The sequence below is a fragment of the Brevundimonas sp. genome (assembly GCF_036400995.1).
Taxonomy (GTDB): domain Bacteria; phylum Pseudomonadota; class Alphaproteobacteria; order Caulobacterales; family Caulobacteraceae; genus Brevundimonas.
This window is the reverse complement of the sequence record NZ_DASWWG010000006.1, coordinates 1-43,311: the sequence shown is the minus strand read 5'-3', so window position 1 is coordinate 43,311 and position 43,311 is coordinate 1. Positions and strand designations below refer to the sequence as shown.

35 protein-coding genes are annotated in these 43,311 nt (G+C 70.0%); 18 read left to right on the top strand and 17 right to left on the bottom strand.

Annotation, left to right across the window (positions count from 1 at the left end; genetic code table 11):
* The 3 genes from VGE03_RS00565 to VGE03_RS00555 all read right to left on the bottom strand — a co-directional run.
* On the bottom strand, positions 1-520 hold a 520-nt coding region (locus VGE03_RS00565; RefSeq protein ID WP_331044516.1), incomplete at its 3' end, for a TolC family protein.
* On the bottom strand, positions 520-3,768 hold the full coding sequence (locus VGE03_RS00560) for a multidrug efflux RND transporter permease subunit (RefSeq protein ID WP_331044515.1): 3,249 nt from the start codon (positions 3,766-3,768) through the stop codon (positions 520-522). The genes VGE03_RS00560 and VGE03_RS00565, both read right to left, overlap by 1 nt.
* 7 nt (positions 3,769-3,775) lie before the next feature.
* On the bottom strand, positions 3,776-4,972 hold the full coding sequence (locus VGE03_RS00555) for an efflux RND transporter periplasmic adaptor subunit (RefSeq protein ID WP_331044514.1): 1,197 nt from the start codon (positions 4,970-4,972) through the stop codon (positions 3,776-3,778).
* Positions 4,973-5,080: 108 nt separating this feature from the next.
* Between VGE03_RS00555 and VGE03_RS00550 the strand changes: the two genes are divergently transcribed.
* Together VGE03_RS00550 and VGE03_RS00545 are read left to right on the top strand one after the other, a co-directional pair.
* Complete coding sequence (locus VGE03_RS00550) at positions 5,081-5,710, top strand: TetR/AcrR family transcriptional regulator (protein WP_331044513.1); 630 nt, start codon at positions 5,081-5,083, stop codon at positions 5,708-5,710.
* A 122-nt stretch (positions 5,711-5,832) separates the two neighbouring features.
* Entirely contained in the window at positions 5,833-10,218 is a 4,386-nt protein-coding gene (locus tag VGE03_RS00545; RefSeq protein WP_331044512.1) for an Ig-like domain-containing protein, read from the top strand.
* Positions 10,219-10,225: 7 nt separating this feature from the next.
* Here VGE03_RS00545 and VGE03_RS00540 read toward each other — a convergent pair whose 3' ends face one another.
* Complete coding sequence (locus VGE03_RS00540) at positions 10,226-10,660, bottom strand: PaaI family thioesterase (protein WP_331044511.1); 435 nt, start codon at positions 10,658-10,660, stop codon at positions 10,226-10,228.
* A 47-nt stretch (positions 10,661-10,707) separates the two neighbouring features.
* Between VGE03_RS00540 and VGE03_RS00535 the strand changes: the two genes are divergently transcribed.
* From VGE03_RS00535 to VGE03_RS00495, 9 genes are all read left to right on the top strand, one after another.
* On the top strand, positions 10,708-11,022 hold the full coding sequence (locus VGE03_RS00535; RefSeq protein WP_331044510.1) for a DUF3253 domain-containing protein: 315 nt from the start codon (positions 10,708-10,710) through the stop codon (positions 11,020-11,022).
* A gap of 12 nt (positions 11,023-11,034) precedes the next feature.
* Positions 11,035-11,637: a uracil-DNA glycosylase family protein gene (locus tag VGE03_RS00530; RefSeq protein WP_331044509.1), complete on the top strand. Its 603-nt coding sequence runs from the start codon at positions 11,035-11,037 to the stop codon at positions 11,635-11,637.
* Positions 11,634-12,473 (top strand): hypothetical protein, encoded by an 840-nt coding sequence (locus VGE03_RS00525; RefSeq protein ID WP_331044508.1) that lies wholly within the window; start codon positions 11,634-11,636, stop codon positions 12,471-12,473. Before VGE03_RS00530 ends, VGE03_RS00525 begins: the two co-directional genes overlap by 4 nt.
* Complete coding sequence (locus VGE03_RS00520; RefSeq protein WP_331044507.1) at positions 12,452-13,474, top strand: alpha/beta fold hydrolase; 1,023 nt, start codon at positions 12,452-12,454, stop codon at positions 13,472-13,474. The genes VGE03_RS00525 and VGE03_RS00520 overlap by 22 nt, the downstream gene beginning before the upstream one ends.
* A 255-nt stretch (positions 13,475-13,729) precedes the next feature.
* Positions 13,730-14,821: a Glu/Leu/Phe/Val dehydrogenase gene (locus VGE03_RS00515; RefSeq protein ID WP_331044517.1), complete on the top strand. Its 1,092-nt coding sequence runs from the start codon at positions 13,730-13,732 to the stop codon at positions 14,819-14,821.
* A 261-nt stretch (positions 14,822-15,082) separates the two neighbouring features.
* A complete protein-coding gene (gene cckA, locus VGE03_RS00510) occupies positions 15,083-17,137 on the top strand; it encodes a cell cycle histidine kinase CckA (RefSeq protein ID WP_331044506.1) in 2,055 nt (684 codons plus the stop codon).
* 68 nt (positions 17,138-17,205) lie between these two features.
* Positions 17,206-19,047 carry a M61 family peptidase gene (locus VGE03_RS00505; RefSeq protein WP_331044505.1) on the top strand — a complete coding sequence of 614 codons (1,842 nt, stop codon included), beginning with the start codon at positions 17,206-17,208 and terminating at the stop codon, positions 19,045-19,047.
* Positions 19,048-19,115: 68 nt separating this feature from the next.
* On the top strand, positions 19,116-20,942 hold the full coding sequence (locus tag VGE03_RS00500; protein ID WP_331044504.1) for a DUF885 domain-containing protein: 1,827 nt from the start codon (positions 19,116-19,118) through the stop codon (positions 20,940-20,942).
* A 14-nt stretch (positions 20,943-20,956) separates the two neighbouring features.
* Entirely contained in the window at positions 20,957-22,762 is a 1,806-nt protein-coding gene (locus tag VGE03_RS00495; protein WP_331044503.1) for a DUF885 domain-containing protein, read from the top strand.
* Here VGE03_RS00495 and VGE03_RS00490 read toward each other — a convergent pair.
* Positions 22,759-23,673: a LysR substrate-binding domain-containing protein gene (locus tag VGE03_RS00490; RefSeq protein ID WP_331044502.1), complete on the bottom strand. Its 915-nt coding sequence runs from the start codon at positions 23,671-23,673 to the stop codon at positions 22,759-22,761. The genes VGE03_RS00495 and VGE03_RS00490 overlap by 4 nt on opposite strands.
* A gap of 98 nt (positions 23,674-23,771) precedes the next feature.
* Here VGE03_RS00490 and VGE03_RS00485 point away from each other — a divergent pair, with 98 nt between their 5' ends.
* The gene (locus VGE03_RS00485; protein ID WP_331044501.1) at positions 23,772-23,903 is read left to right on the top strand and encodes a hypothetical protein; all 132 of its coding nucleotides are present in this window, start codon (positions 23,772-23,774) and stop codon (positions 23,901-23,903) included.
* 201 nt (positions 23,904-24,104) lie between these two features.
* A complete protein-coding gene (locus VGE03_RS00480) occupies positions 24,105-25,934 on the top strand; it encodes a DUF885 domain-containing protein (protein WP_331044500.1) in 1,830 nt (609 codons plus the stop codon).
* On the opposite strand, the gene VGE03_RS00475 is transcribed toward VGE03_RS00480, so the two are convergent.
* On the bottom strand, positions 25,931-27,085 hold the full coding sequence (locus VGE03_RS00475) for a DUF1176 domain-containing protein (RefSeq protein WP_331044499.1): 1,155 nt from the start codon (positions 27,083-27,085) through the stop codon (positions 25,931-25,933). The genes VGE03_RS00480 and VGE03_RS00475 overlap by 4 nt on opposite strands.
* Positions 27,086-27,104: 19 nt before the next feature.
* The gene (locus tag VGE03_RS00470; protein ID WP_331044498.1) at positions 27,105-27,314 is read right to left on the bottom strand and encodes a DUF2945 domain-containing protein; all 210 of its coding nucleotides are present in this window, start codon (positions 27,312-27,314) and stop codon (positions 27,105-27,107) included.
* A gap of 336 nt (positions 27,315-27,650) precedes the next feature.
* Between VGE03_RS00470 and VGE03_RS00465 the strand changes: the two genes are divergently transcribed.
* The 4 genes from VGE03_RS00465 to VGE03_RS00450 all read left to right on the top strand — a co-directional run bounded on the left by VGE03_RS00465 (position 27,651) and on the right by VGE03_RS00450 (position 30,570).
* Entirely contained in the window at positions 27,651-28,865 is a 1,215-nt protein-coding gene (locus VGE03_RS00465) for an NADP-dependent isocitrate dehydrogenase (protein ID WP_331044497.1), read from the top strand.
* 147 nt (positions 28,866-29,012) lie between these two features.
* Positions 29,013-29,600 (top strand): DUF2939 domain-containing protein, encoded by a 588-nt coding sequence (locus VGE03_RS00460; RefSeq protein ID WP_331044496.1) that lies wholly within the window; start codon positions 29,013-29,015, stop codon positions 29,598-29,600.
* 77 nt (positions 29,601-29,677) lie between these two features.
* Positions 29,678-30,232, top strand: coding sequence for a DUF2939 domain-containing protein (locus VGE03_RS00455; RefSeq protein ID WP_331044495.1), 555 nt, complete (start codon positions 29,678-29,680; stop codon positions 30,230-30,232).
* Positions 30,229-30,570 (top strand): hypothetical protein, encoded by a 342-nt coding sequence (locus VGE03_RS00450; RefSeq protein ID WP_331044494.1) that lies wholly within the window; start codon positions 30,229-30,231, stop codon positions 30,568-30,570. Before VGE03_RS00455 ends, VGE03_RS00450 begins: the two co-directional genes overlap by 4 nt.
* On the opposite strand, the gene alaS is transcribed toward VGE03_RS00450, so the two are convergent.
* From alaS to chpT, 6 genes are all read right to left on the bottom strand, one after another.
* Entirely contained in the window at positions 30,567-33,212 is a 2,646-nt protein-coding gene (alaS, locus tag VGE03_RS00445; RefSeq protein ID WP_331044493.1) for an alanine--tRNA ligase, read from the bottom strand. The two genes, VGE03_RS00450 and alaS, sit on opposite strands and share 4 nt — an antisense overlap.
* Before the next feature lie 317 nt (positions 33,213-33,529).
* Positions 33,530-34,609, bottom strand: coding sequence for a recombinase RecA (gene recA / locus VGE03_RS00440; protein ID WP_331044492.1), 1,080 nt, complete (start codon positions 34,607-34,609; stop codon positions 33,530-33,532).
* Positions 34,610-34,795: 186 nt separating this feature from the next.
* Positions 34,796-36,679: a M20/M25/M40 family metallo-hydrolase gene (locus VGE03_RS00435; protein ID WP_331044491.1), complete on the bottom strand. Its 1,884-nt coding sequence runs from the start codon at positions 36,677-36,679 to the stop codon at positions 34,796-34,798.
* A gap of 74 nt (positions 36,680-36,753) precedes the next feature.
* Positions 36,754-37,569 (bottom strand): protein-glutamate O-methyltransferase CheR, encoded by an 816-nt coding sequence (locus VGE03_RS00430; RefSeq protein WP_331044490.1) that lies wholly within the window; start codon positions 37,567-37,569, stop codon positions 36,754-36,756.
* A 4-nt stretch (positions 37,570-37,573) separates the two neighbouring features.
* On the bottom strand, positions 37,574-37,951 hold the full coding sequence (locus VGE03_RS00425; protein WP_331044489.1) for a response regulator: 378 nt from the start codon (positions 37,949-37,951) through the stop codon (positions 37,574-37,576).
* Between the two features lie 97 nt (positions 37,952-38,048).
* Positions 38,049-38,717 carry a histidine phosphotransferase ChpT gene (chpT, locus tag VGE03_RS00420; protein WP_331044488.1) on the bottom strand — a complete coding sequence of 223 codons (669 nt, stop codon included), beginning with the start codon at positions 38,715-38,717 and terminating at the stop codon, positions 38,049-38,051.
* Positions 38,718-38,806: 89 nt separating this feature from the next.
* On the opposite strand from chpT, the gene cysQ reads away from it, so the two are divergent.
* A complete protein-coding gene (gene cysQ, locus VGE03_RS00415) occupies positions 38,807-39,592 on the top strand; it encodes a 3'(2'),5'-bisphosphate nucleotidase CysQ (RefSeq protein WP_331044487.1) in 786 nt (261 codons plus the stop codon).
* A gap of 6 nt (positions 39,593-39,598) precedes the next feature.
* Here the strand turns inward: cysQ and VGE03_RS00410 are convergent, their stop codons facing one another.
* The 4 genes from VGE03_RS00410 to VGE03_RS00395 form a co-directional block, all read right to left on the bottom strand.
* Positions 39,599-40,846 carry a hypothetical protein gene (locus VGE03_RS00410; RefSeq protein WP_331044486.1) on the bottom strand — a complete coding sequence of 416 codons (1,248 nt, stop codon included), beginning with the start codon at positions 40,844-40,846 and terminating at the stop codon, positions 39,599-39,601.
* Positions 40,847-40,951: 105 nt separating this feature from the next.
* Positions 40,952-41,470: a YbjN domain-containing protein gene (locus tag VGE03_RS00405; RefSeq protein WP_331044485.1), complete on the bottom strand. Its 519-nt coding sequence runs from the start codon at positions 41,468-41,470 to the stop codon at positions 40,952-40,954.
* Positions 41,471-41,536: 66 nt separating this feature from the next.
* Positions 41,537-41,881 (bottom strand): hypothetical protein, encoded by a 345-nt coding sequence (locus tag VGE03_RS00400; protein ID WP_331044484.1) that lies wholly within the window; start codon positions 41,879-41,881, stop codon positions 41,537-41,539.
* A 100-nt stretch (positions 41,882-41,981) separates the two neighbouring features.
* Positions 41,982-43,311, bottom strand: a 1,330-nt coding sequence (locus VGE03_RS00395; protein ID WP_331044483.1) for a peptide chain release factor 3, incomplete at its 5' end; no start/stop codon positions are given.

Sequence of the window (43,311 nt, the reverse complement as noted above, 5' to 3'; positions counted from 1 at the left end):
CGTCGAGCGCAGCCGCGGCGGCGTCGGCGTCGGCCCTGGCCGCCCGGATCACCGAGCCGACCCGGCCGAACAGGTCGACCTCGTAGGAGACGTCCAGCCCGACGTCGTAGGTGTCGGTCTCCGGGGCCTCGGTTCCGGCGGGAAGGCCCGGCACGGTCGCCGCAGAGGGGCGGCCGGTGCTGAAGGCCGCCGTGGTCGTGGTCCCGGGCAGGCGGGCGGTGCGCGCCTCGCCGAGCGCCGCGCGGACGCGACGCAGGTTGGCGGCCGCCGCCTCGAGCTCGTTGTTGTTGGCCAGCGCCTCGGCCACCAGCGCGTCCAGCGCCGGGTCCTGGTACAGCCGCCACCAGTCGTCGCGCGCCGCTTCGGCGGATACGGCGGGGGTGGCGGCGCCGATGAAGGCGCCCGACGCCTGGGGGGGAAGGGCGGCGTCGGGCGCCTTCGGCCCGACCGCGCACGAGGCCAGGAGGAGGCTGGCGCCGGCGGTTGCGGTCAGGAACCGGAGAGAGGGTCGTTGGATCATCAGGCGTCTCCCGTCCGGGGCGAGGCGGACTGGGCTTCGATATGGGGGGGCAGGCCTTCGGTGGTCGGAACGGTGCGCTCCTTCTCCGGCGCCTTGGGCATCTTCGAGGCCAGCCAGCGGCAGATCACGTAGAACACCGGGGTGAAGACCAGGCCGAACAGGGTCACGCCCAGCATCCCCGAGAACACCGAGGTGCCCAGCGACTGGCGCATCTCCGCCCCGGGGCCGGTGGCCAGCATCAGCGGCACGACGCCGAAGATGAAGGCGAAGGAGGTCATCAGGATCGGACGCAGGCGGGTCCGCGCGGCGCGCACGGCGGCGTCCCAGCGGTTCAGCCCCTCGTCCTCGGCCTGCTTGGCGAACTCAACGATCAGGATGGCGTTCTTGGCGGCCAGGGCGATCAGCACCACCAGGCCGATCTGGACGAGGATGTTGTTGTCCAGCCCGCGCAGGTTGACCCCGAGCATCGCCGCCAGCACGCACATCGGCACGATCAGCACCACCGCCAGCGGCAGGGTGAAGGCTTCGTACTGCGCCGCCAGCACCAGGAAGACGAAGACGACGGCGAGGGCGAAGACCACGGTGGCGCCGCCGGCCGACTGCTTCTCCTGCAGCGCCAGACCGGTCCACTCGTAGGAGAAGCCCGGCGGCAGGGTGGCCTCGGCCAGCTGCTCCATGGTGGCGATCGCCTGGCCGGAGGAGACCCCGGGCGCCGCCTGACCCTGCAGCTCCGAGGCCGGGAACAGGTTGTATCGCACCACCCGCGCCGGGCCGGAGTCCTCGCGCAGGGTGGCCACCGAGCCGATCGGCACCATGGCGCCCGAGGCCGAGCGGGTCTTCAGGTTCGCGATGTCGGCGACGTCGTCGCGCGACGTCGGCTCCGCCTGGGCGGTGACCCGGAAGGTGCGGCCGAGGAAGTTGAAGTCGTTGACGTAGGACGAGCCCAGGTAGACGCCGAGCGTGCTGAACACGTCGGCGGGCTGCACGCCCATCATCAGCGCCTTGTCGCGGTCGACGTCGGCGGCGATGCGGGGCGAGCCGGTGTTGTAGGTCGAGAACACCTGCTGCACCTGGTCCGGCGCCTGGGCGGCGGCCCCCATCATGGCGAAGGTGGCGCCCTCCAGCGCGCGGTAGCCGGCGCCGGAGCGGTCCTGCACCATCAGCTGGAAGCCGTTGCCGTTGCCCAGCCCCTGCACCGCCGGCGGGGCGATGACGAAGATGTTGGCGTCCTCGATGCCGTAGGTCGCGCCGGTGATGGCGCCGGCCAGCGCCGCGGCCGACTGCTCGGCCGTCTTGCGGTCGTCGAAGGCGTCGAGGCGCACGAAGATGGTCGCCGCGTTGGAGCCGAACGAGAAGCTGGAGCCGTCGAGGCCGGCGAAGGCGACCATGCCTTCCACGCCCTCGGTGCCCTTGATGATCTCCGAGGCGCGGGTCATCACCGCTTCGGTCCGCTCCAGCGAGGCGCCCGGAGGCAGCTGGATGACGCCGATCAGGAAGCCTTGGTCCTGCTCGGGAATGAAGCCGGACGGCGTGTCCATCACGCGCCAGGTCGTCAGGCCCAGCAGGGCGACATAGACGATCAGCACGATGCCGACGGTGCGCACCAGCCGCGCGGTCAGCCGGCCGTATTTGTCCGACAGCCAGTCGAAGCCCTCGTTGAAGCGTCGTCCGGCCCAGCCGCCGTAGTAGACAACGGTGCCCCAGGCGCCGGGCTTGCGGACAGTCTCGCCGTGACCCTTGTGCGGCTTGAGCAGCAGCGCCGCCATGGCCGGCGACAGGGTCAGGGACACCAGTAGCGACACCACCGAAGCCGTGGTGATGACGATCGCGAACTCGCGATAGAAGATGCCCGGAATGCCCGGCACGAACATCGTCGGCACGAACACCGAGACCAGCACCAGACCGATCGAGATCAGCGCGCCCGACACCTCCTCCATGGAGCGGTAGGCGGCTTCCTTGGGCGTCAGTCCCTCGCGGATGTAGCGTTCGACGTTCTCGACCACGACGATGGCGTCGTCGACGACGATGCCGACCGCGAGGACGAGGGCGAACAGGCTCAGCGAGTTGATCGAATAGCCCAGCAGCATCTGGACGGCGAAGGTCGCCACCAGCGCCACGGGGATGGCCACGATCGGGATGATCGCCGCGCGCCAGGTCTGCAGGAAGACCAGCACGACGAGCACGACCAGGATGACCGCCTCGAACAGGGTGTGCTGCACGGACTCCACCGAGGCCGCGACGAACTCCGTCGGGTTGTAGGCGATCGAGATGTCCATGCCCTGGGGCAGTTCGGCCTTGAAGGCCTCGACCTCGGCCATGACGCGATCAGCGGTGCCCAGGGCGTTCGCCCCCGGCTGCTGCACGATGGCGATGCCGACGCCCTGCTGGCCGTCGAAGAAGCCCTTGATGCCGTAGTCCTGGGCGCCGAGTTCGACGCGTGCGACGTCACGAACGCGGGTCACGCGGCCCTGGGCGTCGGTCTTGATGACGATGTTGGAGAACTCGTCCGGATCGCTCAGGCGGCCCTGCACCTGCACCGGCAGCTGGAAGGCCGCGGCGTTGGTAGGGAAGGGCGGCTGGCCGATCGAGCCGGCGGCGGCCTGGACGTTCTGGGCTTGCAGGGCGGCGACGATGTCCGGACCGGTCAGGTCGCGCGCGGCGGCCTTGGCCGGGTCGATCCAGACCCGCATGGAGTAGTTGCCGCCGCCGAAGATGGACACGTTGCCCACGCCCTCGATGCGCAGCAGGCGGTCCCGCAGCGTCGAGTTGGCGTAGTTGCCGACGTAGTCGTTATCCAGCGAGCCGTCGGGCGAGGTCAGCCCGAGGATCATCAGGAAGCCCGACTCCTGCTTGTTCACGGTCACGCCGATCTGGCGCACCTGTGCAGGCAGTTTCGGCTCGGCCAGGGCCACGCGGTTCTGGACCAGAACCTGCGCCGCATCCAGGTCGGTGCCCGGGTTGAAGGTCACGGTGATCGCCACCGTCCCGTCCGAGGTGGACGAGGACGACAGGTACAGCATGCCCTCGACCCCGTTCACCTCCTGCTCGATCGGGGCGGAGACGGTCTCCGCCACGGTCTCGGCCGAGGCGCCCGGATAGGCGGTGTTGATGGTGATCGTGGGCGGCGCGATCTCCGGATACTGCGAGAGGGGCAGCAGCGGATACGCGAACACGCCGATCAGGGTGATGAACACCGAGATCACGGCCGCGAAGATCGGCCTGTCGATGAAGAAGCGTGAGATGTTCATTGTCGGATCAATCGCCCGAGACGCTGGCGGCGAAGGTGGCGGTCGAGGCCGGAGCCTGGGTCGTCACGGGCGCCTGGACCTGCTGGGCGACGGGTTCGATGCGGCCGTTGCGGGCCTGAACCTTCACGCCCGGCTGCTGCACGCGCTGCAGGCCGTTGATGATGACGCGGTCGTTGGCTTGCAGACCGCCGCGGATGACGCGCAGGCCGTCGACCAGCGGTCCCAGCTGGACTGCGCGCGGGGTCACCGAACCGTCGGCGGCCACGACATAGACGACGCGGCGGGCCTGATCGGTGGCGACGGCGGCGTCCGGCACCAGCATGGCCTGGTACGAACCGGCGCCGGCCAGACGGGCCTGACCGAACATGCCCGGCTTCAGGAAGCCGTCGGCGTTCGGCACCAGGGCGCGCAGGCGGATGACGCCCGAGGCCGTGTCGACCGCGTTGTCGGTGAAGTCCAGCGAGCCGGTGCGGGTGTAGCCGCTCTCGTCCTGCAGACGGATCTGGATCGGCGCCGCGCCGTTGCGCGCCTGGCGCTGGTACTTGAGCAGCACCGCTTCAGAGCCGTCGAAGACGAAGTGGATCGGGGCGCTGGAGACCACGGTGGTCAGGACGTCGGCCTGCGACGAGCCGCCGGCGACCAGATTGCCCGGATCGACGCGACGGTCCGAGACTCGACCCGAGATCGGGGCGACGACGCGGGTGAACTCCAGGTCCAGCTGGCGGGCGCGGACGGCGGCGTTGGCGGCGGCGACGGCCGCTTCGGCCTGCTGCACGGCGCCGCGGCGGGTGTCGACTTCAGCCTGCGACACAGCCTGCGAGGCCAGCAGGGTCTCCGAACGGGTCAGTTCGGTGCGGGCCAGGGCCAGTTGGGCCTGCGCCTGCGCCAGCGAGGCGCGGGCCGAGGCGAGGGCCGCCTGGGCGGGGCGGGGGTCCAGGGTGAACAGCAGCTGGCCGCGCTGGACATAGTCGCCGTCGCGGAAGTGGACGCCCTGGATATAACCGCCGACGCGCGCACGCACCTCGACGGATTGGGTCGCTTCGAAGCGGCCCGTAAATTCATCCCAATCCTGCACGGCGCGGACCAGCGGCGTCGCCACGGTCACCTGCGGCGCCTGGGGCGCCTGCGCTTCGCTGGATTGAGAACAGCCATAGAGCGCGGCGGCCATGATGGCCGACGCGGTCACGATCTTCACCGTGCGCATGAACGCTAGTCTCCGAATGGGAGCAAATCCCTGTCCTTGTCGACCGCGGGAATCGGGGGGAGCCCGCTTAGTCAACGCCCGGTGACTTAATGGTGATGCAGGCGCGTCTTGTCAACGGGTGATGACAAAGCCATATTCCCGCTGGGGCTATTCCGGAGAGCTAACCCATTGTTTTGTCATGTCGCGCCGCGGCCAAGAAATGCTGAGGCGACTCGCGCGGCGATCCTGAACGCCGCGCAGGAGCGATTTTCCCGGGACAGTTATGACGATGTCGGCATGCGCGACATCGCCGGTGACGTGGGTGTCGATGCGGCGCTGGTGTCCCGTTATTTCGGATCCAAGGAAGACCTGTTCGCGGCTGTCCTGGACAGCTGCTCGAACGGCAATGAACTGATGGACGGTCCGCGCGGCGAGTTCGGCCGCCGGGTCGCGCACGAGGTCATCTTCAAGCCGGCCAAGGAGGGCAAGCTGAAGGGCCTGCTCATCATGCTGCGCTCGGTCGGCTCGGCCAAGGCCATGGAGATCGTCCAGCGCACCGGGACCGAGCGCTTCTTCAACCCCTTCGCCGAATGGGTCGGGGGCGAGGACGCCATGGTCCGCGCCCGTCTGGCCGCCGCCACCATCATGGGCATGGCCGTCAGCCGCGAGATCACCGGCGGCTTCGGCCTGACCCAGGAAGAGTGCGAGCGGATGGAGGTCCGCATGGCTGCGCTTCTGCAGGGCGCCATCGACGGCTGAGGCGCGCCGCGGACGGCCGCCTTAAGGTCTGATTAACCGGAAAAATCCCGCGCCGCCCCATTGTCGCCGCGTGAGGGGATCACCTATCGAACAGCTACGGTTGTATCGGGGTGAGTGGCGTTATGGGCGAAGTTGAAACCGGGACGATTCCCGTCGCTACGGACACCCCTCCGGCGTTCACCTACTCGTGGGATTTCGACAACGGCCTGGGCCCGTGGACGACGTGGTTCTCCCCCTCCGTCGTGACCGAGGCGGGCGGCGAGATCGAGCGCTTCACCCGCCTGCAGGCCTCGGGCCCGCTGGACGCCAACCACATCGACGGCGTCGGCGCGATCTGGCTGGTCGCCCACCTGTCGACCCCGACCCTCGGCTCGCCCGGCGCGCTGAACCTGCTCGACGCCGAGTTCGAGATGACGGTCCGCACCAAGGACTTCGAGGCGAACGGCGGCAAGCTGGCGCTGTGGCTGTGCCGCTATGTGCCCGAGACCGGGCTGATGGAGAATTTCTACGTCGGCCTGCAGGTCACCAACTGGGCCAACACGGGCGACGACCTTCTGGGCCAGATCTCGGACGAATGGTCCACCGTCACCCTGAAGATCAGTGATGATCCCGCCGACTGGACCTACGCCGGGAACTACCAGTCGATGGAAGGCGATATCGCCGACCGCTACGCGCCGTTCGACCTTCAGCAGACCCTGTCACACGTCGACGCGACCCTGCATCTGGTCATGCTGAACCCGGACCCGGACAATGCGCCGACCGGCTTCCTCGACCTCGCCAACATCACCCTGCGCACCCAGACCCCGGCGACGCCGGACGGCCTGTCGGGCAGCAATCCCGAGGTCCACTACGGGCTTGAGGACCAGGTCGCGACCGGCGTGCTGAACGGCGTCGACGGCGTCGACATGCAGAACGCGACCTTCACCCTGGTCGCGGACTCGGCGGTCAACGGGGTGGCGACGGTGGACCCGGCGACGGGCGCCTTCACCTTCACCCCGCCGGCCAACTGGTACGGCCCGACCTACAGCCAGGGCTATGCGACCTTCCGGTACACGGTCAGCGACGGGGTCACGACCTCCGATCCGATCACCGTCGTGGTCTATGTCGGCGGCGTCAACGACGCACCCGAGCTGACGACCCGGACCGAAAACGCCGAACTGGCCGCGGGGCAGCCGTACAGCTTCACCCTGTTCAAGGGCTCCGACATCGATGGCGACCAGCTGACCTTCAAGGTCGTGGCGGACTCCGTCGTCGGCGGGACCCTGACGCTGGACGCCCGCACGGGCCGCTACGTCTTCACCCCGACCGAGGGTTTCACCGGCGCCGCCTCGTTCCGCTACGTCGTCTCGGACGGCCAGCTGGACAGTGTCGAGAAGACGGTCACCCTGAATGTCCACGCCGCCGGCGATCCGCCCGCGCAACTGACCTTCGATGACGCGGTCAACTTCCTGCTCGCCGGGGATCTGGAGCAGTGGCAGTACTGGGTCGTCCGGCTGGCCGACACCGACCCCAACGCCGCCTACCACTACGCCACCTGGCTGAACGACGGCATCAACGGCGTGACCCAGAACTGGGATCTGGCGCGGCACTATTTCGAGTCCGCCATGGGCGCGACGCCGGACGTGAACCTGCGGCTGGCCACCCTCTATGTCGCGGGCATGGGCGGCGAGCGGGACTATGAGGGCGCCCGCGCCCTGCTGGAGGCGCTGCCGGACAATCCCGTCGCCGTCTTCCGTCTGGCCATCCTCAACGACCTCGGCTTCGGCGGTCCCGTCGACAAGGCGCTGGCCGTCGAGGGCTATATGCAGGCCGCGAAGATGGGGAACATGGAGGCGGCCTGGAATCTGGGCCGTCGCTATCTGGCGGGAGAGGGCGTCGCCGCCTCGCCGGAGGACGCCTATTTCTGGATCGGCGTGGCGGTGAAATTCAACGCCGCCCCGAACGCCAACATCCACCAGCTGCTGGTCTACAACATGTCGCTGGCGGCCAACGGCATGACGCCGGCCCAGGTCGCGGCGCTTGATGCGGCGATCGCCGGCTGGGACGTCGGCGAGGCGTCTCCGGTCAATGACGCCCCGACCCTGTCGGGAACCGAGACGGTCCTGCCGCCCGCCGCCGACGGCGCGCCGGTCACCGGGACGCTGGCGACCGGCCATGACGCCGACGGCGACCGGCTGACCTATGCGGCGGTGGACGGCTCCGCCCTGAACGGCGTGGTCACCATCGACCCGGCCACCGGCGCCTTCACCTTCGTCCCGACGCCCGGCTACACGGGGACGGCGGCGTTCACCTACGTCGTCAGCGACGGGCAGTCGGCCAGCGCCCCGCGCACCGTGACCTTCCCGGTCGAGGCCGCCACCGTCGCCGTCGCCGACACCGCCGTCACCGACGAGAACGCCGTCCTGACCGTCGCCGCCGCCCAAGGGCTTCTGGCCAACGACAGCGCCGGCGCCGACTCCACCCTGGCGGTGTCCGCCATCAACGGCGTCGCCGCCGCGGTCGGCCAGCCAGTGACGGGAAGCTGGGGCGTGCTCGTCGTCCAGGCGGACGGGTCCTACGTCTTCACGCCGTCGGCCGCCGCCCTGACCCTGCTGCAGGGCCAGACCGCGACCGACAGCTTCACCTACACCCTGACCGACTCCGAAGGCGTCAGCCTCAGCACCACCCTGACCATCACCGTCAACGGCCTGGCCGGGACGGTGGTCTCGGGCTCGGGAGTCATCATCGGGTCCGCGTACGGCGACGTCCTGACCGGCGGTTCCGGCTATGACGTCCTGATCGGTCTGGACGGCGACGACCGCCTGATCGGCGGCGACGGCGCGGCGGACGAGCTGTACGGCGGCGTCGGCGACGACACCTATGTCGTGACCACCATCGGCGACAGCATCATTGAGCTGGCGGGCGAAGGTTTCGACACCGTCGAGACGACGGCCGACGCCTATACGCTCGGCGCCAATCTGGAGGCTCTGGTCTACACCGGAACGGGCGCCTTCATCGGGACCGGCAATGCGCTGGACAACGTCATCACCGGCGGCGGCGGGGCGGATGCGCTGTTCGGCCTCGCGGGCGACGATGTGCTGCGCGGCGGCGGCGGCCTGAATGTGCTGCACGGCGGTCAGGGCAATGACGTCTATGTGGTCGAGACCGCCACCGACAGCATCATCGAGCTGGCGGGCGAGGGGACCGACACCGTCCAGACGGCCCTCTCCGGCTATGTGCTCACGGCCGCCCATGTCGAGAACCTGACCTACATCGGGTCCGGCAACTTCACGGGCGCGGGCAATGCGCTGGCGAACGTCATCACGGGCGGGGCCGGGGACGACGTCCTGTCGGGCGGCGCCGGCAACGACACCCTGATCGGCGGCGCCGGTCTGGATACCGCCAGCTACGCCGACGCCCTCGGCGCGGTCGATGTCCGCCTGAACGGCAATGTCACCCGCAACGACGGCTTCGGCGGCGCGGACACCCTCAGCGGCATCGAGAACGTCACCGGCTCCAGCTTCGACGACCTGCTGATCGGCGGCAACGGCGCCAACGTCCTGAGCGGCGGTCTGGGCCGGGACACCCTGATCGGTCTGGACGGGGATGACGTCCTCGACGGCGGCGCGGGGCTGGCCAACACCCTGCAGGGCGGCCGCGGCGACGACACCTACATCCTGTCGGCCGTCGGCGACTCGATCGTGGAGTTCGCGGGCGAGGGGATCGACACCGTCCTGACCGCGCTCGGATCGGTCCGGCTGGCGGTCAATGTCGAGAACCTGACCTACACCGGCTCCGTCGGCTTCTTCGGTCAGGGCAATGCGGGCGACAACATCATCCGCGGCGGCGCCGGTCGCGACACCCTGATGGGCCACGACGGCAACGACATCCTGATCGGCGGCGACGGCGTGCCCGACGAACTGCACGGCGGGGCGGGCGACGACATCTTCGTCATCACCGCGGGCGGCGACACCATCGTCGAGTACGTCGGCGGCGGCTTCGACACCGTCCAGACCACCCTGTCCAGCTACACCCTGCGCCTGAACGTCGAGGCCCTGACCTACACCGGCGCGGGCGACTTCACCGGCACGGGCACGGTCGAGGACAACGTCATCACCGGCGGCGCCGGGGATGACGTGCTGAACGGCAAGGGCGGGGACGACACCCTGATCGGCGGCGACGGGACGGACGTCGCCGTCCTGACCGGGCTGCGGGACGACTACCTGCTCGAGCAGATCGACGGCGGCTGGCGGGTCACCGACCGGATCGGCGGCCGCGACGGCGTGGACCTGCTCTACGGGATCGAGACCCTGCGCTTCGGCAACGGCCAGACCCTGTCGCTTGACAGCCTGGCCGCCCCGGCGTTCGCCGTGTCCGACAAGGAAACCGGGCCGCAGGTCCTGCCGGTCGAGCCGGACCCGGTTGACCACGGCGCCCGCTGGACCGCCCGCGGCGGCGAGGGGACGATGATCACGATCGACGCCGACGGGGTGATCCACACCGTTACCGGCTGGGACCACCTGTTCTAGGGCGGGCTCAGCCGCGCGGCGTGAACTTCCGGATCACGCCCGAGAAGGTCATCAGGATCCGCTCGCTCGCGGTGATCTGGCCGCGCACGAAGATCAGGCTCTTGCCGGCGCGCACCACCTCGCCGGTCGCCTCGACCAGCTCGCCCACATAGGCGCCGTCGATGAAGGTCGAGTCCAGCGACACGGTCACCCCCGAGGCGCCCTCCATCTCCTGATAGGCGGTCTGGAACAGCGAGATGTCGGCGAAGGTCATCAGGCAGCCGCCGTGCATCCGGTCGCCGGCGTTCATATGCTTCTGCTCGGCGCGGAAGGCGCAGCGCATCCGGCCGTCCGGGTCCGGCTTGAAGTAGAAGGGCCCCACCACCTGATCGAAGGTGCCGTGCAGGTCATAGGTCTGCCAGCCGGTGAACTCGCCCTCGGTGACGGTGATTTTCGCGACCATTGTAATCCTGCCTTCTTCTCGCTCTCGCAATGCAGCATATAGGCCCGATGAGCGATCCCATCGAAGCCGCCATTTTCGAAAAATTGGCGAAGGCCGACCCCAAGAACGTCGGCGGCAAGAGCATTGAGCCCGCGGATGTGGCCAAGGAGCTGCAGCCGGAGCAGTGGCAACGCATGCTGCCCAAGGTGAAGTCGGCCGCCCTGCACCTGATGCGCCAGGGCAAGCTGACCATCACCAAGAAGGGCAAGCCGGTCGATCCGAACAGCTTCAAGGGCGTCACCCGCCTGCGCCTGCCGACGCCGGAAGAGACCGCCGCCGCCCTGGCCGCGCTTCCGCCGAAGACGGACGAAGACGAGGACTGATCGGGCCGCGGAATGAGCCTTGAGGCCGTTCTCGCCGACATCCGCGCCTGCCGGGCCTGCCTCGGCCAGTTGCCGCACACCCCGCGCCCCGTGGTCCGCGTCTTTCCCGGGACGCGGCTGCTGATCTGCGGCCAGGCGCCCGGTCGTCGGGTGCATGAGAGCGGCCTGCCGTTCACCGATCCCTCCGGCGACCGTCTGCGCGACTGGCTGGGTGTGGACTACGAGACCTTCTACGCCGACCACCGCATCGGCGTGGCGGCCCAGGCCTTCTGCTATCCGGGGACCGCGCCGAAAGGCGGCGACTATCCCCCGCCCAGGAAATGCGCCGAGCTCTGGCGGCCCCGGCTTCTGGCCGAGCTCCCCAACGTCGAGCTGACCCTGCTGGTCGGCGGCTATGCGCAGGCGTGGGCGCTGGGCGATCGCGCGAAGGCGACCATGACCGGGACTGTGCGCGCGTGGCGGGACTACGCGCCCGCGATCCTGCCGATGCCCCATCCCTCCTGGCGCAACACGGCGTGGCTGCGAAAGAACCCGTGGTTCGAGGCCGAGGTGATCCCCTATCTGCGCGAGCGGGTGCGTGGCATGCTCGGCGCAATGACGGGGAGTATGGCGTGACGTTTCGTTTCCGGTGGCCGGCTGTGCTGGCGTTCTGCCTGTCCCTGTCGGTGGCCCTGCCGGTCGCCGCGCAGGAGCTCAGCCCCCTGCAGTTTCGCGCCGAGTTCCTGACCAGCCTGCGCGCCGCCGCGCCCGATATGACCGTCACCGTCGAGGGGGACGTCATCCACCTGCGCGGCCCCGACGGTCTCGAGAAGCAGATCGTGCTGGATCAGGCCTACCGCCGCTACCGGGGCGGCGAGGACAAGACCGCGGTCATCGACAGCATCATCGCCATGGCCCTGATGCCGTCGCCGGGCGCCTTCCGCGAGGACATCGCCTTCATTCTCGTGCGTCCGACCTCCTATCTCGACCCCTTCGTCGACGGCGCCGAGGCCGCCCGGCCTCTCTATCGTCCGTTGGCCGCCAACCTGCTGCTGATCATGGCCCAGGATCACGGCCACTCGTTCAGCTATCCGCCCGAAACCGGCGTCGCCGAGGTGGTCCCTGATCTGGAGGCGGCCTGGACCCGCGCGCGGGATCGCACCGTCGGCGCCTTCGGTCAGGTTTCTCTCGAGAAGCTGCGCGAGGGGCTGTTCCTGCTCACGGCGCGCGAGGACATCGCCGCCAGTCTGGTCATGGATCCGGAGATCTGGGCCGCGCCGGACATCGTCGCCATCGGCCGCGTTCCCGCCGTCGCGGTCTTCCGCGACGCCCTGCTGATCGTCGACGCGAACAACCCGCAAGCCGTGGCTGACCTGCGTCGCGTGGTCTCGGACCAATCGGAAAATCCCGCGATCCTCACCGACCAGCTGATCGTCAGGAGGGATGGCCGGTGGTCGACGCTTCCGCGATGATCCAGGCGGCGCGCGGCCTCGCCGGAGCGCTCGGCCTGTTGGCGTTGGCCGCCTGCGCCACCCCTGCGGTCCAGCCCGTTCTGACGCCGCCGAGCGGCTTCACCGGCCCGGCGGTCGAGGCGTCGACCCTGCTGATGGACGACGGCGCCCGCCTGCCGGTGGCCCGCTGGTCGCCGCGCGGCGAGCCGTGGGCCGTCATCATCGCCCTGCACGGCATGAACGACAGCCGCGCCTCCTTCCGGTTGGCCGGTCCGTGGTGGGCCGAGCGCGGGATCGAGACCTGGGCGATCGACCAGCGCGGCTTCGGCGCCGCCCCCGGCCGCGGCGTCTGGGCCGGCGAGGCGCGGATGACCGAGGATGTGCGCACCGCCGTCGCCCTGGCCCGCGCGGCGCATCCGAACGCGATCATCGCCGTGGCGGGCGAAAGCATGGGCGGATCGGTGACCATCGCCGCCTTCGGTTCGGACCGGCCGCCCGCGGCGGACCGGGTGATCCTGCTGGCGCCCGGCGTCTGGGGCTGGACCGCGCAGGGGCCGGTCAATTCCTCGGCCCTCTGGCTGGCCGCCCGGGCCATGGGCGACCGGGCCGTGGACGCGCCCGAATGGGCCATCCGCGCCCATCCCGCCTCGGACAATATGGTCGAGCTCTATCGCAACGGCCGCGACCCGCAGAGCATCATCTCGACCCGGTTCGACACCCTCTACGGCCTCGTCGACCTGATGGAGAGCGCCTCCCTGAAGCTGGGCCGCATCCGCGAGCCGACCCTGCTGCTGTACGGGGCCACCGACAACGTCATCCAGAAGCCCGCCATGCGACTGGCGCTGGAGCGGGCCGGCGAGCGGCCCGGGTTCCGCACGGCCTACTACCCCGACGGCTGGCACATCCTGAACCGCGACCTGCAGGCCGAGACCATGTACCGCGACGTCGAGGCCTGGCTGAGAGACGCCCGGGCTCCGCTGCCGTCGGGGGCAGGGCCGGTACTGTCGGCGCTGGGGAGGTGATTGGTGGCAAGTGTCTAGTGACTGGCCGACATTGGGGGCGGCCGCACGGGCCGCGCCGCCCTTCCGCCCGCAAAGAAGCGGCGACTCTAGCCACTAGCCACTAGCCACTTTCAGCTTCTGCGCCTGCAACTGGCCCGCGGCCGCCCGCGACAGCGCCCGCCCCATCCCCATCACGAAACCGCCATGCTTGCGCGCTACCTCCCCGCGGCGTAATCAGCCGCGCAATAAAAATACCCGGGAGTAACGCTCATGAGCATGACCCTTTTCGATTCGCCGTCGTTCGCGAACCACGAAGGCGTTCACGCCGTCTTTGATGAAAAGACCGGCCTTCGCGCGATTATCGCTGTTCACTCGACTGCCCGCGGCCCCGCCGTCGGCGGCACCCGCATGTGGAACTACGCCTCCTCGGCTGAAGCGCTGGAAGACGTCCTGCGCCTGTCGAAGGGCATGAGCTACAAGAACGCCGTGGCCGATCTGGAGATGGGCGGCGGCAAGTCGGTCATCATCGGCGACAGCCGCACCCAGAAGACGCCCGAGCTGTTCGCCGCCTTCGGCCGCGCCGTCTCGACCCTGGGCGGCATCTACTACGCCGCTGAAGACGTCGGCGTGTCGGTCGCCGACATCGCCGAAGCCCGCAAGGTCACGCCGTATGTGCTCGGCCTGTCGGATGGCCCGGAAGCCTCGGGCGACCCGTCGCCGGTCACCGCCGAGGGCGTGTTCCGCTCGACCCTGACCGTCGCCCGCCGCCTGTGGAAGCAGGACGACCTGACCGGCCTGACCATCGCCCTGCAGGGCATCGGCCACGTCGGCGGCTACCTCGCCGACAAGCTGCACGCCGCCGGCGCCAAGCTGGTCATGACCGACGTCAACACGGCCCTGCTGGCCGAGGTCGCCGCCCGCACCGGCGCCGAGATCGTCGCCCCGGACGCCATCTATGACGTCAAGGCCGACATCTACGCCCCGTGCGCCCTGGGCGCGACGCTGAACCCGCAGACCCTGGACCGCCTCTCGGCCAAGGCCGTGGTCGGCGCCGCCAACAACCAGCTGGCCACTCCGGAAATCGGCCGCATCCTGTTCGAGCGCGGCGTGCTCTACGCGCCGGACTACGTCGTCAACGGCGGTGGCATCATCAACGTCGCGTCGGAACTGAACGCCCGCAACACCGGCGGCGCCTATGACGCGGCCTGGGTCGAGGGCAAGCTCTCGCGCCTGATGGAGACCCTCGACGAGGTCCTCGAGCGTTCGGCCTCGGAAGGTCGTCCGACCCACGAGATCGCCGACGCCATCGCCGAAGCCCGCATCAACGCCGCCCGCGCCGAAAAGGCCGAGCAGCTGAAGGCGGCGTAATCCGCCTCAAGGCGCATCGCGTTCCCGACCGGCCGTCCCGCTTCCGCGGGGCGGCCGGTTTGCGTTTGGGGGCGTACGACCAATCCTGACGCACCCGGCTGCTAATCTTCCGCCTCGGCCGATAGACGATCTGGACGATCTGGACGGTATATTTTGACGGTCCCCCTCGCCCGATCATCGGCTCCGTGGGCCGGATTCGCGCGACAGGCGCATCCGGCCCATCATCCCGCATTCCACCCGTTCTGATTCGGGCCGAGACGCATGACGACGACCACCGCCCGCCGCTCCATCGATCCGCTGCTGATCGTCATGGCGCTCGGCTTTGTCGTGGCCGTGGGGGCCATGGCCTATCCGGCGTTCCGCGCCGACCCGATGAGCACCCCGGGCCTGATCCTGATCTTCACCGTCGGGGCCGTGTCCCTGATCGGCCTGTTCACCTTCGCCCGCAGCGAGAAGCGCCCGCCCACCGGCGACGCCGACGTCGACCTGCTGGACGCCATGGTCGAGCCTGCCGCCCTCGTCTGGGCCACCGGCCAGGTGCTGGCCTACAACGCCGCCTGGGCCGACGCCGGGGGCGCGACCGTCGCCCTGCCGCCCGCCCGCTCCGGCGGCAAGTCCGCCTCGGCCCTCTACATGGCCTTCGCCCAGGCCCGCGCGGGCGAGCACGGTCGCGCCATCGTCACCGTCGGCTCGCGTGAGCTGGAGGTCCTGATCGGTCGGGCCGGGGAGGGGCGTTTCCTCCTGCGCGCCGCGCCCGAAGCCGTCCTGCCGGTCGCCGCGCCCGCCGCGGATCGTCCCGTCGCCGCCCAGAACGGTCCGGGCGGTCGCGCCATGGCCGCCGGCGCCCCGTTCGGCTCGGCCCTGCTGCAGGCCGACGACCTGTTCGCGGGCAAGGTCGAGGAGGCCAACGCCGCCCTCGCCCTGCTGACCGGCCCCGCCGCCGCCCGTGACGCCGCCTTCGGCCACCTGTTCGAGCCGTCGGGCGTGATCGAGGCCAAGGCCAAGCTGAACGCCGGCTCCTCCGGCCCGATCGAGCTGGTCGCCCGCGCCCACCCCGACCGGATGCTCCATCTCTATGTCGCGCCCGAGAACGGCAAATGCCGGGTCTGGCTGTTCGACGTCTCGGCCCAGAAGTCGATGGAGCTGCAGCTGTCGCAGGCCCAGAAGATGCAGGCCGTGGGCCAGCTGGCGGGCGGCGTGGCGCACGACTTCAACAACCTGCTGACCGCCATCCAGCTGCAGCTTTCGGGCCTGCTGGAGCGCCACCCGGTCGGCGATCCCTCCTACGAGGGCCTGAACGAGATCCGCCAGACCGCCATCCGCGCCGCCGATCTGGTGCGCAAGCTGCTGGCCTTCTCGCGCAAGTCGACCGTCCGCCGCGAGCGTCTGGACCTCGGCGAGCTGGTCGGGGAGTTCGCCGTCCTGCTGCGCCGCCTGCTGCGCGAGGACGTGCGGCTGGAGACCGACTACGGCCGCGACCTGCCGGTGGTCCTGGCCGACAAGAGCCAGCTGGAAACGGCGGTCATGAACCTGGCCGTCAACGCCCGGGACGCCATGCGCGGCGTGGTCGAGCCGGGCGACGCCGTCGTCACCATCAAGACCCGCCGCCTGTCGCAGGACGAGGCTCGCCAGATGGGCTGGGTCGCCGCGCCGACCGAGGCCGTCGCCCTGATCGAGGTGTCCGACACCGGCACGGGCGTGCCGCCCGAACTGCTGGACAAGATCTTCGAGCCCTTCTTCACCACCAAGGCGGTGAACGAGGGCACCGGCATGGGCCTGGCCACCGTCTACGGCATCGTCGAACAGGCGGGCGGCCACATCAACGTCACCAATATCGAGGGCGCCGGCGCCGCCTTCCGCATCTTCCTGCCTGAGGCGGCCGAGGCCGAGCTGGCCGAGACCCCGGTGGTCGAGAAGGTGGTCAAGGCGCCGCGCGACCTGTCGGGCGCGGGCCGCATCCTGTTCGTGGAAGACGAGGCCGCCGTGCGCGGCATCGCCGCCCGCCTGCTGCGCCAGCGCGGCTATGAGGTCATCGAGGCCGAGGACGGCGAACAGGCGCTGGAGCTGGCCGAGGAGCACGCGGGCCAGATCGACATGATGATCTCCGACGTCATCATGCCCGGCCTCGACGGTCCCAGCCTGCTGAAGAAGGCGCGCAAATATCTCGGCGACGCCCCGGTCATGTTCATCTCGGGCTATGCCGAGAGCGACTTCTCCGACCTGCTGCAGGACGAGACCGGCGTCTCCTTCCTGCCCAAGCCGCTGGACATCAAGACCTTGGCCGAGCGGGTGAAACAGGAACTGCACGCCGGCTGACCAATCGTTCACTTGTCAGCGTCGATCCCCCGCGCCACGGTCCGCGCCGGGTACCGGAGGGTCTGGGTATGAAGTTCGTCGCCGCCAGTCTGGCTGTCTTGTCACTCGGTCTCGCGACCCCCGTTCTGGCCCAGACGCCCCCGCCGGTCCGCTACGAGCTCAGCTTCGAGAACTCCGCCCACCACGAGGCGCAGGTCCGGGTCACCTACAGCGACCTCGCCGGCGGACCGGTGCGGTTCGAGATGTCCCGCTCGTCGCCGGGCCGCTACGCGATCCATGAGTTCGCCAAGAACCTCTATTCGCTGACCGCCGTCGACGGCGCCGGACGGCCTCTGACGGTCGAGCGCACCGACCCCTACGGCTGGACCGTCTCGGGCCATGACGGCACGGTCACCGTCACCTACACCCTGTTCGGGGATCGCGCCGACGGCACCTACGCCCAGATCGACGCCACCCACGCCCACCTGAACATGCCCGCCACCCTGCTGTGGGCGGTCGGCTACGACGAGCGGCCGGTCACCCTGACGTTCCGGCCCTACGATCCGGACTGGGCCGTGGCGACCCAGCTGCAGGCGACCGGCGAGGAGTTCGTCTTCAGCGCGCCGAACCTGCAGTACCTGATGGATTCGCCGGTCGAGATCAGCGACTTCATGATGCGCTCGTGGGACGTCACGGACGGGGATGAGACCCGCACCATCCGCCTCGCGATCCACCATCCCGAGACGGAAGTGGAGGGCGAGCTGTTCGTCGAAAAGGCCAAGGCGGTCGTCGACCAGCTGATCGCGGTCTTCGGCGACGTGCCCGACTTCGACTACGGGACCTACACCTTCATCGCCGACTACCTGCCGCAGGTCAGCGGCGACGGCATGGAGCACCGCAACTCCACCATCCTCAGCGGCTCGCGCTCGCTGAGCGAGGCGAACTACAGCCAGATCGGCACCCTCAGCCACGAGTTCTTCCATTCGTGGAACGTCGAACGCATCCGCCCGCGTGAGCTGGAGCCGTTCGACTTCACACGCGCCAATCCGACCCCGTCCCTGTGGTTCGCCGAGGGCTTCACCAACTACTACGGCCCCCTGGCCGTCCGCCGCGCGGGCGTGTCGAACATCGACGCCTTCCTCGCCAACGTCGGCGGCCAGTTCAACGCGGTGCTGAACAGCCCGGCCCGCGGCTACGGCTCGCCGCAGGAGATGAGCCTGCGCGCGCCCTTCGTCGATGCGGCGACCTCGATCGACCCGAACAACCCCAACATCTTCGTCAGCTATTACACCTGGGGCGCGGCCCTGGCCCTGTCGCTGGACCTGACCCTGCGCGACCGGTTCCAGAACGTGACGCTGGACGACTACATGCGCTGGATGTGGCGGAACCACGGGGTCAACGAGGTCCCCTATACGCCGGACGACCTGCGCAAGGGGCTGGCCGCGGTCACCGGTGATCAGGCCTTCGCCGACGCCTTCTTCGCCCTCAGCGTCCAGGGCAGCGAGCTGCCGGACCTCCAGCCCATGCTGGCGCAGGCGGGCATCCTGATGCGCCCGCGCAATCCGACCGCCGCTTGGGCGGGCCCCGTGCGGCTGCAGGTCAACGGCGAGACCGTCCGGTTGGCGACGGCGACGGTTCCGGGCACCGGCCTCTACCTCGCCGGTCTGGAAAGCGGGGACGAGATCGTCGCGCTGGGCGACACCACGATCGACAGCCAGGCCGGCTGGGACGACGCGCTCAAGGCCCTGAAGCCCGGCGACACCGTCGCGGTCCGCTTCAACCAGCGGGGCGCCGAACGGACCGGGCAACTGACCCTGGGCAATGATCCGAACGTCGAACTGGTCCGCATCGAAACCACCGGCGTTCAGCCCACCGCCGAACAACTGGCCTTCCGCACCGCCTGGCTGGGTGCGGAGACCGTCCAACCCTGACTTGCCAGAAGATGACCGGCGGCGTTCAGTGCCGCCGGGTCCGCCATCCATGACCTTGGGAGTTCGTCATGCTTGATCGTCGCCGTTTCCTTCTGACCACCGCCGCCGGCGCCGGTCTGGCCGCCACGGGCGGCGCGGTCTTTGCGCAGGAGGCTGGCTCCGCCGACGCGGCCCTGTCCACGGTGATGGACGGCATCACCCGCGACCATCTGCTCAGCTCTCCGGAACTGCTGACCATGCTGGGCATGGACAAGGGGCCGGGCGCGGCGATGAAGGCCCAGCTGGATGACCGCTCCCTGGCCAAGCAGCAGGAGGACAAGGTCAAGTTCGTGGCCTCGATGACCGCCCTGAACGGCATCGACCGCGAGGCCCTGTCGCCGCGCTTCAAGGTCTATCACGACACGGTCAAATTCTTCGGGGACACGGCGATCCAGGGCTATGACTTCCCGTACGGCGGGGGGATGTTCCCGTCGCCCTATACGGTCAGCCAGCTTGGCGGCGCCTACCAGAGCACCCCGGACTTCCTCGACAGCCAGCACTCCATCGACACGGCCGAGGACGCCGAGGCCTATCTGTCGCGCCTGTCCGCGCTCGCCCGGGTCTTCGATCAGGAGACCGAGCGGATGCGTGGCGAGTTCGCCGCTGGCGCGACGCCGCCGGACTTCGTGATCCAGCGCGCCACCGGCCAGATGGGCTCGATCCTCAACGCCGATCCGGCGTCGCTGACCCTCGTCACCTCGGTCGCGCGCCGCGCCGCGGAGAAGGGACTGGCGGGCGACTGGGCCGCCCGCGCCCTGGCCATCGTCAACGGCGACGTCCTGCCGGCGTTGACTCGCCAGCGCGACGCCCTGGCCGCCCAACTGCCGACCGCCTCGCACGACGCCGGCTGCTGGCGTCTGCCGAACGGCGAGGCCTATTACGACTACGGGCTGAAATTCTACACGACCTCGTCCATGACCGGGCAGGAGATCCACGAGATGGGTCTGGAGCAGGTCGCGGAACTCAGCGCCCGCGCCGACGTCCTGCTGCGCGCCCAGGGCCTGACCCAGGGCACCGTCGGCCAGCGGATCGCCTCCATCGCCTCCCACGTCCCGGGGCAGGTCTATCCGAACACCGATGAGGCCAAGGAACAGCTGCTGGCCGACCTCAACGCCCAGATGGCGACGGTCATGGCGCGGATGCCGGAATACTTCGGCCGCCTGCCCACCTCGGCCTGCGACATCCGCCGCGTGCCCAAGGAGATCGAGGCCGGCGCGCCGGGCGGCTACTACCAGTCGCCGTCGCTGGATGGCTCGCGTCCGGGCGCCTACTACATCAACCTGCGCGACACGGCCGAGTGGCCGAAATTCACCCTGCCGACCCTGACCTATCACGAGGCGGTGCCGGGCCATCACTTCCAGATCGCCCTGCAGCAGGAGAAGACCGACACCCCGCTGCTGCTCAAGGTGCTGGGCTTCTCGGCCTATTCGGAAGGCTGGGGCCTGTACTCGGAACAGCTCGCCGACGAGATCGGCATGTACGAGAACGATCCGTGGGGCCGGATCGGCTGCATCCAGTCGCTGATGTTCCGCGCGGCGCGTCTCGTGGTCGACTCGGGGCTCCACTACAAGCGCTGGAGCCGCGAGGAAGGCATCCGCTACATGGTCGACACCCTCGGCGATCAGGAAAGCTCGATCACCACCGAGGTCGAACGCTACGCCGTCTGGCCGGGTCAGGCCTCCAGCTACAAGGTCGGCCACACGACCTGGGTCCGCCTGCGCGAGGAGGCGAAGGCGACGCTGGGCGACCGCTTCGACATCAAGGGCTTCCACGACACCGGTCTGGACGCCGGCGGCGTGCCGCTGACGGTGCTGGAGCGGGTGATCGGCGACTGGGTCGCCAGCCGTCGCGGCTGAGGGGAGTCCGCGTGATGATCGACCGCCGCCGCCTTCTGATGACCGCCGCCGCGGGGACGGCGGTCGCCGCCTCCGGGATCGCGCTCGCCGCGCCGCGCGACGCGGACGCCGAGCTGGACGCCCTGCTGCAGGGCTGGTTCGACCGGGACATCGAACAGTCGCCTGAAACCGCCACCAACCTCGGTCTCGACCGGGGCGCGCGGGCGGGGCTGTCCGGCCAGCTGACCGACTACAGCGAGGCGGCCTGGCGGGACCAGCGGGCGCAGGCGGTCGAACGCCTGCGCGTCTTCAACGCCTTCGGCGGTCCGGGCGACCTGTCCGACGCGGGCAAGGTCAATCACGCGGTGGCCGCCTTCCGCATCGGGACGGCCGCGACCGGCGCGGGCTTCGACTACGGCTCGACCCTCGGCGGGGGGCGGATGGGGCCCTATGTCGTCAACCAGCTGACCGGCGCCTACTTCACCGTGCCGGACTTCCTGGACAACCAGCACCGGGTCGAGGACCGCGACGGCGCGGACGCCTTCCTGTCGCGCCTGTCGGCCTTCGGTCCGGCGGTCGATGCCGAGACGGTCCGCATCCGCGCGGACGCGGGCAGGGGCGTCATCCCGCCGGACTTCATCATCGACCTGACCGTCGGCCAGTTGCAGGCCCTGCATCGCCAGCCGGCCGCCGACATGGCCATGGTCCGCGCGCTGGAGCGCAAGGCCTCGGCTCTGGGCCTGAGCGGCTACGGCGAGCGCGCCGCCCGCATCGTCGAGGTGGAGGTGAAGCCCGCCCTGACCCGGCAGATCGAGCTCTTCCAGACCCTGCGGCCCCGGGCCGTGCACGAGGCGGGCGTCACACGCCGCCTGCCGGACGGCGAGGCCTTCTACGCCCACGCCCTGAAGCACTGGACCACCACCGCCCTGACCGCCGACGAGATCCACGCGATCGGCCTGCAACAGGTGGCCGAGATCAGCGCGGGCATCGACGTCATACTGCGCTCGCAGGGCATGACGCAGGGCACGGTGGGCGAACGGATCGACGCCCTCAACAAGGACCCCGCCCAGCTCTACGCCGAGACCGATGAGGCCAAGGCCCAGCTGATCGCGGACCTGAACCGTCAGGTGCAGGCGCTCGAGCCGCTGCTTCCCCGCGTGTTCGGCCGTCTGCCGCGTTCCGGCGTCGAGGTCCGTCGCGTGCCGCCGGCCATCGAGGCGGGCGCCCCGGGCGGCTACTATCAGGGGCCGCCGCTCGACGGCTCACGGCCGGGCGCCTACTACATCAATCTGCGCGAGGCGAAGAACTGGCCGCGCTTCTCCCTGCCGACCCTGACCTATCACGAGGCCACGCCGGGCCATCACCTGCAGGTCGCCCTGCAGCGCGAGAATACCGGCCTGCCCCAGTACCGCCGGGCCAACGGCTTCTCGGCCTACAACGAGGGCTGGGCGCTGTACGCCGAGGCCGTCGCCGCCGATGACCTGGACGTCTATGCGACTGATCCGCTGGGCCGGGTCGGCTTCCTGATGTCCTATCTGTTCCGGGCCGTGCGTCTGGTGGTGGACACCGGCATGCACGCCAAGGGCTGGAGCCGCGAGCAGGCCGTCGACTACATGGTCGCCTCGGGCGCCAAGCCGGTCGGCGCCGCCAACAGCGAGATCAACCGTTACGCCTCGATGCCGGGGCAGGCCTGCGCCTACAAGATCGGCCATACGGTGATCGCGCGCCTGCGGGACGAGGCGTCGGCGCGGCCGGGCTTCGACCTGCGGGCCTTCCACGACAAGGTGCTGGCCAACGGCTCGGTGCCGCTGGCGGTGCTGGAACAGCTGCTCCGGGTCTAACCCCCGGCGCGGGCCTCGATCACCGCGGGGTCCGCGTCGGCGACCGACATCAGCCATTCGCGGAAGCGCCGGATCTTGGGCGACCGGCGCCGGCCCTCGGGCCAGACGACATAGTAGCCGGTGTTGAACGACACCGTCTGGGCGAAGGGCCGCACCAGCAGGCCCGCCTTGATCTCGCGCGCGAAGAAGATGGGCGAGCCCAGCGCCACCCCCTGTCCGCCCAGCGCCGCCGCCACCTCCAGCACCTGGTAGTCCGCCGTCAGCCGGGTGGCCGGGCGGCGCCCGTCGCTGAGCCCGGCGGCGGCGAACCAGGCGGCCCACTCCTTCTCCATGCCGATGCGCGGCGCCTCCAGCAGGTCGCAGGGGCTTTCCAGCTTCAGCCGCTCGGCCATCTCCGGGCTGCACAGCGGGGTGAAGACCGACGGCATGATCTGCTGGCTCTCCAGTCCCGGCCAGTCGCCGTTGCCGGACCGGATGCCCACGTCGAACCCCTCGCGCGACAGGTCGAGCAGGCCGGGGTTGGTGTCCAGCCGCACCGCCAGCCCCGGGTTCGACAGCTGGAAGGCGCCCAGGTGCGGCGCCAGCCACTGGCTCGCCAGCGTCGCCAGCGTCGTGATCGACAGGATGTGCTCGTCCGCCTCGGTCAGGTCGCTGATCGCCCGGCGCAGCAGGGTGACGGCCTCGGTCGCGGCGCTGGACAGGCGTTCGCCGGCCTCGGTCGGCTGCACCTCGCGCGGCAGGCGGCGGAACAGGCTCTGGCCCAGCCGGCCCTCCAGCGCCTTGATCTGCCAGCTGACCGCCGCCTGGGTCATGCCCAGCTCCTCGGCGGCGCGCGTGAAGCTTTTCAGGCGCGCGGCGGCCTCGAACACGCGGATCGAGGCGAGGGGAATTCCGGAAAGCGGGTCGGCCATAAGCGAGCCTTATGAGGTGGCGGACCAATCTGGTTTGTCCGTCGGTCCTGTCAAGGCGATAGTCCCGTTGTCACCAACACCAACCAGAGGAGGTCGTGATGGAAGAAGTGCACCACACGCATAAGGAGCCTGCATGGGGCTGGGCCTCGGTGCTTGAGGACTGGCGTCGCAGCCGCACCCGCCGGCGCCTGCGCGCCCAGGCCGGGTTCGAGGCCGCCCGCCGCCGCTGAGGTTCCTCCCCGATCCGGTCCGCCGCAGGCGAATGTCCCTTCCCCCGCGTTGACCGTCGGCTCTCTCTCCTGAGGGCCGGGGCCCGAACTCCGGAGTTTCCTGCTCCCGGGGTTCGGGCTGATTTAATTCCGGCCTCCCCGGCCGCTTGTCTCCCGGTCAGGCTCACGCGAAGGTGGGCCGGTCATTCCGGGGGAAGTCAGATGATCAGCCGTCGCCGTCTGTTGGGAAGGTCCGCCGCGGGGCTGGCTCTGGTCGCCTTGCCCGCCGTCGCCCGCGTGCCCGACGCCGCCCGGACGCAGGCGCGCGCCCTGTACGACAGCATTTTCGAGGCGGGGCTCGAAGCCTCGCCGATGAACGCGACCAGCCTCGGGCTGGACACCGGCGCGCGCGCCGCCCTGAAAGGACGGCTGGACGGCCGCGCCTATGCGGATCGCCTGAATACCTTCCGGTCGATGGCGGAGGCCCGTCCGGCCCTGGCCGCGATCGACGCCTCGGCCCTGTCGGGGCGTGACCGGTCCGACTATGACACCGTGGTCTGGATGGCCGACCGGGCGGCGGATATCGGCGCCTTCCCGTTCGGCGGCGTCGACAGCTACGGCTATCCCTGTCCCTATGTCGTCAGCCAGCTGACCGGCCTCTATCAGGCGGTTCCGGACTTCCTCGACAGCCAGCATACGGTCGCGAACGTCGCCGATGCCGAGGCGTATCTGTCCCGCCTCGAAAGCTTCGCCGAGGGCATGAACCACGAGACCGCGCGCGTGGCGAAGGACGCGACCGAGCACGGGCTCATTCCGCCGGACTTCATCATCCGCAAGACGGTGGTCCAGCTGCGGGCCCTGCGCGCGCAGTCGGGAGAGGCGGCGCCTTTGGTCCAGTCCCTGGTCCGCAAGGCGGCGGAGGCCGGCGTGCCGGGCGACTGGTCCAGCCGCGCCGCCGCCCTCGTCGACGGTCCGGTCGCGACCGCCCTCGACGCCCAGATCGCGCAGATGGAAAGCCTGCTGCCGCGCGCCGCGCATGAGGCCGGGATCGGCGCCCGGCCGAACGGCGCGGCCTATTACGACCTCTGCCTCCGCTTCCAGACCTCCACCGGCCTGACCCCGCGAGAGGCGCATCAGGTCGGGCTGGACCAGGTCGCGCAGATCGAGGCCCTGGCCGATCCGCTGCTGCGGGCCCGCGGCTACACCGAGGGTTCGGTCGGGGCTCGCCTGACCGCCTTCGGCAAGGACCCGGACTACCTCTATCCGAACACCGACGACGGGCGCGCCGCCCTGCTGGCCGACCTCAACCGTCAGGTCGCCGCCGTCGAGGCGCGGCTGCCGGACATGTTCGAGCGCCTGCCCCGCGCCCGCGTCGAGGTGCGGCGGGTGCCGGTGTCGATCGAACTGGGCGCGCCCCGCGGCTATGCGCAAAGCCCGTCGCTGGATGGGTCACGGCCGGGCGCCTACTACATCAACCTGGTCGACACCCACATCTGGCCGCGCTGGTCCCTGCCGACCCTGACCTATCACGAGAGCCTGCCGGGCCATCACCTGCAGGGCGCGCTGGCGCTGGAGGCGACCGACACCCCGCTGCTGCTCAAGTCGATGGGCTTCAACGCCTACGGCGAGGGCTGGGGCCTGTACGCCGAGCAACTGGCCGACGAACTGGGCATGTACGACGCCTTCCCCGAAGGCCGGCTCGGCTATCACCAGTCCTTCCTGTACCGGGCCGCCCGCATCGTCATCGACACCGGCATCCACGCCCTCGGCTGGAGCCGCGAACAGGCGATCCGCTACATGATCGACACCGTCGGCCTGGCCCCCGGCGCCGCCGAGAGCGAGTGCGAACGCTACTGCGTCTGGCCGGGTCAGGCCTGCGGCTACAAGATCGGCCACACTGAGATCGACCGTTTGCGCAGCGTGGCCCGCGAGCGCGCCGGCGACCGCTTCGACATCAGGAGCTTCCACTCGGCCGTCCTCGACGGCGGGGCCATGCCGCTGGAGGTGCTGGGGCGGGTCGTCGACCAGTGGACGGCGGCGCGGCTGGCCTAGCCTCGCGTCCGCCACAGGGTCGGCCAGACGTCCGGGGTCATGCCCCAGCAGTCGCCCATCGACCGTTCCTCGGACAGGACAAAGCCGCCCGTGGTCCAGGTCCAGGTGGTGATCGTCCCGCAGTCCCCCAGGCCCCGGCCGCGCGGGAAGACCGTCAGGGTCCGGCGCGCCGGATCATAGATCGGGTTGACCAGCCAGGGGCCCTCGCCGCCGATGTCACCCTCGGTGCGTGGGGTGCGTTCGGGCAGGGGGGCGAGGCGGACGTTCGAACCGTCCGGACGGGCCAGGTACAGCACATAGGTGGCGTTGTAGGCGCCACTGCCGCAGGGAATGCCCCACAGCACCGTCTGCCCGTCCAGCCGCGCGCCCAGCACGGCCTTGTCCAGATACTCGTTGCTCTCGGCCCGGCAGGCCTTCACGGCCTCCAGCCCCTCGATCGCGGCCGGGACCGTGAGTCCGCGCGGCTCATCCTCCATCGGATTGGCCGCGCCCTCGAAGCCGCGTTGCGAGACCTGCGGGGCAGGGGTGGCGCGGGGCAGGACCGGCGCGGCCGGGACCGTCGAGGCCGGACGGTCGCCTCGCCGCAACAGGGCCGTGGTGGTGTCCAGCCGGCCCTGCCGCTCGTCGATCCAGAGCAGGGCCGCCGATATGCCCGAGGCGGGCAGCGCCTCCGTCTGGCCGCCCGAGCTCAGGGCCAGGGTGCGGGAGGCGGGCAGGGCGGCGATGACGGCGCGCGCCCGGGCCGCCGCCGCGTCGGCGTTGGCGGCGTCCTGCGCCCCGCCCCGCACGGCGTAATCGCGGCCGTCGATACGCAGGCGCAGGGTCTCGGGCGCCTTGTCCGCGTCGCCGAAGGCCCAGCTGCCGATCGAGACCCTCGGCACGGCGTCCGGTCCGGCGTCGATGGCGATGCGGATCCAGCCGCTGTCCGAACCGCCCCAGGCGACGCAGGCGTTGCCGTTGTCGCAGGCCGCGCGCCACTCCCGGAACTCCCGCATCTCCGGGATCACCGGCGCGGGGGCGGGCGTCCGGGCGGCCGTGGGCGCCGGTGCCGCGCCCGGCGCTTCCGTGGCGGGGTTCGGTCCTGCGTCCTCCCGCCCGCAGGCGGCGAGGGCGAACAGGGCGGCCAGGGCGGTCGGGGTCAGGCGTCGCATGGGTTGTCCCCCCTGAAGATCAGACCTTGCGCAGGCCGGACGGCTTGTGGACCGCCCGCGCGTGGGTTCGCGCACTCTCCACCAGATACTCCGGATTGTCCGGCGCGGCGGCGACCTTGTGACCCTTTATCTGCGCGGGGGCGGTCAGTTTTCGAACCACCGTGCCGGTGCTCCGGCCCTGGCTGTGCCGCCACTCGACCCGGTCGCCGGGATGCAGCTCTTTCGTCATTCCGCTTGTCCTTCAGGGCCCGCTCATAGTCAGCGAGCACGCGGCGCATCAGTTCCGCGTCCACCAGGACCGGAGCTTCGCAGAAGGTGAGGATCCATTGCTCGGTGAGTCGGTCCAGGTCATCGGCCATGCGCCCCTTCGGTGTTTGAAAGCCATCCACTGACAAGGCCAACGAGCCCCGGGGCGATGGCGTTCAGCTTGACCGCAGAAGACTTTTCCGGGGCAGGGTAAACGCCGATAACCCGTGCGGCGCCCGGTCGGGCTTTGCGCCCCGGCGCGAGGGGGCTATACCCCCCGCCGACCCTTCATATTCCTCAAGTCAAAGGCAGCATGCGCATGGCCAAGATCAAGGTCGCCAACCCCATCGTCGACATCGACGGCGACGAAATGACCCGGATCATCTGGCAGATGATCAAGGACAAGCTGGTCTTCCCGTTCCTGGATCTGGAACTGGACTACTACGACCTGGGCATGGAGCACCGCGACGCCACCGACGACCAGGTGACGATCGACGCCGCCAAGGCCATCCAGAAGCACGGCGTCGGCGTGAAGTGCGCCACCATCACCCCGGACGAGGCCCGGGTGAAGGAATTCGGCCTGAAGAAGATGTGGAAGTCGCCGAACGGCACCATCCGCAACATCCTCGGCGGCGTCGTCTTCCGCGAGCCGATCATCTGCTCGAACGTGCCGCGTCTGGTGCCGGGCTGGACCCAGCCGATCGTCGTCGGCCGTCACGCCTTCGGCGACCAGTACAAGGCCACCGACTTCCTGATGCCGGGCGCCGGCACCCTGTCGATCAAGTTCGTCGGCGACGACGGCCAGGTGATCGAGCACGAAGTCTTCAAGTCGCCGTCGGCCGGTGTGGCCATGGGCATGTACAACCTCGACGACTCGATCCGTGACTTCGCGCACGCCTCGTTCGCCTACGGCCTGGCCCGCAACTACCCGGTCTATCTGTCGACCAAGAACACCATCCTCAAGGCCTACGACGGTCGCTTCAAGGACATCTTCCAGGAAGTCTTCGACGCCGAATACGCCGAGGAGTTCAAGAAGCGCGGCCTGACCTACGAGCACCGCCTGATCGACGACATGGTCGCGGCCGCGATCAAGTGGTCGGGCGGCTTCGTCTGGGCGTGCAAGAACTACGACGGCGACGTGCAGTCGGACGTCGTGGCGCAGGGCTTCGGTTCGCTGGGCCTGATGACCTCGGTCCTGATGACCCCGGACGGCAAGGTCATGGAAACGGAAGCCGCCCACGGCACCGTGACCCGTCACTACCGCCAGCACCAGAAGGGCGAGGCCACCTCGACCAACTCGATCGCCTCGATCTTCGCCTGGACCCGCGGCTTCAAGCACCGCGCCAAGCTGGACGACAACGCCGAACTGGCCAAGTTCGCCGAGACCCTCGAGAAGGTCGTCGTCGACACCGTCGAGGCCGGCTTCATGACCAAGGACCTGGCCCTGCTGGTCGGCGACACCCAGTCGTGGCTGTCGACGGAAGGCTTCCTGGACAAGGTCGCCGAGAACCTGACCAAGGAACTGGCCGCTTAATCAAGCGCGCTATCGTTCGCCGCGCGGCGGCTCACGGCTTGAGCGCGGAAGACTGAACCTGAGGCCCGCCGGATTCGCGTCCGGCGGGCCTTTCGTTTGAGCCGCCCGCCGGTTCGTGCATTGTGGTCCGGTTAACGGAGGGCGGGCGTGAAACTCATCGGACGGCTCATTCTGGCGGCGATCGTGATCGCGGCCGTCAGCTTCTTCGCGGCGCCGGGCGTGGCCTTCTTCGCCATCCGGTCGGCGGCGGACGCCAATGATGCGGCGGCCCTGTCGCGGCTGATCGACTACACCGCCGTGCGCCAGTCCCTGCGGCCGCAGCTGACCGGCAATCCGGCGGCCCAGGCCCCCGCGCCGTCGTTCCTTGAGGATCCCATCGGCGCCGTCAAACGCCAGTTCGAACAGGCCGTGCCGCAGCTCGGGCCGAACCCGGACGCCTATCTGACCCCCGCCGCCGTCGCGGCCCTGACCCGGGGCGAGGGCCGGTACGCCTCGCAACGCACGGCGACGACGTCCGACGCGCAGCGCCATGATCCCTTCCCGGAGCCGGTGTTCTGGGGCGTCAATCGCGCTCGCATGGCCGTGACCGACGAGGGCGGTTCGAAGACCGTCTTCACCTTCGAACGGCGCGGCCCGTTCGAGTGGCGGCTGGTGCATGTCGGTCTGCCCGACGGGGTCGCCCCCGCTCCCGCACCCGTCCCGCGCGTCGGAAACAGCGGCAGCCACGCCGGTTGATACCGGTCCCACTGGCGTCCCGTCTCGACTCGGGCAACCGTAGCCGTGGGGAGGCGTTACGACGCCAGAGGGAAGTTATGACGAAAAAACTGCTGACCGGCGGCGTGCTGGCGGCGGCGCTGCTGCTGGCCGCCGCCTGGGGCCTCGCGCCCATCTTCACCGGCCAGGCGCTGATCCGCGCGGCCAAGGCCGGGGACGCCCGCAAGCTGGAACAACTGGTCGATTTTCCGGCCCTCAGGGACAGCCTCAAGGAAGAGCTGAACCAGGAGCTGGTGCGCCGGGTGGGCAATGACCCGCGGCTGGCCGAGCGTGGGCTGGGCGGTCTGGGAATGATGCTCGCGCCGATGCTGCTGTCCGGCGCGGTCGACACGGTGGTGACGCCCGAGGTGCTGGCCCAGATGGTCACCACGGCCGAGGCGCCCGACCCCTCGAAGCCGGCGCCGTCCGAGCCCGGCGACGCGCGGGACGACAAGGACATCCATCAGGCGTGGGGCTACCGCGACCTGAACCACTTCGCCGTGACCCTGACCGACCGCGATCACCCGGACCAGCATCTGGCCCTGATCCTCGAGCGTCGCGGTCTGTTCCGCTGGCAACTGGCCGCGGTGGACCTGCAGTCGGAAGCGGGATGACCGGCTGCTGGGCCGATGTCAGGCAGACCGTTGAAGAGGTGATCGCTGAACGGCCCGACGATTACGGTGTCGGCGTGCGGGCGATCATGGCGGATGTGCTGGCGTTGATGGAGAGGCTGGACCGGGCACGCCCCTATGTCGGCCCGGGCTACTGGCCCACCTTCGTGCTGAACTTCGACGAGCCGGGGTTCGAAAACCTGCAGCTGGAAGTCTTCGACGACCGGATCGAGGTCTACCGCTTCTACGACCAACTGTTTGAGGTCTGGAACGAAGAGCACACGCCCGGAGAAGGCTTTTCGGAAGCCTTCATCCGGGAACTGCCTGCTTCAGGCGCCTAGGCCAGCGCCGCCCGCACGGCCGCCAGACCCTCTTCGGCCTTGGAACCGTCCGGGGCGCCGCCCTGGGCGAAGTCGGGCTTGCCGCCCGCGCCCTGACCTCCCATCGCCAGCACCGCCGCGCGGGCCAGGTCGGCCGCGTTGACCTTGCCGACGATGTCCGAGGTCGCGGCGACGGTGACCGCCGCCTTGCCGTCCGTCACGCCGATCAGGGCGACGACGCCCGAACCGACCTGCTTGCGGAAGTCCTCGGCCACGCCGCGCAGGCCCTTGCCGTCCACGCCGTCCAGGACGCGGGCGATCAGCTTGACGCCGTTGATCTCCTCCGGGGCCGAGCTCGCGCCCGAGCCGCCGCCCAGCGCCAGTTGCTTCTTCAGCTCGGCGACCTGCTTCTCCAGCGTCTTGACCGAGGTCTGCAGGCCTTCGACGCGACCGGCCACGTCGCCGGTCTGGACCTTGAAGTCGCGGGCCAGCTTGCGGGTCACCCCGGCCTGGCCTTCCAGATACAGGCGCGCGGCTTCCCCGGTCAGCGCCTCGATCCGGCGCACGCCGGACGCGACGCCGGTTTCCTGGATGACCTTGAACAGGCCGATGTCGCCGGTGCGGGCCACGTGGGTGCCGCCGCACAGTTCGACGGAATAGGGCGCGTTGTCCGACACCAGCGAGCGACCCAGCGTCAGGACGCGGACTTCCTCGCCGTACTTCTCGCCGAACAGGGCGATGGCGCCGGCCTCGATGGCGGCCTCGGGGGCCATCAGCTTCGTTTCCGCCGGGACGTTCTGGCGGATGACCGCGTTCACCTCAGCCTCGATGGCGGCCAGCTCGTCCTCGGTGACCGGGGCGGCGTGGCTGAAGTCGAAGCGGGCGCGTTCGGCGTCAACCAGCTGGCCCTTCTGCGCGACCTGCGGACCCAGAACGTTCTTCAGCGCCGTGTGCAGCAGGTGGGCGGCGGAGTGGTTGGCGCGGGTGGTGGTGCGCTTGTCGGCGTCGACCAACTGGGCCGCGCGCGTGCCGATCTCCAGCTTGCCGGCGGTGATCTGGGCCGACAGGACGTGCAGGTCGCCCGCGTGTTTCTTGACGTCGATGACCTCGGCCTCGCCGCCGGGCCATTCGAACGTGCCGTGGTCGCCCGCCTGACCGCCGCTCTCGGCGTAGAAGGGGGTGGTGTCGAACAGGACCTCGACGATGTCCCCGGCCTCGGCCGAGTCCACCGGCGCGCCGCCGTTCATCAGGGCCAGGACCTCGCCCGAGCCCTCGATGTTGTCATAGCCGGTGAAGACCGTCGGCCCGAGGCGATCGCGCACGGCCAGCCATTCGGCGGCGTTGGCGGTCTGGCCCGAGCCCTTCCAGTTCTCGCGCGAGCGCTGGCGCTGCTCGGCCATGGCCTCCTGGAAGCCGTCGACATTGACCGAGAAACCGCGACGGCGGGCCTCGTCCTGCGTCAGGTCCAGCGGGAAGCCGTAGGTGTCCGACAGGGTGAAGGCGGTCTGGCCGTCCAGCATGTCGCCGGGGCGGAAGCCCTGAACCGCCGTGTCGAACAGGGCCATGCCCTTGCTGAGGGTGGTGCGGAAGCGGATCTCTTCCTGCTTCAGCGTATCCTCGATGAAGGGCTGGGCGCGCTTCAGCTCGGGATAGGCCTCGCCCATCTCCGACACCAGCGTCGGCACCAGACGGTGCATCAGCGGATCGGAGGCGCCCAGCAGGTGGGCGTGGCGCATGGCGCGGCGCATGATGCGGCGCAGGACATAGCCCCGGCCCTCGTTCGACGGCGTAACGCCGTCGGCGATCAGGAAGGACGACGAGCGCAGGTGGTCGGCGATGACCTTGTGGCTGGCCGCGCGCTCGCCTTCGGACTTGGTCGAGGTGGCCTCTTCCGACGCCGCGATCAGGGTCTGGAACAGGTCGGTGTCGAACACCGAGTTCTTGCCCTGGAGAACGCTGGCGATGCGCTCCAGGCCCATGCCGGTGTCGACCGAAGGCTTCGGAAGGCTGCGAACGATCTGGTCGTTCTCCTTCTCGAACTGCATGAAGACGTTGTTCCAGATCTCCACGAAACGGTCGCCGTCCTCATCCGGCGAGCCGGGAGGGCCGCCGGGGACGTGGTCGCCGTAGTCGTAGAAGATCTCGGTGCAGGGGCCGCAGGGGCCGTTGTCGCCCATGGCCCAGAAATTGTCGCTGCCGGCGATGCGGACGATCTTGTGGTCCGGGAAACCGGTGACCTTCTTCCAGATGTCGAAGGCCTCATCGTCGTCGATGTAGACGGTGACCATCAGGCGGTCGGGCGACAGGCCGAAGTCCTTGGTGACCAGCGTCCAGGCGCGGTCGATCGCGTGTTCCTTGAAGTAGTCGCCGAACGAGAAATTGCCCAGCATCTCGAAGAAGGTCAGGTGGCGCGCGGTGTAGCCGACGTTGTCCAGGTCGTTGTGCTTGCCGCCCGCGCGGACGCATTTCTGCGAGCTGGTGGCGCGCGGGTAGGGCGGGTTGGCGGCGCCGGTGAAGTAGTCCTTGAACGGCACCATGCCCGCGTTGACGAACATCAGCGTCGGATCGTTCTGCGGCACCAGCGGAGCCGAGTGGACCTTCTCGTGGCCGTCGGCCGCGAAGAAATCGAGATAGGTCGAGCGGATCTGTTTCAGGCTGGCCATGGGTGTCGCGAACGTCGGTCAGGAAAAGGCAGGGAGGCAGCGTGCATATAGGTCTTTCGTCCTGAACGCATCACCCCCGCGTCCGGCGCGGGCGCATTGGCGGGCGTGCAGACGAAAAAAGGCCGCCCGATCCGGCGGGGATCGAGCGGCCGCTCCGTCCGGCTCGGCCCGGCGGGGTCGGATGGCGGGTCGACGGACCCGGCCGGAGAAGGTTCGGTGTGAAGGGTACTGGGCGCCGGGAGGGGCGGCGTTGCGCCCCTCGGCCCGCCTTCGCCGCTGCGCGGCTCCGGACGGTCCCCCTCCCCCGATGGGGGAGGTTAGCCCTCGAGGTCCTGGCCTTCGTCAGGCTCGGGCGAGCCGAGCATGTCGTCGGTGATCTTGTTGGTCGACTGGCGCACCGCCTTCTCGATGGCGGCCGAGACGTCCGGGTTGGCCTTCAGGAAGGCGCGCACGTTCTCGCGGCCCTGGCCGATGCGCTGGCTGTCGTAGGAGAACCAGCTGCCCGACTTCTCGATGATGCCGGCCTTCACGCCCAGGTCGATGACCTCGCCCAGCTTGGAGATGCCTTCGCCGTACATGATGTCGAAGATGACCTCGCGGAACGGCGGGGCGACCTTGTTCTTGACCACCTTCACGCGGGTGGTGTTGCCGACCACCTCGTCGCGGTCCTTGATCGCGCCGGTGCGGCGGATGTCCAGACGGACCGAGGCGTAGAATTTCAGCGCATTGCCGCCGGTCGTGGTTTCCGGCGAGCCGTACATCACCCCGATCTTGTGACGGATCTGGTTGATGAACAGGACGATGCATTTCGACTTGTTGATCGAGGCGGTCAGCTTGCGCAGGGCCTGCGACATCAGGCGGGCCTGGAGGCCGGGCAGGCTGTCGCCCATCTCGCCCTCGATTTCGGCGCGCGGCGTCAGGGCGGCGACCGAGTCGACCACCACGATGTCCACGGCGCCCGAACGGACGAGGGTGTCGACGATCTCCAGCGCCTGCTCGCCGGTGTCCGGCTGCGACACCAGCAGGTCGTCCAGGTTCACGCCCAGCTTCTGGGCGTAGACCGGGTCCAGCGCGTGTTCGGCGTCGACGAAGGCGGCGACGCCGCCCTTCTTCTGCACTTCCGCGACGGTGTGCAGGGCCAGGGTGGTCTTGCCCGAGGATTCCGGACCGAAGACCTCGATCACCCGGCCCACCGGCAGGCCGCCGATGCCGAGCGCCATGTCGAGGCCCAGCGAACCGGTCGAGACGCTTTCGATCTCCGCGACCTGCCCGGCCTTGCCGAGCTTCATCACCGAGCCCTTGCCGAAGGCGCGATCGATCTGCGCGATCGCCGCCTCCAGAGCGCGTTGCTTGTCGCCGTCTTCCTTGCCTACCAACTTCAGAGCCGCCTGTGACATTGCCTTCGTCTCCCTTGCCATGATTCCCATCTGGTTTCGGGAGAGACCCGCCACGGACCCGCCCCCTCGTTGTGTGAGGCGGACTATGTGCACGCTTTGTTCCGGTTCACAAGATGTTCTCTTTCTGTCCGCCCGAAGTTCCGGTTTCATGCGACCAAAAATGACGCATGGGGCGGCTGAAAGGCCTTACTGGACGCCGGCGCTGGCCACGGGGTCGGCGATCCGGGCGTAGCCGGACACGCCCGCGCCGAGCAGGAGCACCGCCAGGGCGACCATCAGCAGGGGCCTGCGCCCGGCCTGTTCCGGCGACAGCGGACGGACCAGCATCAGGCCCAGAAGCCCCAGCAGGGCGAGGACGCCCGGCAGGTCCATGCCGATGCCGAGGAAGACCGGATGGGCGATGGCGACCAGCCAGGCGCCGCCCACGGCGCCCGCGACGGCGACGGGGGCCAGGGCTCCGGCGCGGGTCAGGCCCGGATTGAGCGCCGCTGCGACCGTCGCCGCGGCCGCCGCCAGCAGGGCGGGCCAGGTCAGCAGGAAAGCGGTCTCGGGCGCCCCGGCCTGGGCGGCGGCGGCGAACACGAGGACGAGGGCGATCAGGCCAGTCCAGCCGCCCCAGACGGTGCGCGCGGCCAGTCCGGGCGCGGCCGACAGGGCGATGGCGACGCCGCCTGCGCCGAGGATCAGGGGGTTGAGGCCGCCTTCCAGAATGACCGCCAGCACGGTCAGGGCGGTCAGGGCCCCCGCCGTGACCCGCCGGTCAGGCCGGGCGCGTCCGCCCAGCACGGCGAGGATCATGGCCAGCACCGCCAGCGCCACCCCGGCCTCCAGCCAGGGCAGCCGGGCCAGCAAGGTGTAGTAGACGTCGGCGCTCTCGGCCCGCGACGACAGCAGGCCGCCCGCCAGCCGCACCACATGGGTGACGACCAGCCCGGCGGTCAGGAACCACAGGCCGTCGACCAGCCCGCGTCCGACCTCGGCGAAGGTCAGGCCCGCCCGCTTGCGCGCCAGGGCCGCGGCGACGCCCAGCAGGACGGCGGCCAGCCCCCACAGGGCCCAGCCGACAGCCGGCGGATAGCGGACGATGAAACGGCCGAAGACGTCGGCGTAGACGGTGTTGGTCGTGGCGGCGGGCAGGGCGGGCGCGCGCAGCAGGGCGTCGGCGCTCTCCAGCGCCTGCGAGCCGATATGCTGGACGCTGCCCCGGTCCAGCGCCTCCGGGGTGGAGGCCGCGGCGTGGTACATCTCGGGGCGGCCGATGAAGGCGAAGTTCAGCCCCTGGACGCCCCGGTTGGCCGGGATGGTGAAGTCGGTGCCGTTCGGCATGGTCTTGTAGACGAACACCGCCAGCGAGTTGGAGGTCACCCCGCCGGTGGCGCGCGTCGCGGCCCCGGCGAACAGGGCGATGGTCTGGTCGTTGCCCGCGCCGGTCTCGAACATCATGGCCCGGCCGCCGCCGCCCCGCGCCTCGAGGTTGACCACGGCGCCGATCCGGTCGCGCAGCGGATGGCCGCCCCAGAAGACCCGCGCGCCGTCCAGGTCCAGCTCCTCGCCGTCGGTCAGCAGGACGACCAGCGTCCGGTCGGCGGGGCCGCGCGCGCGGATGGCGCGGACGGCCTCCAGCACGGCGGCGACGCCGGTGGAATCATCGGCCGCGCCCGGAGAGTGGGGCGTGGTGTCGTAGTGGGCCATCAGGGCGACGGCGGGCAGGGCGGGGTTCCGGCCCGGCAGGACGCCGATCAGGTTGGTGACGCTGAAGTTCGCCGCCGCGGGGTCGCCGCCCTCCTCGGTCAGGCGACGGACGGCCCCCGGGGACAGGGGGCCGGTCTGGGTGCTGACCTGCAGGCCCAGGGCGGTCATCCGCGCCAGCAGATGCGCCTGGACCAGACGGTGCTCGGCCGATCCGACCGGATGCGGACGTCGGGCGATGCGGTTCACATCGACCATGGCGCGGCCGGCCGAGAAGGTGGTCGCGGGCGCGTCCACGGGCGCGGGGCGCGGGACCTGAAGCGTCAGCACGCCGACCGCCAGCGCCACCGCCAGCGATCCGATCAGCCACCAAAGCCGCATGAAGACGCTCCCCGATCAGACCGGACGAACGCTAGAGCAATTTCAGACGAGGTCGAGCCCGATGACGGGCGGCGTCAGGCCGCGCGGCGGATCGCCGAGGGGCTCTTCACGAACAGGCCCGGGCGGCCGGCCACCGCGCGGAAGGCCACGCTGTCGCCGTCGACGCGCTCGTCAGGGCCGAGGAACAGCACGCCGTCATCGACCAGCCGGCGCTCCAGATTGTCCAGCACCTGCGCCCGGCGCGCCGGGTCCACGTCATCCAGCAGGTTGCGGCAGAAGATGACGTCGAAACGGGTGTCGTCGGTCGGCGCGTCCAGCAGGTTGGCGCGGGCGAAGTGGACGGCGGCGCGCAGCTGGGGCTTGGCGATCCAGGCCTCGTCGGCCTGGTCGAACCAGCGCAGCATGGTCTCGGCCTTGAGCCCGCGCTGGATCTCGAAGCCGGTGTAGGCGCCGGTGCGGGCCTTCTCCAGCGCGCGCTGGGACAGGTCGGTGCCGACGATCTCGACCGGGGCCCCGGCGTCGAGGGCGGTCATGGCGATGGACAGGGCTTCCTGACCGGTGGAGCAGCCCGCCGACCAGATGCGCACCGGCTGGCCGCCGCGCGCGCGGCTGAGCGCGGGCAGCAGCTCCTTGCCCAAGGTGTCGAAGGTCGGCCGGTCGCGGCGGAACCAGGTCTCGGGATTCAGCAGGGCCTCGATGATCGCCCAGCCCAGGGTGGCGACCGGCTTGGCCCACAGGGAGCCCAGCATGGCGTCGACCGTCTCGAATCCTTCACGCCGGGCGACCGGGCCCAGCCGGTGCTCGGCCAGCTTCATCCGGTCGCGCGTCAGCCTGAACCCCGCGCGCGAGGCCATCAGCGATTGCAGGCGATCGAAGTCTTCCGGCGACATGGGTTCAGACGGCCCCCACCTCGGCGAATTTCGAGGTCAGGATTTCACCGTCGAACGGTTTCATCACATAGTCGTCGGCGCCCGCCGACAGGGCCTCGGCGATGCGGTCGGCGCGGGTCTCGATGGTGCAGAACAGCACCTTGGGCGCGTCCCCGCCCGGCAGGGTGCGCAGACGGCGCAGGAAGGTCAGGCCGTCCATGACGGGCATCGACCAGTCCAGCAGGATCACCTCGGGCATCACGCCCGCGCAGAAGGACAGGGCCTCGGAGCCGTCCGCCGCCTCGTCGACCTCGAAGCCGAGACCTTCGACGATGCGTCGCGCGACCTTCCGGATAATCCGGCTGTCGTCGACGATCAGGCAGGTCCTGGGGGTCAAGCGCATATCCTGCAGGCGAAGCGGGCCGCAACGCCCGCGTGTACTCTATCCGCCATGATCGCTTCGAGCCGGTTAACGAGTCCTTGGGAAGCCGACTTAATGCTCAGTTAGGCATGCGCGCGACCAGCGCGACACGGCCTTCCTCGACCTGCACGTCCAGGGCGCCGCCCGCGTCGTGGGCGGTCAGCCACAGCCAGTAGGGCTGGATCCACTGGCCCGGAAGGCCCTCCGCCAGCGGTTGCCCGGCCAGCCCGGTCACGGCCTCGCCCTTCAGCCGGGCGCGCGCGCCCTCGGCCACGCCCTCGATCACGATCCCGTCGCTGGCGACGTGGGTGCGGATGGTCGCCGTTCCGCCCGAGGGCAGGGCGGCCATGGTCAGATAGGCCAGGTTCACCAGCGCCCGCGCCTGCGGCTTGGAATAGGTCCCTTCGGTCACCGCCCAGTTCAGGGTCGCCCGGCCGCCTTCGGTCAGGCCCGACACCAGCACGCCCAGTTCCTCGCCGGAGAAGCGTTCGGCCGAGGTCGCGGCGCCGAAGGCCACGCGGGCGAAATTGACCAGGGCGATCATCTTCTTCGCGCTGGCCTCGATCAGGCCCATGGCGTCGTCGCGCATGTCCTGCGCGGTCGGATCCTTCAGCAGGTCCAGTCCCGAGCTGATCGCGCCGGCCGGACTGATGAAGTCGTGGCACAGCTTGCCGGCGACCAGGGTGGCCAGCGCCTGTCCGTCAGGCAGGCGCGCGGGTTGGGCGGTAGTCGGCGCGGTGTCGGTCATCGTGTCCGGAAAAGCTCAGTCAGAGTATCCCCAAGGCTGACCTGATTTGCCGGTTCTTCAAACCGCCCGGATGCTCTATCGGGTCGCGGATGAGCACACGACTGACCGCCGACCTCGCCTCGGGCGCCCTGGCCGAAGCGCTGGCCGACATCGCCGAGGACGCCGCGCGCGTCATCCTGCCGTACTGGCGTTCAGGCGTGGTGGCCGAGACCAAGGCGGACGACAGCCCCGTCACCCAGGCCGACCGCGAGGCCGAGGCGCTGATCCTCGAACGGCTGGCCGCCCTCTATCCCGAGGTGCAGGCCGTGGCCGAGGAGGCGGTGGCCGCCAACGGTGCGCCCAAGACCCTGGGCGAGTGGTTCTGGCTGATCGATCCGCTGGACGGCACGCGCGGCTTCGTCGAGGGCCGCGAGAGCTACACGGTCAACATCGCCCTGATCCATCACGACGCGCCGGTCGCCGGTGTGGTGTCCGCCCCGGCGACGGGGATCACCTGGCGAAGCGGCGCGCCGGGCAAGGGCGCCTTCCGTCGCCGCTTCGGCGAGACGTGGACGGCCATCAAGGTGCGCGAGCGTCCCGCCGCGCCGATCGCCCTGATGAGCCACAGCCTGACCGACGAGGACGCCGGCCGTCTGGGCGCGCGCTACGGCTGCGCCGAATGGCAGGGCATGGATTCCTCGCTGAAATTCTGCCTGATCGCCGAGGGCCGCTTCGACGCCTATCCGCGCACCGGTCCGACCTCTGAATGGGACACGGCGGCGGGGCAGGCGGTGCTGGAAGCCGCGGGCGGCCGCGTTCTGGCCGAGGGTGGCGAGCTCCTGCGCTACGGCAAGCCCGGGCACGCCAACGGCGGCTTCGTCGCCCTGGGCGGCTAGGTCGCCTCAGGCCGGGCGGGCCATCGGCTCCGGCATCGCCAGCACGGCGCGGTCCATCAACGCCGGAGCGCCCAGCTCACGCGCCGTCTCGATCGCCTCGGCCAGCATCAGGCCGACCGCGCGCGGCTGGGTCCGGGTCAGTCGGCCGCGCGCCATGAACAGGCGGGCCATGCCGATCTGGTCGGCCGCCCAGTCCAGCGGCTGCGTCCGGTCCGGACCGGACAGCCGGCGGCGCACGACTGCCTCCAGCCCGTTGAGACCCTGCACATCGCCCATGGCTTCCGACAGGGCCACCTCGGCGGTCAGTCGCCGCTCCCGCACAAGCGCGCCCAGCAGCAGGCCGGGCTCGCGGGTCAGGGCTTCCGCCTGGGCGAGAGTCAGCAGCGGCGTGTCCGCGCCCGCGCTCGCCAGCAGGACGGTCGCCCAGTCCAGCGGGCTGTGATCCGGGGTGAACTGATCGGCGGCGGCCTCGAACAGGGCGCGGCCCTGCGCCACGGCCGCTTCGTCCTTCGCCAGCGCGGCCAGAGCGGCCATGCCCGCTCCGGCCAGCGCCAGAGCCCGGGCGCGGGTCAACGGCCGCTGGTCCGGCGATGCCGCTTCGATGAGGGTGCGCAGGTCGCGGCCGGCCTGATCCAGCATGCGCGCGTCGCGGCGGCGCACCCCGGCCTCCAGCGACAGGGCCGCGCGGTCCAGTCTCAGTTCGTCCGCCAGGGTCGGGGGGAGGAGGCGGGCGTCATGCAGGGCGGCGTCCATCAGGGCGCCGGCGTCCATCAGGGCGTTGGTCTCCCCGCTCAGCCGGGCCTTGCGGGCGGACAGGCGGGCGTGCAGGGCCGCCGCGCCGGAGCGCGTCGCAGCCTTTTCGCAGGTCAGGCTCTGGATGTCCGACAGGGCGGCCGTCAGGGCCGCCGGACCGCCGAACAGGTCGTAGCGCAGCAGGTGGATAGCGCCGGACTCGATCGCCGCGGCGGCGGTTTGGTCCAGGCTGGTGGTGTGGCGGGCGGCGTCCGAGGCGGCCGAGGCGGCGCGCTCCAGGCTGGCGCGGCTGCCGGTCCGGCGGGCGTGTTCCCGCCACAGGGCCGCCGAGCGCATCCAGCCGTCGAACGGGCGGGCGGCGGACACGCGTCCCGCCTCGACGCCCTCGCGTCGCGCCTCGGTCTGGACCAGATCGGCGCTGATCAGTTCAAGCCAGCCGAGGTCCTCGCTCTCGCGGGCTTTCTCGAACAGCTTCCTCAGGTCGCGACCGAATTCGAACATGCACGCAGCTCCGGCTCCGTCCCGCTTCGGGACGGATGAGTGATCCCTGAGGCTTCACCAGCAAACGCAGCGCCGCGCCGGAAGTTCGATCCCGGCGGGACGGCGTCAGCGCGCCACGGCTTCGTGCAGGATTTCGTTCAGCCGCTCCATCATCAGCAGGAAGGTGTTGGCCTCGTCGCGGATGTGGTCCTGGGTCACGCCGCCGTCGGTCGTGATGTAGCGCTCGGCGTGGACGCGGTCGTTCAGCACCAGCGCCTTGCCGATGCGGTACTCGTCATTGAACTTGCTGACGGCGGCGGCGACCTTGGTGCGGTCGGCCGCTTCCAGACCCCAGCTCGAGAAGAACAGGATGCCGAAACAGCCCTGGGTGTCGCCCTCGATGTCGCAGGCGGCCATCTCGACCGAGAAGCGGAAGCCTTCCTGCGTCTCGACGTCGAACATGGTCTCGCTCGCCTTGGTGACGCTGGCGTAGCCGGAGTTGTTCAGCAGGGTCGATAGTTCCGACGCCAGGATCGAGCGATACACCTGCGCGCGCTCCACGCGGGCGGACTGGGCCGCGGCCGGCGTGGCCAGTGCGGCCGTCGCCAGGCCGAGCGAAAGGGCGGTGGTCAGAAGCAGGCGCATTGGTATCCCCCGGGTCGTGCGTCAGGGGGCTAGCTAGCCTTCCTCAAGGCGAGCGTTCAACGGGGTTCAACCGAGACGTGGCGTTCGGGCGCGGCACCGTTGCAGTTCGGCACGGGCCTCCGCATCGTCGGCGCTGAGTTCCCGCACGGCCCGGATGCGGGCGCGGGTCTGTTCGCTCTCGGCGACGGCGGCGTTCCGTCCGGCGGTCGCCGCCGCCTGGGTCGCGGTCAGCGACCAGTAGAGCGCCGCGTCGTACAGGGATCGACCCTCGCCGCTCTCGCCGCCTTCCAGCTCCGACGCCGCCTGCGTCAGCCCCGCGCAGCGCACCATGCCCTCATACGGCAGCGGCTGGCCGGACGCGGCTTGCGCGCCCGACAGGGACAGAACGGCCAGGACGGCCAGCAAAGACATCAGATCCTCCACGGCACGCCCGAGCCGTCCGGTCCGCACAGAGAACCACGCGCACGTGACAGAAGGAAGGCCGGGTTTCGCCCGAGGCGGGAGAGGGGGATCAGCCCCGTTCCTTGGTCTTCGTGAACGCCACCTTTGGGAAGCGCTCGCCGACGTAGCCGGTCTCCCAGCTCGACTTGGCCAGGAAGACCGGGTCGCTGTCGATGTCGGTGGCCATCTGGGGGCGGTACTTGCCCATGAAATCCTCGACGTCGGCCTTCTCGCCCTTGATCCAGCGGGCCTCGGCGTAGGGGCTGGGCTCGAAGATGACGTCCAGCCCGTATTCCTCGCCCAGACGGTCGGCCATGACCTCGAACTGCAACTGGCCGACGGCGCCGACGATGAAGTCGGAGCCGATCTCCGGGCGGAACAGCTGGGTCACGCCTTCCTCGGCCAGGCCTTCCAGCGCCTTCTTCAGGTGCTTGGCCTTCAGCGGATCCTTGACTCGCACGCGCTGCAGGATTTCCGGGGCGAAGTTCGGCAGGCCCGCGAAGCGGATCATGCCGCTTTCCGACAGGCTGTCGCCGACGCGCAGCACGCCGTGGTTGGGGATGCCGATCACGTCGCCGGCGAAGGCGTCCTCGGCCAGTTCACGGTCCGAGGCGAAGAACATGATGGGGGCGTTCACCGACAGTTGCTTGCCGGTGTTCTGGACCTTCAGCTTCATGCCGCGCTTGAAGCTGCCGGAGGCCATGCGGAACATGGCGATCCGGTCGCGGTGGTTCGGGTCCATGTTGGCCTGGACCTTGAACACGAAGCCGGTGACCTCGCTGGAGCCCGGCTCGACGGTCAGGTCGACCGGGGCGGGGGCGTTGCGGGTCTCGGGCGGGGCTTCCTTCCGGGCCTTCATCACCTTGGGCGCGGGGGCCCAGTCGCTGATCGCCTTCAGCAGTTCGTCGATGCCGAAGTGGCGCAGGGCCGAGCCCCACAGCACCGGCGTCATATGGCCTTCCAGGAAGGACTGGTGGTTGAAGGCCGGGTAGCCCGCCTCGACCAGCTCCTGCGCCTCGATCAGGGCCTCGTGTTCACCGGCCTCGAAATACTGCGCGGCGTCGGCCAGCGGCAGGGCGTCGGGGTGCGGCACCTCCTCGTTCGAACCCGCGATCTTCCTGGCGTAGGGCTGGAACCGGCCCGTGCCCATCTCGACCATGCCGCGCAGGCGGTTGCCGCTCTCGGCGGGCCACCAGATCGGGGCTGGGTCCAGCTGCAGCCGCGACGCGATCTCGTCCAGCAGGGCCATCGGGTCCTGGGCCTCGCGGTCCAGCTTGTTGATGAAGGTGATGATCGGGATGTCGCGCAGGCGGCAGACCTCGAACAGCTTCAGCGTCTGCGGCTCGATGCCCTTGGCGGCGTCCAGCACCATGATGGCGCAGTCGGCGGCGGTCAGGGTG

What these genes read in the sequence shown, in the direction of transcription:
- VGE03_RS00470 (WP_331044498.1), bottom strand. Translation starts at nt 27,314, where the DNA reads ATGACGAAAGAGCTGCATCCCGGCGACCGGGTCGAGTGGCGGCACAGC.
- VGE03_RS00555 (WP_331044514.1), bottom strand. Translation starts at nt 4,972, where the DNA reads ATGCGCACGGTGAAGATCGTGACCGCGTCGGCCATCATGGCCGCCGCG.
- VGE03_RS00545 (WP_331044512.1), top strand. Translation starts at nt 5,833, where the DNA reads ATGGGCGAAGTTGAAACCGGGACGATTCCCGTCGCTACGGACACCCCT.
- VGE03_RS00425 (WP_331044489.1), bottom strand. Translation starts at nt 37,951, where the DNA reads ATGCGCTTGACCCCCAGGACCTGCCTGATCGTCGACGACAGCCGGATT.
- alaS (WP_331044493.1), bottom strand. Translation starts at nt 33,212, where the DNA reads ATGGCCAGCCTGAAACAGATCCGCTCGACCTATCTCGATTTCTTCGCG.
- VGE03_RS00410 (WP_331044486.1), bottom strand. Translation starts at nt 40,846, where the DNA reads ATGTTCGAATTCGGTCGCGACCTGAGGAAGCTGTTCGAGAAAGCCCGC.
- VGE03_RS00535 (WP_331044510.1), top strand. Translation starts at nt 10,708, where the DNA reads ATGAGCGATCCCATCGAAGCCGCCATTTTCGAAAAATTGGCGAAGGCC.
- VGE03_RS00465 (WP_331044497.1), top strand. Translation starts at nt 27,651, where the DNA reads ATGGCCAAGATCAAGGTCGCCAACCCCATCGTCGACATCGACGGCGAC.
- VGE03_RS00455 (WP_331044495.1), top strand. Translation starts at nt 29,678, where the DNA reads ATGACGAAAAAACTGCTGACCGGCGGCGTGCTGGCGGCGGCGCTGCTG.
- VGE03_RS00530 (WP_331044509.1), top strand. Translation starts at nt 11,035, where the DNA reads ATGAGCCTTGAGGCCGTTCTCGCCGACATCCGCGCCTGCCGGGCCTGC.
- VGE03_RS00480 (WP_331044500.1), top strand. Translation starts at nt 24,105, where the DNA reads ATGATCAGCCGTCGCCGTCTGTTGGGAAGGTCCGCCGCGGGGCTGGCT.
- VGE03_RS00485 (WP_331044501.1), top strand. Translation starts at nt 23,772, where the DNA reads ATGGAAGAAGTGCACCACACGCATAAGGAGCCTGCATGGGGCTGGGCC.
- VGE03_RS00560 (WP_331044515.1), bottom strand. Translation starts at nt 3,768, where the DNA reads ATGAACATCTCACGCTTCTTCATCGACAGGCCGATCTTCGCGGCCGTG.
- recA (WP_331044492.1), bottom strand. Translation starts at nt 34,609, where the DNA reads ATGTCACAGGCGGCTCTGAAGTTGGTAGGCAAGGAAGACGGCGACAAG.
- VGE03_RS00435 (WP_331044491.1), bottom strand. Translation starts at nt 36,679, where the DNA reads ATGCGGCTTTGGTGGCTGATCGGATCGCTGGCGGTGGCGCTGGCGGTC.
- VGE03_RS00515 (WP_331044517.1), top strand. Translation starts at nt 13,730, where the DNA reads ATGACCCTTTTCGATTCGCCGTCGTTCGCGAACCACGAAGGCGTTCAC.
- VGE03_RS00405 (WP_331044485.1), bottom strand. Translation starts at nt 41,470, where the DNA reads ATGCGCCTGCTTCTGACCACCGCCCTTTCGCTCGGCCTGGCGACGGCC.
- VGE03_RS00540 (WP_331044511.1), bottom strand. Translation starts at nt 10,660, where the DNA reads ATGGTCGCGAAAATCACCGTCACCGAGGGCGAGTTCACCGGCTGGCAG.
- chpT (WP_331044488.1), bottom strand. Translation starts at nt 38,717, where the DNA reads ATGACCGACACCGCGCCGACTACCGCCCAACCCGCGCGCCTGCCTGAC.
- VGE03_RS00475 (WP_331044499.1), bottom strand. Translation starts at nt 27,085, where the DNA reads ATGCGACGCCTGACCCCGACCGCCCTGGCCGCCCTGTTCGCCCTCGCC.
- VGE03_RS00450 (WP_331044494.1), top strand. Translation starts at nt 30,229, where the DNA reads ATGACCGGCTGCTGGGCCGATGTCAGGCAGACCGTTGAAGAGGTGATC.
- cckA (WP_331044506.1), top strand. Translation starts at nt 15,083, where the DNA reads ATGACGACGACCACCGCCCGCCGCTCCATCGATCCGCTGCTGATCGTC.
- VGE03_RS00490 (WP_331044502.1), bottom strand. Translation starts at nt 23,673, where the DNA reads ATGGCCGACCCGCTTTCCGGAATTCCCCTCGCCTCGATCCGCGTGTTC.
- VGE03_RS00500 (WP_331044504.1), top strand. Translation starts at nt 19,116, where the DNA reads ATGCTTGATCGTCGCCGTTTCCTTCTGACCACCGCCGCCGGCGCCGGT.
- VGE03_RS00430 (WP_331044490.1), bottom strand. Translation starts at nt 37,569, where the DNA reads ATGTCGCCGGAAGACTTCGATCGCCTGCAATCGCTGATGGCCTCGCGC.
- VGE03_RS00505 (WP_331044505.1), top strand. Translation starts at nt 17,206, where the DNA reads ATGAAGTTCGTCGCCGCCAGTCTGGCTGTCTTGTCACTCGGTCTCGCG.
- VGE03_RS00495 (WP_331044503.1), top strand. Translation starts at nt 20,957, where the DNA reads ATGATCGACCGCCGCCGCCTTCTGATGACCGCCGCCGCGGGGACGGCG.
- cysQ (WP_331044487.1), top strand. Translation starts at nt 38,807, where the DNA reads ATGAGCACACGACTGACCGCCGACCTCGCCTCGGGCGCCCTGGCCGAA.
- VGE03_RS00400 (WP_331044484.1), bottom strand. Translation starts at nt 41,881, where the DNA reads ATGTCTTTGCTGGCCGTCCTGGCCGTTCTGTCCCTGTCGGGCGCGCAA.